The following is a 56562-nucleotide window of genomic DNA, read 5'->3' as shown; positions in this document are numbered from 1 at the left end:
TCGTGCGCCACGCCTCCCGCCTCGGTCTCGACCAGTCCCTCCCCCGACCCAACGGGATCGCCGCGGACCGGGCCCAGCCGGACGTCGCGCTCGGCCTGCGCCGGGCCCGTGCCGCCACCATGCTCATGCTCGCGCTGCCGGGCAGCGCGTACGTCTACCAGGGCGAGGAGCTCGGCCTGCCCGAGTCGACCGACATGCCGCACGAGTTCCGCCAGGACCCGACCTTCTACCGCACCCAGGGCAAGGAGATCGGGCGTGACGGGTGCCGCGTGCCGATGCCGTGGGTCAAGGACGCACCCAGCCAGGGCTTCGGACCCTCTGACCGGACGTGGCTGCCCCAGCCCGAGTCCTACGGCGCGTATGCCGTGGACCAGCAGGACGGAGTCGAGGGCTCCACGCTGGAGCTCTACCGGTCACTGCTCGCCGCCCGGCGCGCGGGCCGGCTCGGCCTCGGAGCGGCGTCGTGGCACGAACTGTCCGGCGACGGCGTGGTCGCGCTCGTCAATGCCTCCGCCGACGACTCACGCCGAACCCTGGCGCTGGTGAACCTCGGCTCGGAGCCGGTGCGCCTGCCCGACGGGGCACAGGTCACCCACCGCTCGGGTGAGCTGACCCCCGACGGGCTGGTCCCCACCGACGTCGCCGTGTGGGCGGTGCTCTGAGCACATGGCCCGCGCCACCGACTTCGCCTACTTCGACCAGCACGGGCCGATCGCGATGGCCCACCGTGGCGGGGCGGCCTACGCCCCGAACGTCGGCCTCGAGAACACGGTCGGTGCGTTCCGCCGGGCCGTCGACATGGGCTACCACTACCTCGAGACCGACGTGCACGCCACGTCCGACGGTGAGCTCGTCGCCTTCCACGACACCCACCTCGACCGCGTCACCGACGGCGAGGGTGCGATCCTCGATCTGCCGTACGCCGCGGTGCGCGAGGTGCGGATCAACGGCACCGACGCCGTGCCGCTGCTCACCGAGCTGCTCGAGGAGTTCCCGACGACCCGGCTCAACATCGACATCAAGGCCGACTCGGCTCTGGCGCCCACGGTCGACACCATCCGGCGCCACGCCGCCACCGCGCGGGTGTGCATCGGGTCGTTCAGCGAGCGGCGGGTGCGGGCCGCGCGCCGCGCCCTCGGCCCGTCGCTCGCCACCGCCGCCGGCCAGGTGGGGACGGGGCTGCTGCGCTTCGCCCCGCAGGTCGTGACGCGGATGCTGCACACACCGGCGCCGGTCCTGCAGATCCCGACGACCCACCGCATCCGGGGCCGGGACATCACCCTGGTCACCCCGGGTCTCGTCGACGTCGCCCACCGGCTCGGCAAGCAGGTCCACGTGTGGTTCCACGAGTGGAGCGACGAGGACGCCGCCGAGATGCACCGGCTGCTCGACCTCGGGGTCGACGGCATCGTCACCGACCACATCGACGTGCTGCGCGACGTGCTCGTCGAGCGGGGGCACCCGCTGACCCCGGCGGCCTGACGCGCTGCCTCGCGGAGGGCGGCGCCGCCCTCCAGCGGGGCGCGCGGTATCGCGTAGCGTGACCGGGTGAGTGATCGGGGTGCGGCAGCGGTCGGGGTGGAGACGCGCGACCGGGTGCGCCTGTTCGGGCCGGAGTTCGCGGCGCTGACCCTCGCGATCGTCGCGCTCATCACCGTCATCGCCTTCGAGTCCATGGCGGTCTCGACCGCGATGCCCGAGGTCGCCGTCGAGCTCGACGCGGTGCGCTCCTACGGGCTCGCCTTCTCGGTGATGCTGACGCTCCAGCTGCTCGGGATCGTGCTCGCCGGGGTGTGGTGCGACCGGTCGGGATCGCTGCCGTCGCTGCTCACCGGGCAGGTGCTCTTCGCCGTCGGGTGCGGCATCTGCGGGGCGTCGACGGAATTCGCACCGTTCCTGCTCGGGCGCGCGGTCGCGGGCCTCGGCGCCGGGCTCACCTTCGTCGCCGGGTTCGTCGTCGTCGGGCGGGCCTATCCGGCAGCCCTGCGCCCCAAGGTCTTCAGCGTCATCAGCGCCGCATGGGTGTTGCCCGCCCTGCTCGGGCCGGTCATCGCGGGATGGGTGACGAGCACGTGGTCGTGGCGCTGGGTCTTCTGGGTCGTCATCGCGCCGGTCGTCGTCGCGCTCGTCGTCGTCATCGCGCGTCGCGGACAGATCCACGCGGCCGACGCCGTCGTCGAGGCGTCGGGTCGGGACCACCGCTCCCACGTCCGCGCGGCGTGGTTGGGGCTCGGCATCGCCGTCTCCGCCGGGGTCATGCAGTGGGGTACCCACGAGCTCGAGATGTCGTGGTCGCCGCGGACGGTCGCCGGCCTGCTGGGCCTGCTCGGCATGGCCGTCTGCGCGCCGCTCCTGCTCCCCCGTGGCACCTTCTCGATGCGCCGCGGCCTGCCCTCGGTGATGCTGAGCCGCTTCTTCCTCCCCTGCGCCTTCTTCGGGACGATCACCTACGTCCCACTCATGCTCACCGGTGAGCGCGGCTTCTCCCTGGCCGGGGCGGGGACCGTGCTCGCCGTCGGCTCGATCGGCTGGTCCCTGGGGTCGTGGATCCAGGGTCGCGACCGGTTCGCCGGCTCGCGGGACCGGCTCGTCAGCCTCGGCGGCGCCTCGTTGGCGCTCGGCCTGCTCGGCGTCGTCGCGATCACCCAGCTCGGCTGGTGGCCGTGGCTGACCGCCGCCGCCCTCGCGGTCGCCGGGCTCGGGATGGGACTTGGAACCGCCAGCCTCTCGGTGCTCGCCCTCTCGCTCACCGCGCCCGCCGACCACGGGTCCGCGTCGTCGTCGCTCCAGCTGTCCGACGTGCTCGGCTCGGTCATCGGCATCGCCGGGACGGGTGCCGTGTTCGCGGCGCTGCACACGCGCGCCGGTGAGGACGTGCCGGTCTTCGTGACGATGTGGCTGGGGACGGCCTGCGTCGCCACCCTCGTCGTCCTCGCCGGGCGTCGCATCCGCACCTGACGAGCCTCCCTTGCGTCCGCAAAGATGGCGGCACGTCCGACCATCCTTGCGGACGCTGCGGTTGGAAGGTGACGCTGGAAACGTTGGGGCACAGCGGTTCTGCTACTCCGGTGGCTGTCTGTGGTCGCCCCTAGAGTCCTCTCATGACCACCGCAGCAGAGCTGAGCTACGCAGAGTGCCTGCGGCGCCTGCACGCTGCTCGCGAGGCGGCGGCCGCCATGCCGAGCGTGGCCTGGCAGGCCACCGGTGCGGAGCTGGCCGAGGGGATGGAGGCGCTGGGCGAGCTCGCCGCCGTCGGCGAGGGCGCCGAGGTCGCCATCACCGTCGAGGCGGTCGAGCGCGGTGAACCCGCGAACGCGAGCCCGCCCCTGACGACCCGGGACTGGGTCGCGGCCCACCACCGTCGGTATGCCGTCGCCGGCGCGTCCCGTGTCGCCGCCGTCGCACAGGCGTGCCGCGACCCCCGCCACTCCATCCTGCGTGACGCCGTGGTGTCCGGGCGGGTCAGCATCGGCACCGCCCGGGTCGCCATCAACGAGATGCGGCTCCTCAAGCCGCACCTGCGCCCCGAGGCCGTCGACAGCGTGTGGGAGGGCTTGATGACCCTCGGCGAACGTCACGACGCCCGCACGGTCCGACAGCTGCGCGAGCACCTCCTCGCCACCCACGGCCTCGACGGCGACTTCGACGACAGCGAGGACCGTGCCCGCCGCGGCCAGTCGCTCTCGGCCGGTCGAGAGGTGGCGCCGGGACTGTTCGAGTACCTCCTGCGGATCTCCCGTGAGGGCCGCGCCACCCTGGAGGCCGCGATCGGGCCTTTGTCGGCGCCCGCGCCCGTCGACGGCGAGCCCGACCTGCGTCCGCACGACCAGCGCCGCGCCGAGGCCCTCCTCGCGCTCATCGGCCGCGCGCAGGCCGCCGGCGATCGCACGTGGTCCTCGACGAAGGCCCAGGTGTTCGTCACCATCTCCCTCGAGGACCTGCAGCGGCGGGCCGGGAGCGCGACCCTGCTGGGCGGACTGACCACCGGCGAGCTGGCCACCCCTGAGACCGTCCGACGCTGGGTCTGCGACGCGACGATCATCCCGACGGTCCTGGGCAGCCGCGGGGAGGTCGTCGACCTCGGTCGAGCCGAGCGGTGGTTCACCCCGGCGCAGATCAAGCGGCTCTGGCTGCGTGACCGGCACTGCACCTATCCGGGGTGCGACGCCCCAGCCTCCTGGTGCGACGCCCACCACCTCATCCACTGGGCCGACGGCGGAGCCACCGACATCACCAACGCCGCGCTGCTCTGCCAACGACACCACACGACCGTCCACACCCAACGCTTCCACGGGTGGCTCGACCGCGACCCCCACGGACGAGAACAGATCGTCTGGGACCGCACCCGCGGCGCATATGACCACGCGCTGGCCCGGCTCAACTCCGGACTCGGTCGGGCAGCGGGCGTCGACGCCGTCCGGCATCGACGATGACCCCGCCCCGGACCCTGACCCACGCGACGTCAGGGTCATCGGGCTGCGCGGGGAGCGGTGACCAACGTCCCTGCCGACTCTCCGTGAGCGCGCGCAGAGTGGAGGTGCCCGAAGGAGGTCCAGCCATCACCACGTCACACCTCACCCCTCGGGGCGACAGGACCGCCACCTCAGGGACCCCCGGCAGGGGCGCCGACCGCGCCTACCGCCGCGCGTGGTGGTCGCTCGCCCTGTTCCCGTGTCCGTCGTCCTCGCCTTCCTCGTGGGCGAAGGGCCCTTCAGCCTGCTGAGCGACGGTGAGGGCGATCCCGGCGTGTGGACCCTCCTGCTGGTTGCCCTTCCTGCGCTGGGAATCATGGTGGTCCCCGGAGCACTGGCCCTGCAGCAGGGCCTGAGGGCGCGTCGCCTCGGTCGAAGCGACGGCATGGTGCCCGCCATCCTCGGCGCCGTCGTCGCCCTCGGGTTCGTCGGGCTGAACGTCGCGTCCTACCTCATCGGCCTCCTGGTCGACTGACCGCGGCTCCTGCCGACGTCGGTCGGCTCAGGAAGGGTCCGGGTCGACGGCTCGCCCGCTCTTCGCCAGCGCTCAGCGGCGGGTGAGCGCGTGGCCCGCCGGTGTGGTGAGTCGCGTCCACGGACCGCTCGTCGCCATGGTTGCCTCGGTTCCCGGCGTCAGGAACCCCAGGGCGTATGCCGCGAAGGCCAGTGCCGCCGGCACCCCCGGCGCGTCGGTGATCGGACGACGCCACACCTGCGCGCGCAACGACGCCACAGCGACCGCTCCGGACCCGTCGGGCGCCCCGCCCGTGACCTCGGCGATGCCCTCGGACGCGCTGCGCTGCAACGCCTCCGAGGTGACCGACCCGATGGGCTGCCATCCACCCCGGGGCGGAGAGACCGCGGCCCACGCGGCGTTGACCCTCATGGGCGGCACGGGCAGCACCGCCGGCTCCCCCTCACGCGCGACCCGGTCGGTCACGGCCGCCAGGGGGACGAGGACGTCGAGCTGGGCCGGCTCGGCCAGGGCGGAGGTGCGCAGCCCGAGGGTGGTCCCGGTCCCGAGCAGCCCGGTTCCCGGGAGCACCCCGACCCACGCGGCGAGGACCGACCCGACGGCCTGGAGCCGCACGGCACCGTCGGCGTCGAGCGCTCGGGCGCGGGCGGCATACCGTCCGAGGTCGAGGAGGGACTCCGCATCGGTGAGGACGAGGCGTGACGGGGCGATCGTGCTCACCGGCGTGACCAGCGGAACGCGACCGGGCCGCCGACGTGGCGCTGGAGGATCGAGCGCTCGTCCTCGGTGATCCGGCGCGGACCCGCGGTCCTGAAGTCGTAGAGGACGAGCCCCGTCTCGGCGAGCGCGTAGACGGCCTCCCCCAACGACTCCGGGTCCCGCACGACGTAGCCGAGGGTGAAGCCGGCGCCGCTCGTGCGGGTCACCCACATGTCGACCTCGATCGGCTCGGGGCGGTAGGTGAGGGGGGCGAGGTACTCGATCTCGTGGCGCGAGACGACCACGCCACCGTCGAGGAGCGACTTGTCGGCACCGAACCACTCACGGAAGCCGATGACGCGAGCGTCCTCGAGAAGGCGGAGGTACTGGACGTTGTTGACGTGGCCGTAGGCGTCCATGTCGGACCAGCGCAGCGGCACCTCGGTCCGGTAGGGCCGGGGGGCCTCGGGGGTGGGGTCGGGCTGGGGCATGGGGACAGTCTGGCAGCCCCGTGGGGTCGCCGACGATGCGTGCAGCGGGCACCACGGACCCCGCGGCACCCCGTGTAACCCCGCACAGGACCGTTGCGCGGCGGGCCATACGCTGGGGCCGAGGGAAAGGTGGTGGGTGATGCCGACAGACGTGGGGCGCCCGTGGCTCCGGCACTACGCGGAGGGTGTGGCTGCGGACATCGAGCTCCCCGAGGGATCACTCGTCGACCTCCTCGACAGCGCGGTGGCCACCTTCGGCGACCGGGTGGCCCTGGAGTTCTTCGGCGCCGAGGTCACCTACACCGAGCTCGGGCGGAGGGTCGCCCGCGCGGCCGAGGGACTGCGCCGTCTCGGTGTCGGTCCGGGCGACCGGGTGGGCCTGGTGCTCCCCAACTGCCCCGAGCACATCGTCGCCTTCTACGCGGTGCTCCGGCTCGGCGCCATCGTCGTCGAGCACAACCCGCTCTACACGAGGTCCGAGCTCGCCCACCAGTTCGAGGACCACGGGGCGACCGTGGCGGTGGTGTGGGACAAGGTGGCACCCCTCGTGCAGGGGCTGCCCGGGGTCGAGCGCGTCGTCGCCGTGGACATCACCGCGTCGATGCCCCTGACCAAGCGCCTGGCGCTCCGGCTCCCCGTGAGCAAGGCCCGGACGGCACGCGCGGCGATGACCGGCGCTGCCCCGGGAGCCATCCCGTGGACGCGGCTGCTGGCGCACGATCCCCTCGACGAGAGCCACCCCCGTCCGGTGGTCGGCGACCTCGCGGTCATCCAGTACACCAGCGGCACGACCGGCACCCCCAAGGGCGCCATGCTCACGCACCTCAACCTCGGCGCCAACGCGGCCCAGGGTCGGGCGTGGGTGCCCGGCCTCGTCGACGGGGACGAGGTCGTCTACGCGGTGCTGCCGATGTTCCACGCCTATGGGCTCACCCTGTGCCTGACGTTCGCCATGAGCATCGGCGCCCGGCTCGTCCTCTTCCCGAAGTTCGACGTCGACCTCGTGCTCGCGGCGGCGAAGAAGCACCCACCGACCTTCCTGCCGGCGGTCCCGCCGATCTACGAGCGGCTCGCTCGGACGGCGCAGGAGCGCGGAGTCGACCTGTCCTCGATCCGCTTCGCCATCTCGGGGGCGATGCCGCTCACGACGCAGACCCTGGAGCTGTGGGAGTCCACCACCGGCGGCCTCCTCGTCGAGGGCTACGGCATGACCGAGACCTCACCGGTTGCCATCGGCAACCCGATCGGCCTCACCCGCCGACCCGGCGCCGTCGGGGTCCCCTTCCCCAACACCGAGATCCGCGTGGTGGACCCGGCGCGCCCCACGAACGACCGGGAGCCCGGCGAGCGCGGCGAGCTGCTCCTGCGTGGACCGCAGGTCTTCGGCGGCTACTGGGGCAAGCCCGACGAGACGGCCGAGACCCTGCTCGAGGGCGGGTGGCTGCGCACCGGTGACATCGTGGAGGTCGACGCGGACGGCTTCGTCTCCATCGTCGATCGCATCAAGGAGCTCATCATCACCGGCGGCTTCAACGTCATGCCCTCGGAGGTCGAGGCAGCGCTCAAGGACTACCCGGGGGTGACGGACGCGGCGGTCGTCGGCCTGCCCCGCGACGACGGCAGCGAGGAGGTCGTCGCCGTGGTCACGACCTCTGGGGCCGACTTCGACACCGACGCGGCCCGCGAGTTCTGCCGGTCCGAGCTCACCGCCTACAAGGTGCCACGGCGGATCGTCGTGGTGGACGAGCTGCCGCGCTCGCAGATCGGCAAGGTCCTGCGCCGCCAGGTCCGCAACCAGCTGCTCGCCGACCAGACCTGACCCGTATGCCGTCCGCTCGCGACGGATGCCCCGGTCACCGTTCGGGGGCGGTCGGGTGAGGTCGGCGTGGCCGGCGTGGTCGGCGTTGTCGGGAAGCCCGCCTACGGTGGGGTGACCATGATGAGCGCTGCCGAGACCACCACCCTTGCCACCGACGCGACCGCCGCCCTGCGCCGGTTGGTGGGGCGTGACGACGTCGACTTCCGCGACGGGCAGCTCGACGCGATCACGGCGCTGGTCGCCGACCGGTCCCGGGTGCTCGTCGTCCAGCGCACCGGGTGGGGCAAGTCGGCCGTCTACTTCGTGGCCACCGCCCTGCGCCGCGCCCAGGGGGCCGGGCCGACGGTGATCATCTCGCCGCTGCTCGCCCTCATGCGCGACCAGATCGCCGCCGCCTCGCGGGCCGGGATCCGCGCCGTGACGATGAACTCCGCCAACGCCCAGGACTGGGACGAGGTGCGACAGGCCCTCGCCTCGGACTCGGTGGACGTGCTGCTCGTGAGCCCCGAGCGGCTCAACAACCCGGGCTTCCGCGAGGAGCAGCTGCCCGACCTGGCCCGGCGGTGCGGGCTCCTCGTCGTCGACGAGGCCCACTGCGTCTCCGACTGGGGGCACGACTTCCGGCCCGACTACCGCCGGATCCGCGACCTCCTCGCGGGCCTGCCGGCCGACGTGCCCGTGCTCGCCACGACGGCGACCGCCAACGCCCGGGTCGTCACCGACGTCGTCGAGCAGCTGAGCGTCACCACGCAGGGCGGGGTGGACGGGCACGACGAGGTCCTCACCGTGCGCGGCGGGCTGGCACGCGACTCCCTCCGGCTCGGGGTGCTCGGCTCGATGTCACCCGAGCAGCGCCTCGGCTGGCTGCTGGCCCACCTCGACGAGCTCCCGGGCAGCGGCATCGTCTACACGCTCACCGTCGCGGCGGCCGAGGAGGTCGCCGGCGCCCTGTCCGAGGCCGGGCACCGCGTCGCGTCCTACACCGGGCGCACCGACCCCGCCGACCGTGAACGCCTCGAGGGCTCGCTGCGCGACAACGAGGTCAAGGCCCTCGTCGCGACGTCCGCGCTGGGGATGGGCTTCGACAAGCCGGACCTCGGCTTCGTCGTGCACCTCGGCGCCCCGTCGTCACCGGTGGCGTACTACCAGCAGGTCGGCCGCGCGGGGCGTGCCACCGAGCGCGCCGACGTACTCCTCCTGCCCGGTCCCGAGGACAAGGACATCTGGAACTACTTCGCGTCGGTGTCGATGCCCCGGCAGGAGCAGGCCGACGCGGTCCTGCGTGCGCTCGCCGAGTCCGGGCGTCCCCTGTCGACCGCCGCGATCGAGACCGTCGTCGACGTGCGCCGCACCCGGCTCGAGCTGCTCCTCAAGGTGCTCGACGTCGACGGGGCCGTGACCCGGGTCCAGGGCGGCTGGACCGGCACCGGCCAGCCGTGGACCTACGACGCCGACCGCTACGCGCGGGTGGCGCAGAGCCGCAGCGACGAGCGGCAGCTCATGCTCGACTACGAGACCACGACCGAGTGCCGCATGGCCTTCCTCCAGCGCACCCTCGACGACGACACCGCGGTCCCGTGCGGGCGCTGCGACTCCTGCGCCGGCCAGTGGTTCGCCACCGACGTGCCCGACCGGGTCGTCGGCGCGGCCCGCGAGCGCCTGGCGCGGGTCGGGGTCGACCTCGACCCCCGGGCCCAGTGGCCGACCGGGATGGACCGGCTCGGTGTCCCGGTCAAGGGCAAGATCCCGGCGGGCGAGGCCCTCTCGTCGGGTCGTGCCCTGGCCCGGATGAGCGACCTCGGCTGGGGCCAGCGCCTGCGTGACGTCCTGCGCGAGGACGCCCCGGCCACCCCCGAGCTGCTGCGCGCCTGTGTCGGCGTGCTCGCGGGGTGGGGCTGGTCGCAGCGGCCGGCCGGCATCGTGGCCATGCCCTCGCGCAGCCACCCGCAGCTGGTCCAGTCGCTCGCCCACGGGCTCGCCGAGATCGGGCGGCTGCCGCTCCTCGGCACGCTCGACCTCGAGCACGGCGGCCCGACCGGCCAGCCCGGCGGCAACAGCGCCTTCCGGCTCGCCGGGGTGTGGGAGCGGCTCGTCGTCGGACCCGGACTGGCGGCGACGCTGGCCGACGTGACCGGTCCGGTACTGCTCGTCGACGACCTCGTCAGCTCACGCTGGACGCTCACCGTCGCGGGTCGCGAGCTGCGCCGCGCGGGGGTCGACGGGGTCCTGCCCTTCGCCCTCGCCGTCGACGGCTGAGTCGTCCGGGGTGCCGCGGCCGAGCCCGTGGCCGAGCCGCGACGGCGGCGTGACCCGCACGGTGAGCATCGGCAGGAACGCCTGGACCGCCGGCCCGATGAGGACCGCGTAGAGCACCGTCCCGAAGCCCACGACGCCGCCGAGCAACCAGCCGACGACCAGCACGGTCACCTCGAGGCTGGTGCGGACGAGTCGGATCGAGAGCCCGGTGCGCCGGGACACCCCGGTCATCAGCCCGTCGCGGGGTCCGGGGCCGTACTGGCTGCCGATGTACATCGCCCCGCCGATGCCGTTGACGACGATCCCGCCGAGCAGGAGCACCCAGCGCAGCCACAACGCGTCGGGAGTCTCGAGGACGCCGAGCATGACGTCGGTGGCGATGCCGATGACGAAGACGTTGGCCACGGTCCCGAGCCCCGGCCACTGCCGCAGCGGGATCCACAGGAGCAGGACGAGCGCGCCCACGACGATGACGACGGTCCCGAAGCTCCAGCCGAGGTGCTGCTGCACGCCGTAGTGGAAGACGTCCCACGGGTCCAGGCCCAGCTCGGCCCGGATGAACATCGCCATCGCGGTGCCGTAGAGCCACAGCCCGACGAGGAGCTGGGAGATGCGGCGCACCGTGTGTCCGGCGCGCAGCTGCTCCATCGGCGTCATCGGCAGCAGGTCGACGCGGCGGGTCGCACCGGCGCGCAGGGTCTGGATCGGGCTCATGGGCCCCATCATGGTCCACAAGTGGCCTCCTCATCCATGGCCACTTGTGGGACAGTGGCCCCATGGCTGCTCCCGTCCTCTCCGCCGCCCGCGTCGCGGACCTCGTCGGTCCCACGACAGGCGAGCACCCGGCATACCAGGTCGTCGCGGACTCGCTCCGCCTCCTCATCGCCGACGGACGCATCACCGTCGGCACCCGCCTGCCCAGCGAGCGCGACCTCACCGCGGCCCTGGGTCTGAGCCGGACCACGGTGAGCAGCGCGTATGCCGTGCTGCGCGACCGCGGCTACCTCACCTCGCGCCGTGGCTCGGGCAGCGTGGCGAGCCTGCCGACGGGGGTGGTCCGCCGCGACACCGGGCTCCACCTCTCGCCGGACGTCCCTGCAGGGACCATCGACCTCACCTGCGCCGCGCTGCGGGCCCCGGCCGGAATGACCCAGGCGGCCGAGGCGGCGATCGCGGCCTCGCCGGGGTACCTCTGCGGCAGCGGCTACCTCCTGTCGGGGGTGCCCGAGCTGCGCGAGGTCGTCGCCGCGCGCTACACCGAGCGAGGGCTGCCCACGACCGCCGACGAGGTGATCATCACGACCGGGGCCGTCGTCGGCACGGCCATCGCCGCGCGGGCCCTGCTCTCCCCCGGCGACACCGTCGTCCTCGAGACCCCGACCTACCCCAACATCTTTCCCACCCTGACCCAGCTGCGGGCCAGGATCGCCGCTGTGCCCGTCGAGCCCACCGGCTGGGACGTGCCGACGATGACCGCGACGATCCGCGCCTCGGGGGCGCAAGCGGCGATCCTCCTGCCGGACTTCCACAACCCCACCGGCAACCTCATGTCCGACGACGAGCGCGCCTCTGTCGCAGCCGCACTGGGGCGGGCGCGCATCACGGCGGTCGTCGACGAGACGGTGGCCGAGATGGGGCTGGACCACGAGGGCCCGATGCCGTTGCCGTTCGGCGCGCACCACACCGACACGATCTCGGTCGGGAGCGCCTCGAAGTCGCACTGGGGCGGCCTGCGGATCGGGTGGATCCGCGCACCCCGGCGCCTGCACGAGTCCCTCGTCGCCGCGCGCGTCCCCTTCGACATCGGGGCGCCCGTCATCGACCAGCTCGTGCTGCTGCACCTCATGCGCGACACCCCGGGCATCACCGACGAGCGGCGACGCGGGCTCGTCGAGGCCCGGGACAGCCTCGCCGCGGCGCTGCGTTCCCGGCTGCCCGAGCTGCGCTTCGTGCTGCCGCACGGTGGCCTCTCGCTCTGGGTCGAGCTGCCCGACCCCGTCGCGACCGAGGTGACCCTCGCCGCCGAGGACGAGGGCCTCCTCGTGGCGAGCGGTCCGCGCTTCGCGGCGGCGGGCGGGCTCGACCGGTGGATCCGCCTCCCCTACGTGCTGCCCCCGGCGGAGCTCGTCGAGGCGGTCGAGCGGCTGGCCCGCGCGCTCGAGCGCGTGGCGGCGGGATCGGCGGGGTCGGCGGGTGCTGCGCGGCACGCCCGCGGACGGCCGGCCCACCCCCGTGGTCCCTTGGTGGCCTGAGCCGCCGTCGTCGTTAGGGTGACGCTGTGAGCGACGCCCCCCAGCCGGCCCTGTCCCATCTGCTCGACGTGCTCGACCTCGACGAGGTGGGCACAGCGGAGGTCAGCATCACGACCGCGCGCAACGCCGCCGCCGGCCGGGACGCGGGCACCCCGGTCCCGACGTCGTTCGGCGAGGACATGACGCTCTTCCTCGGCCAGAGCCAGAAGATGCCGCACGGTCGGGTCTTCGGTGGGCAGGTCCTCGCGCAGGGCGTCATCGCCTGCGGGCGCACCGTGAGCACCGACTCGCCCCGGCCGCTGCACTCGCTGCACGCCTACTTCATGCGCCCGGGCGACGACACCCAGCCGATCCACTTCGCCGTCGAGAAGATGCGTGACGGACGCTCTTTCTCGACCCGGCGCGCCCACGCCCTGCAGAACGGCAAGCCCATCCTGTCGATGAGCTGCTCCTTCCAGGAGCCCGCCGACGGGCTCGACCACCAGGACCCGATGCCGGAGGTACCGCTGCCCGAGGGGCTGAAGTCGCTCAGCGACGTCTTCGGCGGCATCGACCACCCCGGCGCGAAGCACCTCGCCGAGGGCCGGGCCATCGAGCAGCGTCACGTCGAGGGCAACCTCTTCGTGGCCCCGGGTCCCGAGGAGGTCGCCCACCAGAGCGTCTGGCTGCGGGCGATCGGCGAGCTCCCGGACGACCCGCTGCTGCACAGCGCCGTCCTCGCGTACGCGTCCGACTACGCGCTCCTCGAGCCGGTGCTGCGCCGGCACGGTCGCCAGTGGATGGACGGCACGCTCAACGTCGCCTCGCTCGACCACGCGATGTGGTTCCACCGCCCGGCCCGCGCCGACGAGTGGGTGCTCTACGCACAGGAGTCCCCGTCGGCCCAGGGCGGACGGGGGCTCGGCATCGGCCGGATGTTCACCGCCGACGGCACCATGGTCGCCACCGTCGCCCAGGAGGGCATGCTCCGCGTCCGCCCCCAAAACCCCACCTGACCCCCCGGCCCTTCCCGACTTATTGCGCATTCCGTTCCCCGGAAGGCGACTGATTGCGCATTCCGCTCGGACGCAATGCGCCATCAGTCGTGCGCGTGGGGGCGGAACGCGCAATAAGTCGGGGGTGCCGGTCAGGGGTAGGACAGGGGTGGTGTCCGGGGCGAGTGCCCGGTGACGGTGACGGTGACGGTGACGGTGACCGTGTCGTGGGCGAGGTCGGCGGTCACGGTGAGGCCGCGGTGGGTCATGACGAAGCGGTCGCCGTCGTCCTCGATGTGGCAGGTGACGTCGGCGAACCTCGTCTCGCTGGTCCCGATGACCTCCCGGCGCAGGGCGATGAGCCGGCGGTACCACGCGAGCAGCGAGGCGTGCGGCTCCGCGCTCAGGTCGTCCCAGCGCAGCACGCTCGCGTCACGGGTCGAGCGCGCCTGCGGGTCAGGCACCGCGTCGGCCCACCCGTGCGACCCGAACTCGGCTCGGCGGCCGGCGCGGACGGCCTCGGCCATGCTCTCGTCGGTGAAGTCGGTGAAGAACTGCCACGGTGAGGACGCCGCCCACTCCTCGCCCATGAAGATCATCGGCGTGCCCGGGCCGAGCAGGTAGAGCGCGGCCCCGATGGCGGCGCGACCGGGTGTGACCGCCGCGCTGATCCGGTCGCCGGTCGCACGGTTGCCGACCTGGTCGTGGGTCTGGAGGTAGGTCACGAGGCGCCGGCCGTCGAGGGTGTCGACGTCGACCGGCCGACCCCACTCGTGACCGCGGAAGCTCGACCACGACCCGTCGTGCAGGAAGCCTCGCGTGAGGACCTTCGCGAGCACGTCGAGCGGGCCACCGTCGGGCATCGCCCGGGTGCCGCCGCCGAAGTCCTCGTAGTAGCCCTGTGTCTCCCCGGTGAGGACGACGTGCAGGCCGTGGTGCACGTCGTCGGCCCACTGCGCGGTCATCCCCATCCCGCCCTCGGCCGTCGGCGTGACCATGGCGGTGTCGTTGAGGTCGCTCTCGGCGATGAGGTCGAGCGGGCGACCGAGCTCACCGGCCAGATCGGCGACGGCGTCCGACAGCTCGACGAGCAGGTGGCGCTCGGACTCGTCGACGAGCGCGTGCACCGCGTCGAGCCGGAGGGCGTCGACGTGGAAGTCGCGCAGCCAGCGCAGGGCGTTGTCGAGGATGAACGCGCGCACGACGTCGGAGCCGGGAGCGTCGAGGTTGACCGCCGGACCCCACGGGGTCATGTGGGCGTCGGTGAAGTACGGACCGAAGCGACCGAGGTAGTTGCCGCTCGGGCCGAGGTGGTTGTAGACGACGTCGAGGCACACGCCGAGGCCGAGCCCGTGGCAGGCATCGACGAACCGCTGGAAGGCGGCCGGACCGCCGAGGGCGTCGTGGACGGCATACAGGTCGACGCCGTCGTAGCCCCAGCCCCAGCGTCCCGGGATCGCCGCGACGGGCAGGATCTCGACGACGTCCACACCGAGGTCGACGAGGTGGGCGAGCCGCTCGACCGCCGAGTCGAACGTGCCCTCGGGAGTGAACGTGCCGACGTGCAGCTCGTAGACGACGCCGCCGAGCGTGCCGGCACCCTCGCGCGGGCCGCGCCAGTCCGCGTCGGCCCACGCGTGGGCGGAGGCGTCGAACACCCGGCTGGGCCCGTCGACGCCGTGCGGCTGCCACGCGCTGCGCGGGTCCGGCAGCGCCGGCTCGGCACCGTCGAGCACGAAGGCGTAGTCGAGCTCGGCGTATGCCGTGCGGTCGCCGTCCCAGCGCCACCAGCCTTGGGCGTCCCGCACCATCGGCTCGCGCCGGGTCTGCTCGCCGGGGGCGCCGAGCGTGATCTCGACCTGCTCGGCCGCGGGCGCCCAGACCTCGATCACGGCGTCCTCACCAACAGGGCGACGGGAAGGTCGACGAGCAGGTCGACGAGGAGTGTCGGACCCGAGAAGGTCTCGGAGTCGTTCTCGGACAGCAGGTTTCGCCACTCGCCTGCAGGCAGCACGGCGTGCGCCAAGCCCCACCCACCCGACGCGGCGAGCCGGTCGGCCGAACGGGTGACCACGGCGACGACCTGCGGGCCGTGCTCGTCACCCCGGGCCAGTGCCAGCGCGTGGTCGGACGTCACGGCGACACCGGTATAGGAGGAGCCCTCACCGACGAACCACTCGGGGTGCGCACGACGGAGCCGCAGGGCGGTGGCGGTCACGAGGAGCTTCTCGTCGTCGAGGTCGCGCGCCCGCTCCCCCGCATCGAGCCGGGCCAGCCGCTCAACGCGCGCGCCGTAGTCCACGGCTCCGCGGTTGTCCGGGTCGACGAGGGTCAGGGCCTGCAGCTCGGCCCCCTGGTAGACGTCGGGGACGCCGACGGTGACGAGCTGGAGCAGCTTCTGGGCGAGGACGTTGGCGCGCACCGACGCGCCGTGCAACGACAGCCACGTCTCGACGTGGGTGACGACGGCGGGGTCCGACACGACGGCGCGGGCGAAGCGCACGACGGCCGCCTCGTAGTCGGCGTTCCCGTCGACCCAGGCCGTGTGGTCCTTGGCCTCACGGACGGCCTTGAGGACGTAGCCCTCGATCCGGTCCGGGGTGCTCGGCCAGGCGCCGAGCGCGGTCTGCCAGATGAGGTACTCAGTGGCGTCGTCGAGCAGCGGGTCATGATGTGCCGCAGCGAGATCGGAGGCGTCTCGCACCCACCTGGCCCACTCCGGCGCGCTCTCGGCAAGCGTCATGAGCCGGGCCCGGACGTCCTCGGAGCGCTTGGTGTCGTGCGTCGTCAGGGTCGTCATCGTCGACGGCCACGTGGCGAGCTGCCGCTGCGCGAAGGCGTGGAACTCGTCGGCACCGATGGCCAGGTGCGAGGGGTGACCCCCCACCTCGTTGGCGCCGGTCATGCGGAACCACCGGTAGAACGCGGTGTCCTCGATGCCCTTGGCCATGACGGGGCCGCAGGTCTGCTGGAAGCGCACGACGAAGTCGTCGACGAAGGCGCGGTCCGCGTCCGCGGGCGCCTCGCCGAGCGCGAGCGCGACGACGAGGTCGAGGTCAGGGTGCGCGGCGGCCCGCAGCAGGCCGCGTGCCCGCCCGGCCGCGTCCTCGAGGACGGCCCGCTGCTCGGGGTCCACGGGCACCCCCGGCACGACGTACGCGCGGTAGCGGTCCATCGACACGAGCAGCGCCCCCAGGGCCTCGCGGGCGAGTGCCGGGTGCAGCCCGGGGTGGCAACGGTGCACGAGGCGCAGCAGCCGGTTGACCTCGGCGGCCTGCACCGACGCGACGACGAGCTGCTTGGCCTCGAGCACGACGTCGTCGAGCGACTCGCGGCCGGGCGCGTGCTCGGACCACAGCTGGTCGAGCACCTCGTCCCCCGACGCCGAGGTCAGCACCTGCTGCACCCGCAGCAGGGTGTCGTAGCCCGTCGTCCCGGCGCACCGCCAGGACGTCGGCAGCTGCTCCTCGCCCTCGAGGATCTTCTCGGCGACGACCCAGGCACCCCCGGTCTCGTCGGCGAGCCGGGCGAGGTACCCGCCCGGGTCGGCCAGGCCGTCCGGGTGGTCGATGCGGAAGCCGTCGATCGCCCCCTCACGGAAGAGCGACAGCAGCAGCGCGTGGGTCGCGTCGAACACGGCCGGGTCCTCGACGCGGACCGCCGTCAGTGTCGTGACGTCGAAGAACCGCCGGTAGTTGAGGTCCGCCGCACCGTCCCGCCAGTGCGTGAGCCGATAGGCCTGCGCCGCAACGAGATCGGCGAGCCCCAGGCCCTCGGTCCCGGGCCGGACGGGGTACTCGTGGTCGTAGTAGCGCAGCACCGTCTCGGTGCCGTCCGCTCCCCCGTCGTGGGCCACCGACAGCTCGCCCGCCGCCAGCACCTCGTCGAGCGACGAGCCGAGCACGGGCATGAGCACCCGTTCCCCGTCGACGTCCCAGTCGACGTCGAACCACGAGGCCGCGTCCGACCCGCGCCCGTCGCGCAGCAGCGACCAGAGCGGGGCGTTGAGGTGCGTCGTGCCCGGCACGGTCATGTGGTTGGGCACGACGTCGACGATGATGCCGAGACCCTCCTGGTGGGCGGCCGCGACGAGCCGGTCGAACGCCTCGCGCCCACCCGCCTCCGCGTTGAGGGCGTCGTGGCTCACGACGTCGTAGCCGTGGGTCGAGCCGGGCGCCGGCTGCAGGATCGGCGAGAGGTAGAGGTGCGAGACCCCCAGCGAGGCGATGTACGCCGTCTGCGCCGCCGCCGCGTCGAACCCGAACCCACCGTGGACCTGGAGCCGGTAGGTGGAGGTGGGCACGGCGCGACGCGCACCGTGGACGACGACGGGGGCGAACGGCATACGCATCAGAGCTGGCGCTCGGAGGTGGCGGCCCCGACCGTGTGGACGACCTTCTCCCGCGGGGCGCGCAGCACGACCACGGCGCGGGCCCCCACGACGACCTGGGAGCCGGCCTCGTGCCAGCCCGGGTCGACGACGTCGGCGCAGGTGTCGATCTCGGTGACCCAGCGCTCGCCCCACTCGGTCGCGGGGATGGTGAACGACGCCTGGTCGTCGTCGGCGTTGAAGAAGACGAGGAAGTCGTCGTCGGTGATCATCTGTCCGCGCGAGTCGGGCTCGTGGATGGCGCCACCGTTGAGCCACATCGCGACCTGCAACGTGTCGCCCTCCCAGCCGAACTCGTCCATCGGCTCGCCGGTGGGCTGCAGCCAGTAGATGTCACCCAGCGTCGACTGCCCGCCGTGGTCGGCGGAGCCGGCGAAGAAGCGGCGACGCCGGAAGACCGGGTGGGTGCGGCGCAGCTTGACGACGGCCTTGGTGAACTCCAGCAGCTGGAGCTGGTCCTCGTCGAGGTTCCAGTCGACCCACGCGAGCTCGTTGTCCTGGCAGTAGACGTTGTTGTTGCCGTTCTGGGTGCGCCCGATCTCGTCACCGTGGCTGATCATCGGCACGCCCTGCGAGAGCAGCAGGGTGGTGAGGAAGTTCCGCAGCTGGCGCAGGCGCACCGCGCGGATCTCCGGGTCGTCCGTCGGCCCCTCGACGCCGTGGTTCCACGAGCGGTTGTGGCCCTCGCCGTCGTTGCCGTCCTCGCCGTTGGCCTCGTTGTGCTTCTCGTCGTAGGAGACGACGTCGCGCAGGGTGAACCCGTCGTGGGCGGTGATGAAGTTGATCGACGCGATCGGCTTGCGGCCGCTGTGCTCGTAGAGGTCGCTCGAGCCGGTGATGCGCGAGGCGAACTCGCCCAGCGTCGCCGGCACGCCCCGCCAGAAGTCGCGGACGGTGTCGCGGTACTGGCCGTTCCACTCGGTCCACAGCGGCGGGAAGTTGCCGACCTGGTAGCCGCCGTCGCCGACGTCCCAGGGCTCGGCGATGAGCTTGACCTGGGAGATGACCGGGTCCTGCTGGATGATGTCGAAGAAGGCCGAGAGCTTGTCGACCTCGTGGAACTGGCGGGCCAGGGTGGCCGCGAGGTCGAACCGGAAGCCGTCGACGTGCATCTCGGTGACCCAGTAGCGCAGCGAGTCCATGATGAGCTGGAGGACGTGCGGGCTCCGCATGAGCAGGCTGTTGCCGGTGCCGGTCGTGTCGTAGTAGTGCTGCTTGTCCGAGTCGACGAGGCGGTAGTAGCTCGCGTTGTCGATGCCGCGGAAGCAGATCGTCGGGCCGAACTCGTTGCCCTCGGCGGTGTGGTTGTAGACGACGTCGAGGATGACCTCGATGTCGGCCTCGTGCAGCGCCTTGACCATCGCCTTGAACTCGGTGACCTGCTGGCCCTGCTGCCCCTGGGCGTAGGAGTTGTGCGGGGCGAGGAAGCCGATGGTGTTGTAGCCCCAGTAGTTCGTGAGCCCCTTCGCCTGGAGCGAGGTGTCCTGCACGAACTGGTGCACCGGCATGAGCTCGATGGCGTTGATGCCGAGGCCCTTGAGGTGGTCGATGATCACCGGGTGGCCCAGCGCGGCATACGTCCCGCGGATCTCCTCGGGCAGGTCCGGGTGCGTCATCGTCAGGCCCTTGACGTGCGCCTCGTAGATGACGGTGTCGTGGTACTCGTGGCGCGGCGGCCGGTCGTGTCCCCAGTCGAAGTACGGGTTGATGACGACGCTGAGCATCGTCTTGCCGAGCGAGTCCTCGGTGTTGCGCCGCGAGGGCTCCATGAAGTCGTACGAGAAGATCGCCTGGTCGTCGGAGACCTGCCCCTCGATCGCCTTGGCGTACGGGTCGAGCAGCAGCTTGCTCGGGTCACACCGGTGCCCGGCCTCGGGCTCGTACGGCCCGTGCACCCGGTAGCCGTAGAGCTGTCCCGGCTGCAGACCCGGGAGGTAGCAGTGCCACACGAAGTGGTCCACCTCGGGCATCTCGATCCGGGTCTCGACCCCGTCGTCGTCGATGAGGCAGAGCTCGACCTCCTCGGCGATCTCGCTGAACAGCGCGAAGTTCACCCCACTGCCGTCGTACGTTGCACCCAAGGGGTATGCCGTTCCGGGCCAGATCTCCATGGCCGCCTTCCGCGTCGTGTCGTGTGGTGTGTCGTGCTCGTCGTGCTCGGTCGTGCTGCTCACCCGGGACGGCGGCGGCCCGTGCGGCGCGCTCAGCCACACAGAGAGGTGGGCTGGGTATGGTTCGCGCAGTCGCCCAACTTACCAATCCCTGAGCACCCCGAGGAACTCGTCGTGACCCCTGTCCGCACCGCCATCGTCACCGGAGCCGCCCGCGGCATCGGCGCAGCCACCGCCCGGCGCCTCGCGAAGGACGGGTACGCCGTCGCGGTCGTCGATCTCGACGAGGCGGCGTCGGAGGCGGTGGCCGCGACGATCCGCGCCGCCGGGGGCTCCGCGATCGGCGTCGGGGTCGACGTCTCCGACGCGGAGCAGGTCGCGGCAGGCGTGGCCCGGGTGGCCGACGAGCTCGGGCCGCCCGTCGTCCTCGTCAACAACGCCGGCATCATCCGCGACAACCTCATCTTCAGGATGACCGAGTCCGACTGGGACTCGGTCATGAACGTCCACCTGCGCGGTGCCTTCCTCATGACCCGTGCCTGCCAGGCGCACATGACGGCGTCGGCGTTCGGTCGCATCGTCAACCTGTCGTCGTCCTCGGCGCAGGGCAACCGCGGCCAGGCGAACTACTCGGCGGCCAAGGCCGGGCTCCAGGGCTTCACCAAGACCCTCGCCATCGAGCTCGGCCGCTTCGGCGTGACGGCCAACGCCGTGGCGCCGGGCTTCATCCAGACCGACATGACCGCCGCCACGGCCGAGCGGATCGGGGTGCCGTTCGAGGAGTTCCTCGCCCACGCCGCGTCGCAGACCCCGGTGGGCCGCGTCGGGCAGCCCGACGACATCGCCGCGACCATCTCGTTCCTGTGCTCGGAGGAGGCCGGCTTCGTCTCGGGCCAGGTCATCTACGTGGCCGGGGGGCCGCTCGACTGACATGGCCGACGCCGACCAGCGCCAGCGCGCCTTCGACGTCGCCCGCGGCATCGCGATCCTCGCCATCGTCGTCGGGCACGTCCTGCGTGGGCTGGCCGCCGCCGAGCTGGTTCCGCGGACGTCGCCGACCGTGCTCGAGGTCGACGACGCGCTCTACGTGTGGCATCTCACGATCTTCGCGCTCCTGGCCGGGGTCTTCCTCCGACCCGGCGTCGACAGGCACGGGGTGGGCGGCTACCTGCGGTCCCGGCTCCCCCTGTTCGTCTACCTGTATGCCGTGTGGACCCTCGTGCAGGCCTTCGCCCGGTTCGTGACCGGCCGGTCGGGCGACGGCGAGGAGGCGCTGGACAACGTGTTCACGGCGCTCCTCGTGGCCGACGGACCGCTGTGGTGGCTCGGCTTCCTCGTGCTCGTGAGCGTGGCCGGGGCCCTGGCCCGTCCCTGGGCCTCGCGGGCCCGCGCCGTCGTCTCGACCCTCGTCGTCGCGCTCGTCTCGGTCGCGGCGTGGGGCTGGACCGGTCCGTGGGTGTTCCTCGAGGGCGTCGCGCTGACGAGCTTCTTCTGGCTGGGGATCCTGCTCGGCCGCGAGCGCGTGGCCCGGCTCACGGTCCTGCCGGTCGCCGCGTGGGTCGCCGCGGCCGGGATCGGGGTCGGCGGTGCGCTGCTGGCGCTCCTGGACCCGATGCCACCGAGCTCGTGGATGGGGCCGCGCACGGTCGGCGCCCTGGCGTTGGGCGTCCTCGCCTCGACGGTGCTGTGCGCCGGGGTCTTCGGGCTGTCCGGGCTGCTCGCCCGGACCGCACTGGTGCGTCCCCTCGGGTTCCTCGGCGAACGCTCGCTCGAGGTCTTCCTCGCCCACGTCGTCGCGACGACGCTCACCCGGCGCGCCCTCTCGGGCGCCGGCGTGGACGAGGTGTGGATCCACGTGGTCGTCGGCGGTCTCGCCGGCGTGCTCCTCCCGCTGGCCCTGTGGTGGGCCGGGCGGGCCGTGGGCTTCCCGTGGCTCTTCCGGCTGCCGCCCCGGCTGCAGGTGCCGGGACCACCAGCGCGCGAAAAGACACTTGACCGAGCGGTTAATTAACCGCTACGTTAAATGCATGGCCGATCCGCTCAGCACCACGTTCGCCGCCCTGGCGGACCCGACGCGACGGGCGATCCTCGCCCGCCTGTCGTCGGGTGACGCCACCGTCGGTGAGCTCGCCGAGCCCTTCGCCATGTCGCTGCCGGCGATCTCGAAGCACCTCACCGTGCTCGAGCGCGCCGGCCTCGTCACCAAGAGCCGAGATGGGCAGCGGCGCCACTGCCGGATCTCGGTCGCACCGCTCAAGGACGCGACGTCGTGGCTCGAGCTCTACCGAAGGCACTGGGAAGAGCAGTTCGACAACCTCGGCGACTACCTCGCGACCATCCACGAGCCCCCTCGCGGGGGACGACCCGATCCGACTGAGGAGAAGTCATGAGCACCAACGCATCGACCCGCACCACCCACGCCCACGAGCGCGCCACCATCGAGACCGACGGGGCGGAGATGGTCGTCACCCGCACCTTCCCCGCGTCCGCCGACCTCGTCTTCGAGGCGATGACCAACCCCGAGCACATTCGCCGGTGGTGGGGCGCCGGCTTCGGCGAGATGACTGTCTGCGAGGTGGACCTGCGCGAGGGCGGCGCCTGGCACTTCGCCCAGCGCGCGTCGTCCACGGGTGACGAGGTCTCGTTCTCCGGGCACTACCGGCAGATCGAGCGGCCCGGGCACCTCGTGCACACCGAGCGCTTCGACAACATCGAGAGCCCCTACTCGGTCATCGACACGACCTACACCGAGTCCGACGGGAAGACCCACATGCGGGCCGTCATCACCTACGACTCCCCCGAGACGGTCCAGGCCGTCCTCGACTCCGGCATGGAGCGAGGGATGCAAGCGTCCTACGACGCCATCGACGACGTCCTCGCCGGGCTCACCACCGGCCGCTGACCACCATCGCCTGACGACCCGGCATACGCCAGCGTCCGCAACCCTGGTCACCTTCCCGACCAAGGTTGCGGACGCTGGTGGCTGCGGTGCGCGGGCGTCCGCAAAGGTGGTCGGCTTGCCGACCAGGGTTGCGGACGCTAGCCGTCGCGTATGCCGTGACGCGCGCCGTGCGCCCGCCCGCCGGACCCGCCGGGGCCCGCTCCGCCCCCCGCGCGCTCCGGTAGCCTTCGTCAGAGGCCCAGGTCGCGGCCGATGAGCTCCTTCATGATCTCGTTCGAGCCAGCCCAGATCTTCGTGACGCGGGCGTCGCGCCAGGCGCGGGCGACGCGGTACTCGTTCATGAACCCGTAGCCGCCGTGCAGCTGGACGCACTCGTCGAGCACGTCGTTCTGCACCTGCGCGCTCCACCACTTCGCCTTCGCGGCGTCGACGGCGGTGAGCGTGCCCTGCGCGTGGGCGGCGACGCAGTCGTCGACGTACGCCTCGGCCACCTCGATCGCGGTGACGAGCTCGGCGATCTTGAACTTGTTGTGCTGGAACGAGCCGATCGGCTGGCCGAAGGCCTTGCGCTCCTTGGCGTACTCGATGGTCTCGAAGAGGATCGCCTTGGCGTGCGCCACGTTCGACACGGCGGCGCCGACGCGCTCCTGTGGGAGGCGCTGCATCATCGAGACGAAGCCCATCCCCTCCTCGCCGATGAGGTTCTCGGCCGGCACGCGCACGTCCTCGAAGAACAGCTCGGCGGTGTCGGACTCCTCCTGCCCGACCTTGTCGAGCTTGCGGCCGCGGGTGAAGCCGTCCATGCCGTCCTCGACCATGAGCAGCGAGATGCCCTTCGCGCCCTTGCTCGGGTCGGTGCGGGCGGCGACGATGACGAGGTCGGCCTGGTAGCCGTTGGTGATGAAGGTCTTGGAGCCGTTGAGCACCCAGCCGTCGGAGCCGTCGTCCGCCCGCACGGCCGTCGTCCTCAGCGCGGCGAGGTCGGACCCGCCGCCGGGCTCGGTCATGGCGATCGCGCAGATCTTCTCGCCTGCGGCCATCGGGGGCAGCCAGCGCTGCTTCTGCTCCTCGGTGCCGAGGTCGACGATGTACGGCGGGCAGACGTCGCTGTGGATGCCGAAGCACGAGGAGGCCGCGGCGTTGAACCCCGAGATCACCTCGGCGGAGACCGCGTTGAAGCGGTAGTCCTGCGCGCCGGCGCCCCCGAACTCCTCGGGGATGTCGAGCCCGAACAGTCCCTGCTTGCCCGCTTCGAGCCAGATGTCACGGTCGATCGTCTTGGCCTCGAGCATCTGGTCGGCTCGCGGCTTCAGGGTGCGGTCGACGAACTCCTGCACCGAGGCGCGGAACGCCTCGTGGTCCTCGTCGTAGATGTTGCGGGGCATGGGACTCTCCTCGGCGGCATACATACATGTCGTTGACTAAGCGCTTGCTTAGTCTCACCGGCGTCGGGCATGCTGTCAACCATGGCGACCAGCACCGGAACCCCCCTCTCGGAGCAGAGCATCCTCGCCACCCTCGGTGACTCCGGGGACACCACCGGGGCCACCGCGGTGCGCCTGATGATGGCGGCCGCCGACGCGTTCGCCGACCGCGGCTTCCACGCCACGACCACCCGCGACATCGCCTCGCGGGCCGGCCTCTCCCCCGCCGGCGTCTACGTCCACTTCACGTCGAAGGAGGACCTCCTCTTCGAGCTGAGCCGCCGCGGCCACCAGACCGCCCGCGACCAGCTCGTCGCCGCCGCCACGGCAGCGGACTCCCCGACCGAGGCCCTGCGCTCGCTCGTCGGCGGCTTCTCCCGGTGGCACGCCGAGCACCACCAGCTCGGGCGCATCGTCCAGTACGAGTTCCGCCACCTCACCCCGCAGCACCGCGACACCGTCCTCGCCCTCCGCAAGGAGATCGACGCGGTCGTCCGCGACGTCCTCGACCGGGGCGTGGCCGAGGGCGAGTTCGAGGTCGACGACGTCCCCGGCACCGCGCTGGCCCTGCTCTCCCTCGCCGTCGACGTCGCCCGCTGGTACTCCCCCGAGATCCGGCGCACCCCCGCCGACATCGCGCGCACCAACGGGGAGCTGGCCGTGAGGCTCGTCGCGCGGCAGTAGGCTTCGGCACCATGACCGACGTCGGAGGACACGGGGGCTCCCCGTCGATCGAGCAGCCCGACTACTGGTGGTACCTCGCCAGGACCGACCTGCTCCACGCGGCCCTCAGCGGGTTCGCCGCCGGCCGCCTGACGGTGCTCGACATCGGCAGTGCCGACGGCCCGAGCGCGAGCTGGCTCCACGACGGCACGCGCCGCCTCGCCTCCCTCGACATCGACCCGCGCGGCCTCCGCTCCAACGGGGTCTGCGGCTCCGCGCTGGCGCTGCCCTTCGCCGACGGGGCCTTCGACATGGTCTCGGCCTTCGACGTCATCGAGCACTGCGACCCCGAGGCCGAGGCGCTGGCCGAGGTGAGCCGCGTCCTCGCACCCGGGGGTCGGCTCCTCATGGCCGTGCCCGCCTACCAGTGGGCCTGGACGGACTTCGACGTCGCCAACGGGCACTTCCGCCGCTACACGAGGAAGCGCGCGGTGGCCGCGGTCGAGCGGGCCGGCTTCCGGGTGGACCGCGCGACGTACGCGTTCGCCTCAGTCTTCCCCGGCTTCGTCGCCGAACGCGTGGCCCGCCGCCTGCGCGACCGCACGCACACGGGCCCGGTCGACGTCGTCGAGGTGCCGCAGGTCCCCAGGGCGCTGCACCACGCCCTGCTCGCGGCGACCCGGGTCGACGAGGCGCTGCTGCGTCGCGTCGACCTGCCCTTCGGCAGCTCGGTCTTCGTCGCGGCGACCAAGGTCACCGACCCCCGCTGAGCCGGGGTCACCACGCCGCGGCGGTCACCGGCTCCAGCTGGCTGACCAGGTCGGCCAGGTGCTCGTATGCCGTGTCGTCGGTGTCGTTGCCCATCGAGACGATGACGTGGTCCAGCCCGACCTCCGCGAGCCGCCCGTAGCGCTCGACCGCCTCGTCGACGGAGGTGGTGCGCTCCCCGGTCGCCGACCTGCCACCCGGCGAGCCAAGGGTCAGTCGCGACAGCGCGGTCACCTCGATCTCGCGAGGGTCGCGGCCGACGTCGTCGCAGTGGCCCCGGAGGATGGCGAGCCGCGCGGCCATCGCCTCCGGCCCCGCGTCGAAGAGGTTGCAGGCGTCGGCATACTTCGCAACCAGACGGAGCGTCTTCTTCGGCCCGCTGCCGCCGACGAGGATCGGCGTGCGGCGCAGCGGCGCCGGGACGTTGAGGGGGCGTTCGAGCGTGTGATGCGTGCCGGCATACGGGCTCTGGTCCCCGTCGAACATCCGGCGCGCGATCTGCAGCGTCTCCTCGAGCCGTTCGAAGCGTTCGGACACCGCGGGGTAGGGCACGCCGAGGCCCCGGTGCTCCTCCTCGTTCCACGCGGCGCCAATACCGAGCCACGCGCGGCCACCGGAGAGCACGTCGAGGGTCGTCACCGTCTTGGCGAGCAGTCCCGGGTGGCGGTACGTCACCCCGGTGACGAGGGTCCCGAGCTCGATGCGCTCGGTGAGCGCGGCGGCATACGCGAGCGCCGTGTAGCCCTCGAGCATGTCGAGCTCCGGTGGTCCGATGCTCGAGATCTGGAAGAAGTGGTCCATGACCCAGAAGGACGCGAGCCCGGCCGCCTCGGCGTTCTGCGCGATCCGCCCGAACGTCGGCCCGATCGACGTCGGGGCGCCCGGCCAGGAGAAGTAGGAGACCTGCAGTCCGCATCGCATGGGGTCGATCCTGCGCCCTGACCGGCGCGGGGACAAGCACAATGGCCCGGTGCGAGTCTTTGCCGCGGTCGTGCCACCGACGCAGGCCCACGCCGACCTCGAGGCGTTCGTCGACGTGCGCCGCGACGTCCACTCCGAGCTGCGCTGGACCCCGTCGCACCTGTGGCACGTGACGTTGGCGTTCATGGGTGAGGTGTCGGAGCACCTCCTCGACGACGTCATCGGCGCCATTGCGGACGTGTCGGTCCAGCACGAGCCGATTCCGTTGCGGCTCAGCGGTGCCGGCACGTTCCCGAACCCGGCGGCGGCGCGGGTGGTCTGGATGGACGTCCGGTCCGAGGCGCCGGGTGCGCTCGGTGACCTCGAGTCGCTCGCGCTCGGGGTGCGACGGGCCTGCGGCCGGGTCGGCGCCTCACCGGCCGGCGGGGACTACCGGCCGCACCTCACGCTCGCCCGCTCGCGGCGCCCGTTCGAGGCCACCCGCTGGCTGCGGGTCATGGACGCGTATGCCGGCCCGCCCTGGACCGCCGACGAGGTGACCGTCTTCGTGTCGCACCGGGGCACGGGAAAGGGCAGGCCGCACTACGAACCCGTGGCGGCCTGCCCTCTCGGCGCGAGCGTCAGTCGCGGGTGAGCTTGCGGTAGGTGACGCGGTGGGGACGGGCGGCGTCCGGACCGAGGCGCTCCACCTTGTTGGTCTCGTAGGCCTCGAAGTTGCCCTCGAACCAGTACCACTTCGCCGGGTTCTCCTCGTCGCCCTCGTAGGCGAGGATGTGCGTCGCGACCCGGTCGAGGAACCACCGGTCGTGGCTGATGACGACGGCGCAGCCGGGGAACTCGAGCAGCGCGTTCTCGAGGGAGCCGAGGGTCTCGACGTCGAGGTCGTTGGTCGGCTCGTCGAGGAGCAGCAGGTTGCCGCCCTCCTTGAGCGTCAGCGCGAGGTTGAGGCGGTTGCGCTCGCCACCGGAGAGGATGCCGGCCTTCTTCTGCTGGTCCGGCCCCTTGAAGCCGAACTGCGAGACGTAGGCGCGGGACGGGATCTCGACCTGGCCGACCTGGATGTAGTCGTGGCCGCCGGAGACGGTCTCCCAGAGGGTCTTGTTGGGGTCGAGGCCGCCCCGGCTCTGGTCGACGTAGGAGATCTTCACGGTGTCGCCGATGTCGACGAGCCCGCCGTCGGCCGGCTCGAGACCGACGATCGTCTTGAAGAGGGTCGTCTTGCCGACGCCGTTGGCGCCGATGACGCCGACGATGCCGTTGCGCGGCAACGAGAACGAGAGCCCGTCGATGAGGACGCGGTCGCCGAAGCCCTTCTTGAGGTCCTTGATCTCGATGACCTTGCTGCCCAGGCGCGGGCCCGGCGGGATCTGGATCTCGTCGAAGTCGAGCTTGCGCGTGCGGTCGGCCTCGGCCGCCATCTCCTCGTAGCGGGCGAGGCGGGCCTTGGACTTGGTCTGGCGGGCCTTGGCGTTGGAGCGGACCCAGTCGAGCTCCTCCTGGAGGCGCTTGCTGAGCTTGGCGTCCTTCTTGCCCTGGATCGCGAGACGGGCCTGCTTCTTCTCGAGGTAGGTGGAGTAGTTGCCCTCGTAGGGGTAAGCGCGACCCCGGTCGAGCTCGAGGATCCACTGCGCCACATTGTCCATGAAGTAGCGGTCGTGCGTCACGGCGACGACGGCGCCGTGGTAACCGGCGAGGTGCTGCTCGAGCCACAGGACCGACTCGGCGTCGAGGTGGTTCGTCGGCTCGTCGAGCAGCAGGAGGTCAGGCTTCTGCAGTAGCAGCTTGCACAGGGCGACGCGGCGACGCTCGCCCCCGGAGAGCACGGTGACGTCGGCGTCCGGCGGCGGGCAGCGCAGCGCGTCCATGGCCTGCTCGAGCTGGGAGTCGAGGTCCCACGCGTCGGCGGCGTCGATCTCCTCCTGGAGCTTGCCCATCTCGCCCATGAGCGCCTCGAAGTCGGCGTCGGGCTCACCCATCTCCTCGGAGATGGCGTTGTAGCGGTCGAGCTTGGCCTTGATCTCGCCCGCACCCTCCTCGACGTTTCCGAGGACGGTCTTGGACTCGTTGAGCTCCGGCTCCTGCATGAGGATGCCGACGCTGTAGCCCGGGGTGAGCCGCGCCTCGCCGTTCGACGGCTGGTCGAGACCGGCCATGATCTTGAGGACGGAGGACTTGCCGGCGCCGTTGGGACCGACGACGCCGATCTTGGCTCCGGGAAGGAATGACAGGGTGACCTCGTCGAGGATGACCTTGTCGCCGTGCGCCTTGCGGGCGCGCGACATGACATAGATGAACTCGGGCATGGGGCAAGGCTATCGACTGCCCGCCCCATCCCCGAATCGTCGCTCAGACCGCCACCCGGTCCTCCTGCCCGTCCGGCACCGACGTCAGGGGGCGCTCGGCGGTCTCGTAGTCGTCGGTCTCCGGGTCCCCGAACCCGACCTGTTCCTCCTCCACGGTGCGGATCGCGTCATCGAAGCGGTCACCGTTGCCGTAGGACGGCTTGACGACCTTCTCGTAGGCGGTCTGTCCCCACGTCAGGTCGTGACCCACCCCGTTGGCGTTGATGCTGACGGAGTGGCCCAGGCTGCCGTCGTCTCGCTTGTACTCGCGAGCGGCGAGCTTGCCCGTGACGACGACCGGGTCGCCCTTCTTGATCGACTGGAGGACGTTGGCGCCGAGGTAACCGAAGGCGAACACGGTGAACCAGGACGTCTCACCGTCCTCGAAGGAGCCGGGGGCCACCTGTCGACGCGGGGTGGTGGCCACCCGGAACGTGGCGAACGGGTTGCCGTTGCTCTTGGCGCTCTTCATCTCCGGGTCCGTCGCGACCCGCCCCTGGACGGTGACGATGCAGTCCTGCATGAGGGTCCTCCTCTGGTCGGGCTCCGCTGGTGCGGTGCGCTGTGACCAGAGTCGCCAGCCACCGCCACGCGGACAACCGTCGCAGGGCTCGGCTGTGGACAGCCCGGGTACCGGTCGCCCCCTGTGGACGACCTCGACCGTTCGCGCGGGCTCAGACCTTCGCGGCCGTGTCGAGGTGGGCCCGCGTCTGCGCGTGCCGCTCGAGGACGGCGGTCACCGGCGCGAGGATGCGCTCCTGGGCCACCTCGGCGATCGAGCTCCGCAGCCGCTTGTCGATGACGACGCCTCGACGACGCGCCCCGATCCCGGCGAGGAAGCGGGACACCAGCGCGAGCAGCAGCCCGGCGAGCACCCCGCCGGCGAGCAGCAGGAACGGCCACGGCAGCGGACCCCACGTCGGCGTCTCGATGCTCGGGAACTGGAGCGACCCAAGCAGCATGAGGACGAGGACCCAGAGCAGGCCGGCGAGGGCGGTGAGGGCCAGCAGGACCTGCACGATGCCGACGACCCGCCACCAGACCGGGGTCCGGGAACGCAGCGAGGTCCCGATGACCGCCTGGTCGAGGGCGTCGGCCATCGCGTGACCGGGGGGTGCGGCGGCGTCGCCGACCGCATCACCCCACGGCGTGGGAAGGGCCGAGCCCGCCTTGTCGGCGAGGGTGCGGGTGGCGAGGTCGACGGCTGCGCGGGCGGCCGGGGTGGGCGGCGGCAGCGAGGAGCGTCCGAGCACCGAGCGCACGTCGGCGGCGCTGACGGTGACCGCCCCGCGGCCGTCGTCGAGCCGCAGACGGCGCAGCGGACGCGGCTTGAAGCGCTGGACCCAGCGGGTCATCGGCCAGCCGGTGTGCTGGATGGCCTGCATCCGGTAGTCGCGCTCGACCGCGTGGACGACGGTGGGGACGCCGGCGGAGCGGGCGAGGGCGTCGACGAGGTCGCGCTCACCCTTGGCCTTGATCTCGGGCTCGCTGTCGGCGACTCCCGGCCGGAGCGCCGCTGCGGCCTGCCGGACGTCGGCGGCGAGGCGGGCACGGGCGGCGTTGGCGCCGGTGACCGCGTTGCTGAGCCGCTGGCCCAGCATGTCGAGCCCCGTCCCGGTCCGGGCTGAGGTGGGGATGACGGTCGCGCCGGGCATGCCGTCGCGGGCCATGAGCCGCTTGAGGTCCGCGACGCACTCGTCGATCTCGGAGGCGGAGAGCCTGTCGGCCTGGTTGAGCACGACGAGGGTCACCGCGTCGTGGGTCGCGAGCGCGGACACGTAGTCGTCGTGGAGCCGGGCGTCGGCGTACTTCTGCGGGTCGGTGACCCAGACGAAGACGTCGACGAGCTCGAGGACGCGCTCGGCCTCGACGCGGTGCGAGGTCTCGCGCGAGTCGAAGTCGGGCAGGTCGAGCAGGACGAGCCCGTCGAGGGATCCGACCGTGCCCGCCGTGCGCGTGTCACCGTCGACGTGGTGGCGGGTCGCGACACCGAGCCAGTCGAGCAGCGGCCCGGCCGGTTCGTCACCCCACACCCCTGCGGTGGGGGTGGACGTCGTGGGCCGGCGCGCGCCGACCGTCGCGACGTCGGTGCCGACGATGGCGTTGAAGAGCGAGGACTTGCCGCTGCCGGTGGCACCCGCGAGGGCGACGACGGTGTGGTCACCGACGAGCGAGGTCCGCTCCCCCACCTTGGTCACGACGGCGGCGGCCCGGGCGGCCGGGGCCGGGGGCAGCTGGGCGCCACCGGTCTCCAGTGCGGACTGCAGCGACGTGGCGGCAGCGCTGAGGGACTCGGCAGACACGCCCTCGACGCGGGCACTGCCCATCCGCAGTGGGCTCACGCATTCACCTCGCGTACGCGGGTCGCGGCGGCGTTCAGCGCGGCCGACTGCTGGTCGGTGTCTCCCACGGCTGCGACGGCCGCGGCATACCGGTCCTGCTCGACGGCATACAACGTCTCGACGTGGTCGAGCAGGCTCTTGCGCGCCTTGGCCGCCATCTCCCGGACCGCCTGGTCGCCGAAGATCGCCTCGAGCACCCGCTGCGCGAGGACCGACGTGCCACCCGCGATGCCGACCTCGGCGCCGGTGAGACCGCCCGTGGCCGCGAACGACACGAGCATGAGGAAGAGCCCGATGGCATTGACGCCGTATGCCGCGATGCGGGCGTTGGTGCGTCGGTTGCCACCTTCGCTCCGGACGATGTCGAAGACCTCGCCCTGCCACTGGCGCACCATCGCCTCGACGCGCGGGTTGAAGTCCGGGGAGGGCTTGCCCAGCTCGGGGTGCGCGGCGAGCAGCGCCTCGCCACCGGGGAGCCGTCGCCACTCGCGGGCGGTGTCGGCCGAGGCGGCACTCGCGTGCGCGACGAGGAGGTTGGCGACGCCGGACTGGAGCGCCTCGCCGAGGTCCTCGGCGGGAGCGGGCTGGCCCTTGATGCTCGCGGTGATCTTGTCGCGCCACTTGGACAGGGTCGACTCGATCTGGCGGAAGAACTCGCCGGTGCCGACGAACTCCTGCCAGCGGGCGAGGACCTCGCCGCGCAGGAGCGTGCCGTCGGTCATGCCGTCCTTGACGCCCTCGGTCGCGTGGTCGTAGTTGTCGGCGGCGGCACCGGTGAGGGCACGCGCGGCCGCGGCCTGCTCGTCGGAGGCCTTGGCGAGGGTCGAGGTGCGCCCGGACAGGGAGTCCATCGCCCCCTTGAGCGTCTGGCTGACGACGACCGCTCGGGCCCGGGAGTCGCTCGCGAGCGCGTCCAGCCACGCCGCGAGCCGCCCCATCGACGCCGGCGGGAGGAAGCCGTCGGGCGTGAGGTCGGACTCGGGGACGGTGAAGATCGGTGCGGTCGGCAGTCCCTGCTCGCGCAGCATCGAGGCGAGGTGGGGACGGATCTCGTCGACCGCCTCGGGGGCGATGCGGTCGAGGACGATGGCGACGGCGGTGCCGCGTTCGGCCGCCGTGCGCAGGAGATCCCACGGGACGGCGTCGGCGTAGCGCGCGGCCGTGGTGACGAAGAGCCACAGGTCCGCGGCCGACAGCAGCTGGGTGGCGAGCTCCCGGTTGGCCTGGACGACGGAGTCGATGTCGGGCGCGTCGAGCAGCGCCATCCCGGCCGGAAGGGTCGACGAGGGGACGAGGCGGACGGTGCCGGGCTGGCCCTCCTCGCCGGGGCCGCCGCTGACGCGGGCCAGGCTCGGGAGGATCCGCTGGTCGGCGAACCACCTCTGGTCCTGGGGGTGGTGCACGAGGACAGGGCTCGTCGTCGTCGGCCGGAGCACGCCGGAGCGGCTCACCCGGGCGCCGACGATGGAGTTGACCAGGGTCGACTTGCCGGCCCCGGTCGAGCCGCCGACGACGGCGAGCAGCGGGGCGTCGATCGAGCGCAGCCGCGGCAGGACGTAGTCGTCGAGCTGGTCGAGGAGCTCCTTGCGGACCGCGAGCCCGGGGGCCTGCCCGGGGGTGCTCAGCGGGAGGACGGAGGCCTCCACCGCGTCACGCAGTCCGGCCACGGCCTCGACGAGGACGCTCGCCAGGGCGGTCTCGGATGCGGTCACGACGTCACCCTAACGACTTGCGGGCGTCGCACGCGCCGACGGGCCGCGGCACGAACGGGTTCGCGAACCGTCCCCATGCTCGCCGGCCGGTTCGTTCAGGTTCACGAGCGCCGGTCCGGTTCGCGAACCCCTTCGGTGTGGCGTCACTCCGGATGTCGGGACCTCCGCAGCCGCTCACTAGACTGCGGCTCGACCAGCCCCCGTGGCGCAACGGATAGCGCAGCGGCCTTCTAATCCGCAGGTTGCAGGTTCGAGTCCTGCCGGGGGCGCAGAGCACGCCGAGCCTGCGAGGCGTGGCGGCGCCCACGGCAGAAGGCAACAGGCGCCTCGAACGCAGTGAGAGCGCCGACGGGGGCGCAGAGCACGCCGGGCCTGCGAGGCGTGGCGGCGCCCACGGCAGAAGGCAACAGGCGCCTCGAAGGCAGTGAGAGCGCCGACGGGGGCGCAGAGCACGCCGAGCGTGCGAGGCGTGGCGGCGCCCACGGCAGAAGGCAACAGGCGCCTCGAACGCAGTGAGAGCGCCGACGGGGGCGCAGAGCACGCCGAGCGGGCGGAGCCTGGGTGCGGCCCTGAGGCGAGCACCGGCCTCCCGACTCTCGACCCCGCACCTATTTACCGTTACAATATGTAACGTGAAATCGAGTGCCCCCCACGCGTCGGGGCGGCGTGCGTACCGGATGCAGTCACGGATGGACGCCGTCGCGGCGACGCGCGAGCGCATCCTCGGCGCCGCCTACGCCCAGTGGTCCGAGCGGCCCTACGACCAGGTCTCGCTGCAGTCCGTCGCCGACGCGGCGCAGGTGTCCCGCCAGACGGTGGCCCGCCAGTTCGGCACCAAGGACGAGCTCGCGCTGGCGGTGGTCGACTGGCAAAGACCTCGCGAGGAGGCGCTGCGAGCCACGGAGCCGGGGGACGTCGACTCGGCCATCGAGCGGCTCGTCGACCGGTACGAGGAGATGGGTGACGCCAACGTGCGCGTCCTCGGGCTCGAGGGGCGGGTCCCGGCGATCGACCACCTCCTCGACGTGTCCCGCGCCGGCCACCGGGAGTGGATCGAGCGCACGCTCGTGCCCGGGACGGCGACGCCCGAGAGCGATGACCTCGTCCTCGCGCTCTATGCAGCCACGGACGTCACCGTCTGGAAGCTGCTGCGCCGAGACCTCGGGCAGTCACGAGCCTCGACCGAGGGGATCATCCACCGGCTCGTCCGCGGAGTGCTCGACGCGGACGTCGACGACAAGGAGATGTGACGATGAGCGGATTCCTCATGACTGCGTGGGACGGCGGCGGAGCGTTCCCTCCCGAGCTCGGCGTCGTACGCCGGCTCGTGCAGCGCGGTCACGAGGTCCGCGTCCTCGGCGACCCGACCCTGCGTGCCCAGTCCTTGGCCGTCGGGGCCTCCTTCGCCGCCTGGGACCGTGCACCTCACCGGGTCACGGGCGACGCCTCGGAGGACCTCGTCAGGGACTGGGAGACCAGGAACCCGCTGACGGGACTGCAGCGGCTCCGCGACCGGCTCATCGCCGGGCCCGCAGCCGTGGTCGCCGACGAGACCGCGGAGCAGATCTCGGCCTGCTCCCCCGACGTCCTCCTCACCGACTACTTCCTCTTCGGGGCCATCATCGCCGCGCAGGCCGCGAACCTGCCGGTCGCCGCCCTCATGCCGAACATCTGGGCGCTGCCCATCCGGGGGGTCCCACCCCTGGCAGGAGGGTTCGCCCTCGCCCGGGGCCCGATCGGGAGGCGCCGCGACGCCGCGTTGGTGTGGATGATCAACGCCCTCTTCGAGCGGGGGCTCCCGGAGCTCAACGCGGCACGTGCGCGGCACCGCCTGCAGCCGCTCACCTCCTTCTACGACCAGGTGCTGACCGCCGACCGCCTGCTCGTGCTGAGCAGCCCGGGCTTCGACTACTCCTCGCCCTTCGTCCCACCGGTGGCCCGCTACGTCGGCCCTGTGCTCGACGACCCTGCGTGGGCGCACGACTGGACACCTGCGCCGACCGACGACGACGAGCCCGTCGTCCTCGTGGCGCTGAGCACGACGTTCCAGGACCAGGGGGCTCTCCTCCAGCGCATCGTCGACGCACTTGCCACCCTTCCCGTCCGGGCCGTCGTCACGACCGGTCCGGCGATGGACCCAGCCACCCTGCGCGCGCCGCCGCACATCGACGTGCTCGGTTCCGCCCCGCACGGCCCCATCCTGCGGCGTGCTTCGGCCGTCATCACCCACTGCGGGCACGGCACGACGCTCAAGGCACTCTCCGCGGGCGTACCCCTCGTGTGCATCCCCATGGGTCGGGACCAGGACGACACGGCGGCACGCGTGGTCCACCATGGCGCCGGGATTCGACTCCGGCCCTCGGCCTCGGTCACGGCGATCCGTGACGCGACGGAGCAGGTTCTCCGGCGCGACGCGTACCGCGACGCTGCCCGCCGACTGGCCCGTGTGCTGGAGGCCGAGGACGACCCGACCGCTGTCGTCACCGAGCTCGAGGCCCTCGCCGGACGTCGCGCCCACCCGGAGGGGTGACATTGGGGCGTGACCCCGAGGCGTGGGCGCCGGGACTCACTCGCCGGCGACGTTGGCCAGGATCTCAAAGTAGCGCTGCGTCGCCAGCTCGCTGGGCTGCCCTTTGCGGCAGAACGCCAGGGCGGCCAGCGAGCGGTGCACGCGCTCGACGACGACCCGGCCGTCCACGAGCCGCGACTGCAGGGCCGAGAGGGCCTCGTGGAAACGGGGGTCGTCGCGGGCCTGCTCGTAGGACGACAGCACGTGGACGTAGAAGAAGAGGTTGTAGCCCTCGAACGGGTACCCGACCTGCATGAAGAGGGTCCCGATCCCGTAGTGGCACGGCCCGAGCGGACGGCGGGTCTCCCAGTGTCCGAGCAGCTGGTCCACGGCACCCGTCGGCACGGAGTCGGCGAGCCCGGCGAGCCGGAGGGCGTCGAGCGCCGTGAGCGTGGGACCCGGGTTCGAGAACTCGGTCTCCGGCCCCCGTCCATAGCTGAACTTCCGGCAACGCCAGCCGCCGTCGTCGTGGAGCGTCCCGAGGAGGTGCTGGAACGACCGTCGCACCCGGTCGTCGGAGGCGTGGCCGAGGAGCGACAGGACCCGGACGGCGTTGATGGTGTGGCACGGGTGGATCGCGCCGGAGGGCGACAGCCTGAACCGACCGTCCTCCCGCCAGGCGCCCAGCAGCAGGTCCGCCGCGCCGCGCAGCACCTCGTGCGAGGTCTCCAGGCCGAGCTCGACGAGCAGCGCCGGGGCCTCGAGCGTCGAGAACGGCCCACCCTTGGCCAGCCCGCCCTCCGGCGTGGCCCAGAAGTCGGCGCCCTGGTGCGTCCGCGTGGCCAGGATGGCCTCGACGTCGGCTCGGTGCTGCGGTGCCACTGCCATCGGTCTCGTGCTTCCTCGGTGACGGGAGCGTCGTCCTCCACTGTGCCACTCTCGACCCGGCCCCACGCCGAGACCGCGATCAGGTGCTGGCGGCGTGCTTCCGCACGAACGCGCGGACGGCGGCGTTCACCTCGTCCGGCCGCTCGAGGGGGCTGACGTGACCCGCACCCTCGATGACGACGAGCTCGGCGTCGGGGATCGCGCCGGCGAACTCGCGAGCCACGCGCAGTGGTGAGCGCGCGTCGAGCCCTCCCCACACCAGGAGGGTCGGTACGAGGACCCGGGGCAGCACGTCGCTGAGGTCGGTCTCGGCCATGAGGCCCAGCTCGAGCTCCAGCGTCCCGGGGCGCACGTCGGCCGCCATCGCCGCCATCGCGGCGACGAGCTCGGCGGACGGCTCACTCCCGAACAGACCCGGGAGGGTGGGGTCGAAGTCCTCCGGCGGCTCGGCCAGCATGGTCCGGACCCCCTCGACCCGGGCACGCACCTCGTCGGCGGGAAGTGAACCCTTCCAGCCGGCATACGTGTCGACCATGAGGAGCGTCGCGAAGAGCCGCGGGTGGCGGCGGTAGCACTCGAGCACCACGGTGCCGCCCCACGAGAGCCCGCCGACGTGCGCCGGCCCGAGGTCGAGGTGGACGATGACCGCGGCCAGGGCGTCGGCGAAGTCCGCGAGGGTGTAGCCGTCCGGGACCGCCGAGGACCCGCCCACCCCGGGCTCGTCCCACGCGACGACGGTGAACTCGTCGCTCAGCCCGTCGAGCTGCGGCCGCCAGCTGCGGGAGTCGAGCGCGGCCCCGTGGACGAGGACGAGCGGCGGGCCCGACCCGACGCGCTCGAGCGCGACCCGCACCCCGCCGCCGACCTCCACGTGCTCCACACCCGCGAACGTACCCCGGCTCCGCGGAGCCGGGCACCCGTGCACACCGGTGATGACATGATCGGCTCATGTCAGTCGTCGTCGGCGCCACCCCGGTGGTCGACGACCTGCGGCTGCTGGACCTCCTCGACGCGGGCGAGCGCGAGCGCGCGGCCCGCAAGGCGGCCCCCCATCCCTTCGTCACGGCCCACGCCCTGCTGCGCCGCCTCGTCGCGGACGAGACCGGCGCCGACCCCCGGACCCTCGAGTTCGTCAAGCGCTGCGCCACCTGCGGGACCGACCGGCACGGCAAGCCGCACGTCGTGGGCATGCGCGACGTCCACGTGTCCGTGTCCTACGGGGAGCACCTGGCCGTCGCCGCCGTGACCCGGCTCGGGGAGGTGGGCGTCGACGTCGAGGACCTGGAGTCCGCGGACTTCGACGGCTTCAACTCGGTGACGCTCGATGCCAGCGAGGTGGCCCACCTCGACGGGCTCCACGGCGACGCACTGCTTGCCGCGCGGGCCCTGACCTGGGCCCGCAAGGAGGCGATCCTCAAGGCCACCGGCCACGGGCTCGTCGTCGACCCGAGCCAGGTGGTCGTGTCCGCGCCGGGCGAGCCCGCGGCCCTCGTGGAGTGGCGGGCGGCGCAGCACCCGCCGGGAGCGACGCAGGTGGGCGACGTCGACGTCGGCGCCGCCGACCACCGCGCCGCCGTCGCCGTCCTCACGACGCGGCCGATGTCGGTGCGGGTTCAGCTGCGCTGAGCGCCCGCGGCCGTGCGGCGCAGCGCGAGCTCGGCGAGGAGGGCCGCGACGTCGGCGATGACCGAGTCGTCGTAGACCGCCCGCGGGGAGTGGTTGTCGTCCGCGGTCGTGTGGTCGTCGACGACACAGGCGCCGACGTTGAGGTACGCGCCCGGCACCTGCTCGAGGACGAACGACATGTCCTCGGCGCCGGCCTCCGGGTTCACCATGTCGGCCCACCGCTCGGCGCCGAACAGGTCCACCACGGTCCCCCGCGCGAAGGCGAACTCGTCCGGGTCGTTGACGGTCACCGGGTAGCCGCCGCTGATCTCGACGGTGGCGCTGAGGTGGTGCGCCGCGGCGACGTGCTCTGCCACGCGGTGGATCTCCGCGTGGGCCAGCTCGCGGTGCTCCGAAGAGAAGGTGCGCAGCGTCGCGTCGATCTCGGCCGTGTCGGGGATGACGTTGTTGACGGTCCCGGAGCTGATCCGGCCGACCGTGACGACGACGGGGTCGAACGCGTCGAAGCGGCGCGTCACCATCGTCTGGAGCGCGAGCACCACCTCGCACGCCACCGGCACCGGGTCGAGGGCCATGTGCGGCTGCGAGCCGTGACCACCCTTGCCCTGCACCCTGATCCGCACCTCGTCCGCCGCGGCCATCTGGGGACCCGGGCGGCCGAACCACACCCCGCGAGGGTGCTCCGCGGCATACACATGCACGGCGTATGCCGCGTCGACCCGACGGCCGGCCACGTCCAGCAGTCCTTCGGCCAGCATCGGCTCGGCCCCTCCGGGGCCCTCCTCCCCCGGCTGGAACATGAGGACGACGTCACCGGCCAGGTCGTCGCGCCGCTCGTGCAGGATGCGCGCGGCCCCGACGAGACCGGCGACGTGCAGGTCGTGACCGCACGCGTGCATGAGCCCGGGGCGCTCGGACGCGAAGTCGAGACCGGTCGCCTCGGTGACGGGCAGCGCGTCCATGTCACCGCGGAGCAGGACGACGGGTCGGGGGTCGCCCGGGCGGCCGCCCCGGCCACGGAGGACGGCGACGACGCTGCTCAGGTGCCGACCGAGGGTGACCTCGAGGTCGAGGCCGGCCAGGGCGTCGACGACGGCCCGCTGGGTGCGCGGCAGGTCGTTGCCGAGCTCGGGGTTGCGGTGGAGGTCGTGCCGCAGCTCGACGAGGTCGGGAGCGAGGGACTGCGCCAGCTCGACGACCGAGGAGCGGTCGGGCATCAGTGCACCTGGCCGGCGAAGTCGTGGCGGTGCTCGACGATGGAGTCGAGCAGCTCGCGCTCCTCGGTGACGGCCCGCGCGTCGGCGGCGGAGTGGTGCATGCGCCGACGGAGCAGGGCGAGCTCGCTCGCGGCGTCCTGGAAGTCCGCCATCGAGCGCAGGCCGGCGCGGCCGCCGTTGGTCCTGGCCCACTGGCGCGCCTCACGACGACGCGCCATCGAGGACAGCATCGACACCTCCGCCGGCGAGAACCACCCCGCGTCGGCGTACGGGTGGAGGAACTGGCCGATGAGCCGGCCCTCGCGGCGGCGCACCCAGACGACGAACCCGAGGAACGCGAGGAAGAGTGGGACCTGGACGAGGAGGTAGACGGCGATGAGGCCCTCGCCGCCGCTCACCGCGGCGAGGTTCCACGTGGCGTGGGCGAGGACCGCGATGACGAAGCCGAGGAGCGGGGCGAGCCACCGGACGACCCCGCGCCGGGACGTCGCGGCGATCCCGATGCCGATCCCGGTGCAGATCGTGAACATCGGGTGCGCGAACGGTGACAGCAGGCAGCGCCCGACGAACGTCGCGGTGAGGCCGTCCTGCCCGTGCTCGACCCAGGCGAGCGCGAGGTACTGGATGTTCTCGGTGAACGCGAAGCCCGCGGCGGTCACCCCGGCGTAGACCATGCCGTCGGTGACGCCGTCGAACTCCCGCTTGGCGAAGCGCCACACGAGGAGGACGAGCACGCCCTTGGCCGCCTCCTCGACGACCGGGGCGACGAAGACGGCGGTCAGCGCCAGCGACTCGTCGGCGGGGATCGTCCCCCAGAGGACGAGCTGGCCGGCCGTGTTGAGCCCCATCGCGATGAGGACCGCGATGAGGGCTCCCCAGAGGAACGCCAGGACGAGGTAGCGCGTCGGCTCGGACTCGAAGCGGTCAAGCCACATGAAGGTCGGCACGACGATGCCCAGCGGGATGATCGCGACGACGAGCCCGAGGAGGGACGCGCTCACGCCGGCGGCGGCACCGATGGCGACGGCGACGGTCAGGGCGGCGACCCCGAAGCCAGCGGTCGCCACACCGACGAGCACCCAGCGCCGCAGGAGCGAACGGCCGTGGTGGACGCCGTGAGCATGGGTCCTCGGATGCCGCGGACCGGGTGTGCTCGCGTCGACGGACTGCTCCCCACTCATGGACATCGAGCCTAGTGCAGCGCCATACAGTGGAGGCCATGTCCGCCACGCCTGTCCGAGCCCTCACCGACCGCATCGTCTGGATCGACTGCGAGATGACCGGGCTCTCCCTCGAGCACGACGCCCTCGTCGAGGTGGCTGCGCTCGTCACCGACTTCGAGCTCAACGTCCTCGGCGAGGGGGTCGACGTCGTCATCCGCCCGCCGGAGGAGGCGCTGGCGCAGATGGGCGACTTCGTCCGCGACATGCACACCTCCTCGGGCCTCCTCGACGAGCTCGCCGGCGGCGTGAGCATGGAGGAGGCGGAGCAGCGCGTCCTCGAGTACGTCCGCGCCTGGGTGCCGGAGCCGCGCAAGGCGCCGCTCGGCGGCAACACCGTCGCGACCGACCGGGGCTTCCTCGCCCGTGACATGACCGAGCTCGAGGAGCACCTGCACTACCGGATCATCGACGTCTCCTCCATCAAGGAGCTGGCCCGCCGGTGGTACCCCCGCGCCTACTTCTCGGCGCCCGAGAAGTCGGGTGGCCACCGTGCGCTGGCCGACATCAAGGAGTCGATCGCCGAGCTGCGCTACTACCGCGCCGCCGTCTTCGTCGACCCGCCCGGACGCGCCAGCGAGGAGCTGCGCGCCATCGCGGCCGAGCACCTCGTGGACCACTCCGCACCGGCGCCGGCCGCACCGTCCGACGTGGTCGGGACCACCCCCGCCGAACAGGTACGATAGTTCGCGCTGCCTCGGCTGGACTCGTTCGTATGCCGGGCAGTGGCCTTGGTGGGCGTAGCTCAGCAGGTAGAGCACCGCGTTGTGGTCGCGGGGGTCGCGGGTTCAAGCCCCGTCGCTCACCCCAAACGAAAGCCCCTGCACTGCAGGGGCTTTCGTCATGCCCGGGGTCGTTGTGCAGACTGGGCCCATGCGAACGACGACTCGTGTCCTGGCCCTGATGCTCATCACCGCGTGGGTCGGTCTCGGCGTCGCCGTGCTCCCGGCCAGCGCCCACTCCCGGCTGCTGTCGAGCTCCCCGGCCGACGGGGCGACGGTTCCGGCCTCTCTCGGCGCGCTCGTCCTGACCTTCAACGAGGACATCAACCCGAAGTTCGTCACGGTCCGGGTGACCGACGGGGAGGGTGGCGCCGTCGTGGACGCGGAGGCCACCGTCGCAGGCCCGACGGTCACCGTGCCGGTCGCACAGCCGATCGCCGCCGGGTCCTACAAGATCACCTACCGCGTCGTCAGTGCGGACTCGCACCCGATCTCCGGGTCGACCGCCTTCACCATCGCCGGCGACCCGCAGGCCTCGCCGTCGGCGGCGCCGACCCCGTCGGCGCAGTCCCCGTCGCCGAGCGTCTCGGCGACGACGTCCACGCCGGAGGCGTCCCCGGCCCCGTCGCCGTCGGCCGTCGCCGCGGACGAGCAGGACACGTCGGGGGGCACCCCCCTGGCCGTGTGGGTCGTCGGGTTCGGCGTCCTGGCGGCCGCCGTCGGGGGGACCTTTTACGCCATCCGCCGGGACCGGGACGGCGCCTGACGGGGTGGGGCCGGCGGGGCGGCGTCGATTTCGCAACCGGCCCGAACCTTTGCTAATGTCTCCGCTCGCGCGCCATTAGCTCAATTGGCAGAGCAGCTGACTCTTAATCAGCGGGTTCGGGGTTCGAGTCCCTGATGGCGCACCACGCGAAGAGCCCCGCACGGTCACCGTGCGGGGCTCTTCGCCTGCCCCAGCCGGCCGGCCGGAGGACACGGGACCAAGGGCCCTGCCGTCCCCTCGTGCACAGGAGGACCGTGGGCCACGAGGTTCCCCGAGGAGGTGGGCCATGAGAGTCCGCGCGCTGGTGCTGGTCGTCGCCCTGGGGCTCGCGGGCGGCCTGTCCGGCTGCGGCCTCGACGACGAGCAACGCGAGTGGCGACACGGCGGGCCGATGCCCATGACCATGGTGTCGTCCGAGGCGACCTACCTCGCGGAGATGATCCCCCACCACGAGGAGGCCGTCCGGGCCGCCGGGGAGCTGGTGCGGTCGCCGCGGGCCGAGATGCGGAAGTTCGGCGAGGACATCGTCAGGACGCAGACGGCCCAGATCGTCCGGATGCGCGCATGGCTGCGGGACTGGTACCCCGACCAGCCGGAGGACACCGCGTACCGGCCGATGATGCGCGACCTCACGGCACAGGGGGGTGACGCGCTCGACCGCGCCTTCCTGCAGGACATGGTCGGCCACCACATGATGGCGGTGATGATGTCGCAGCACCGGCTGAGGGGCGGCACCACCCACCCCCAGGTCGAGGACCTCGCGCAGGAGATCAGCGACGAGCAGCGCCGCGAGATCCGTCAGATGAGCCGCTGGCTGGCGGCCTGGTTCGGGCTGGGGACCTCGGGGATGAACCCGGGAATGCGCCTGCGGTGACTCGACCGCCTCAGGGACCCGACCGCCTCAGTGGCGGCGGCGGCGCAGCAGCTTGAAGGCGACGATGACGGCGACGACGGCCACGGCGGCGGCCACGCGCTCGACGCGCAGGTCACCCTCGGGCGTCGTGGTCGCGTCGGCGAAGCGGGCCTTGGCCTGCTGCACCTGGCGCTTGGCGATCGCCGAGGGCGTCGCCTTGGCGGTCAGCTCGTCGAGGGTCCGGGCCAGGCGCACGCGACGCTCGGCGATGTCGGCCTCGAGGGCGGGGATGCTGCTGCTCATGGGTCAGTCCTCATTCAGTCCGAGGTCGCGTCGCAGCTTGGCGACGTGACCTGTGGCCTTGACGTTGTGGAAGGCGTGCTCGACCGTGCCGTCCTCGCCGACCACGAAGGTCGATCGGATGACGCCCTGGACGACCTTGCCGTACAGCTTCTTCTCACCGTAGGCGCCCCACGCCGTCATGACCGACTTGTCCGGGTCCGACAGCAGGGTGAGCGACAGGTGCTCCTTGTCTCGGAACTTCGCGAGCTTCTCGGGCTGGTCCGGCGAGATGCCCAGCACGGTGTAGCCGTCGGCCTTGAGCGACTCGAGCGACTCGCTGAAGTCGCAGGCCTGCTTCGTGCACCCGGGCGTCATGGCCGCCGGGTAGAAGTAGACGATGACCTTGCCCCCACGCAGGTCCGACAGCGTCACGCTCGCCCCGGTGTCGGTGCTCAGGGTGAAGTCGGGTGCGACGTCTCCGGCGCTCAGTCGGTCACTCACGGGTGGATCCTCCTTGGATGCTCGTCACCAAACCTACCTGTCGCGGCTCGCGAGCCGGATGGTGCGTGCGCGAGGCGGGATTCGAACCCGCACACCCGAAGGCACTGAGTCCTAAGCCCAGCGTGTCTGCCGTTCCACCACTCGCGCGTCGCGGACAGGGTATGCCGTCGGCCCGCCCGACGCCGACCGCTCACCCCTGCGCGGTGAGGCGTTCGCGCAGGATCGGCACCATGGCGCGGAAGGCGAGCCCGCGGTGGGAGATCGCGTTCTTCTCGACGTCGGTGTACTCGGCCATGGACCGGGTGTCGCCGTCGGGCACGAAGACGGGGTCGTAACCGAAGCCGTTCTCCCCGACCGCCTCGCGCCGGATCGTGCCCGTGACGCGCCCCTCGACGGCCTCGACCGAGCCGTCGGGCATCGCCAGGACGGCCGCGCAGACGAAGGACGCCGCGCGGTGCTCGTCGGGCACGTCGCCGAGCTGCTCGAGCAGCAGGGAGACGTTGGACCGGTCGCGAACGGCGCGGGGTGCGTCCGCCCCGGCGTGCGAGCCCGACCACCGGGCCGAGAAGACGCCGGGTGAGCCGCCGAGGACGTCGACGGCCAGCCCCGAGTCGTCGGCGACGCTGGGCAGGCCGGTGGCCCGCGCCACGGCCACGGCCTTGAGCCGGGCGTTGCCCTCGAACGTCACCTCGCTCTCGACGACGTCGGGGGCGTCGGGAAAGTCCGAGGCGCCGACGATCTCGAGCCCGAGCTCGTCGACGAGGTCGGCGAGGATCTGCCGCAGCTCGAGGACCTTGTGCTCGTTCTGCGTGGCGAGGACGAGGCGGGTCATCGCACCCGCACCCGCGGGGTTTCCCCGAGGGCCTGGTGCTGCGCGACGGTCAGCTCGGCGCAGCCGGTGGCGGCGAGGTCGAGCAGCGCGAGCAGCCGGTCGCGGTCGAAGGCCGAGCCGGCGCCCTCGGCCGTGCCCTGCACCTCGACGTAGCGCCCGGAGCCGGTCATGACGACGTTCATGTCGGTGTCGGCGGTCGAGTCCTCGGGGTAGTCGAGGTCGAGCACCGGCGCACCGCCGACGACGCCGACGCTCACGGCGGCGATCGAGTCGGACAGCGGCGAGGCGCCCTGGGCGATGAGGCCCTTGGCCTTGGCGTCCTCGATGGCGTCGGCGAGGGCGACGTAGGCACCGGTGATCGCCGCGGTCCGGGTGCCGCCGTCGGCCTGGAGGACGTCGCAGTCGACGACGATGGTGTTCTCGCCGAGGGCCTTGGTGTCGATGACGGCCCGGAGCGACCGGCCGATGAGCCGCGAGATCTCGTGGGTGCGGCCGCCGACCTTGCCCTTGCGGGACTCGCGGTCCGAGCGGGTGTTGGTCGAGCGCGGCAGCATCTCGTACTCAGCCGTCACCCAGCCGGTCCCCTGGCCCTTCATCCAGCGCGGCACGCCGGCGGTGAAGGACGCGGCGCAGAGCACCCGGGTCCGGCCGAACTCGACGAGCACGCTGCCCTCGGCGTGGTCGAGCCAGTTGCGCGTGATGCGCACCTCGCGCAGCTCGTCGGGGGTACGGCCGTCATGTCTGGTCTGGGGTGAAGTCACCCCCGCAGGCTAGACGCCGGACGCGACACCGCGTGAGCCGAGGTCGTGGACGGCGCCCGGCTCGGCGACCTCCACCCCGGGCCAGAGCTCCTCGGCCTGGGCGCGGCAGACCTCCGGGTCGTTCCACGCCGGCATGTGGGTCAGCACGAGCCGCTTGACGCCTCCGGCGTCGAGCGCCGCGCGGGCCGCCCGGCTCGCCGACAGGTGCACCCCTTGGACGCCGTCGCGTCCGTCGACGAAGGCCGAGTCGGCGAGCACGAGGTCGGCGCCGCTCATGAGCGGGCCGAGGCTGTCGCAGCTGTCGGTGTCACCGGTGTAGGCGATGACGGCCCCGTCGCCCTCGACGCGGAAGCCGTACGCCTCGACGGGGTGGTTCACGGCATACGGGGTGATCGTCAGCGGGCCGACGCGGATCGGGACGCGGTCGTGCACCCGGCCGAAGTCGAAGACCCGCTCCAGGCCCCCGTCCTCGAGCCCGTGGTACATGAGGGCGATCCGACGGGAGGTGTCGCGCGGGCCCCAGACGGGCAGCCGCTCGTCGGGCGCACCCCCGGGCGCGTAGGTGTAGGAGACGTAGAGACCGCAGAGGTCGGCGCAGTGGTCCGGGTGCAGGTGGCTGAGGAGGACCGCGTCGAGGGCGTGCGGGTCGACGTGCTGCTGCAGCGGGCCGAGCGCACCCGAACCGAGGTCGAGCAGGACGTTCCAGGTCCGGCCGTCGGCGTCGTCGGCACTCACGAGGTAGCTGGACGCCGCGGAGGTCGGGCCGGCGAACGAGCCGCTGCAGCCGATGACGGTCAGCCTCACGCGACCACCTCGGCGACCGCCACGGGCGAGATGAAGACGTCCCCGACGTCCGGCCCGAGCGCGAGGAAGCGCGTGGCCAGCCGGCGGAACTCCTCCGGGTCCCCGGTGGTCGTGAAGCCGTGCTGCGGCGCCGGTGAGGCGTCGGGGCGGAGCAGGTCGCTGTCGGACAGCACGCGGTAGAGCTCCTTCGCGGTCTCGTCGGCGGAGGACACGAGCGTGACGTCCGGTCCCATGACGTAGGAGATCACGCCGGACAGCAGCGGGTAGTGCGTGCAGCCGAGGATGAGCGTGTCGACCCCGTGCTCCTGGAAGGGGGCGAGGTACTCGCGCGCCACCGCACGGACCTCCTCCCCACCGGTCACGCCCGACTCGACGAACTCGACGAACCGGGGGCACGCCCCGCTCGTGACGTCGAGGTGCGGCGCCGCCGCGAAGGCGTCGAGGTAGGCCCGTGACTGGTGCGTGCCGGTCGTCGAGATGACCCCGATCCGACCGCTGCGGGTCGCGCCCACGGCCCGGCGCACGGCCGGTCGGATGACCTCCACGACCGGCACGTCGTAGCGCTCGCGGGCGTCGTGGAGGACGGCGGCGCTCGCCGTGTTGCACGCGATGACGAGCGCCTTGACGCCGTGGTCGACGAGCCGGTCGAGGCACTCGAGGGCGAAGGCCCGGGTCTGCGCGATGGGTCGCGGGCCGTAGGGGGTGCGCGCGGTGTCGCCGAGGTAGGCGACCGACTCGTGCGGCAGCTGGTCGAGGACGGCCCGCGCGACGGTGAGACCGCCGTATCCGGAGTCGAAGATGCCGATGGGTGAGTCAGCCACCGGCACAGGCTATGCGTTTCCGGTCTGGCCAGGAGGCGCCAGTGGCCTTCGCCACCGGGGCGTCCTCCGGTCAGCCCGCCGGACCGGCCTTGGGCGACCGCGGCAGCATCGCCGTCGCCAGCGTCTCCTGCAGCCAGGTGAGGAAGTCGTAGACCGCCATGGCGTGCGCCCGCGGGTCGTCGACGTCCCCCTCCGCGAGCTCCTCCTCGAGGCGGTCGACGTCGGCGTCCTCGCGCAGCCCGAGGCGCTCGCCGAGCACGAGCCGCACGTCGGTGAGCGCGATGACGAAGTCGATCGCGGTCCGCTCGTCCAGCTCGACGCCGGAGCCCGGAGCCCGGAGCGCGGTGATGGCGGACTCGAGGTGGCGCGCCTTGCGCTGGCGCAGGCCGTGCTCGGTGAGCCGGCGGAACTCCGCCGACGCCTGGTCGTCGGTGCGGTTGCCCGCCGGCAGGAGCCGCTCGAGGGCGGGGTCGCGGTCGCCGAACGACCGGGCGTCCGCGGGCACCGGCCGGTGGTCGGGAGCCTGGTCCTCCGCGGACACGGACACGCCCATCCCGAGGCCGCCCAGCCCCGACACGATCGAGTCGAAGTCGTCGCCCTCACCGCTCGTGGTCGCGGCGTCGGACTCGGGCGCCACGAGGTCGTGAACCTGCTCCATCAGCCCCGCGACGACCGCACGTTCCATCGCATCGAGCTTCGCGGCATACCGGGTCGTCTTCCCCCTCCCGCGACGGGAGAACGCGCGGGCCATCAGTCGTCCTTCTGGAAGGTCGCCCACAGCCCGTAGCCCTGGAGGGCCTCGGTGTCGATCTCCATCTTCTCGCGTGAGCCGTGCGAGACGACGGCGCGGCCCTTGACGTGCACGTCCATCATGAGCTTCTCGGCCTTGGCACGCTCGTAGCCGAAGTAGCTCTGGAAGACGTAGGTCACGTAGGACATGAGGTTGACCGGGTCGTTCCAGACGAGCGTGATCCACGGGACGTCGGCCTCGACCAGGGAGTCGGAGGAGGTGGTCTCCTCCTTCACGGGCGCGATGGACACGCTTCCCACCATAGGCTGCCGCGAATGAGGCCCGAGCCCGCCGCCCCCGCGTCCACCGCCCTGTTCACCGACCACTACGAGCTGACCATGGTCCAGGCGGCACTGCGGTCCGGTGCGGCGAGTCGCCGCTGCGTCTTCGAGACCTTCGCCCGCCGGCTCCCCCGGGGTCGCCGATACGGGGTCCTCGCAGGGACCGGGCGGGTGCTCGACGCGATCGAGCAGTTCCGGTTCGGTGACGCCGAGATCGCCCGGCTGCGCGACGGGAAGGTCGTCGACGACGAGACCCTGCACTTCCTCGCCGGCTACCGATTCGACGGGGACATCCGGGGGTACGCCGAGGGCGAGGCGTGGTTCCCCGGATCCCCCGTGCTCGTCGTCGAGTCCGACTTCGCCCACGGAGTGCTCCTCGAGACGGTGATCCTGTCGATCCTCAACCACGACAGCGCGATCGCGAGCGCCGCCTCCCGGATGACCGGGGCCGCGGGGACGCGTCCCTGCATCGAGATGGGCTCGCGGCGCACGCACGAGGAGGCGGCGGTGGCGGCAGCACGCGCGGCCTGGATCGCCGGCTTCGCGGCCACGTCGAACCTCGAGGCGGGACGGCGCTGGGGCGTGCCGACCGCGGGGACGGCGGCCCACTCGTTCACGCTGCTGCACGACGACGAGCGTGAGGCCTTCACCGCGCAGGTGGAGGCGCTGGGCCCGGGCACGACGCTGCTCGTCGACACCTACGACGTCCAGCGGGCGGTGGAGATCGCCGTCGAGGTCGCCGGAACCGGGCTCGGTGCGGTGCGGCTCGACAGCGGCGACCTGCTCGACCAGGCCCAGGAGGTGCGCGAGCAGCTCGACTCGCTCGGCGCCACGTCCACCCGGATCGTCGTGACCTCCGACCTCGACGAGTTCGCCATCGCCGGGCTCGCGGCCGGTCCAGTCGACGCGTACGGCGTCGGCACCCAGCTCGTCACCGGGTCCGGCGCCCCCACGGCGGGCATGGTCTACAAGCTCGTCGCCCGCTCGGACGACTCCGGCCGGATGGTCGACGTCGCGAAGGCGAGCAAGGACAAGGCCTCCGTGGGTGGCCGCAAGTTCGCGCTGCGCCGCCGGGACGCGCGCGGCACCGCGGAGGCGGAGATCATCGGCATCGGTGAGGCACCCGTCGACGACGGGGACGACCGCACCCTCCTCGTGGACTACGTCCGGGCGGGTGAGCTCGTCGGCGCTGAGCACGTCGCGCTGGCCGCCGCCCGCGAACGCCACGAGTCCTCGCTCGCCGAGCTGCCCCGCTCGGCCCACCAGCTGAGCCGGGGCGACCCGGCCATCCCCACCCGCTACGTCTGACGCCCCCGTACCGGATGCCGGGTCCTCGTCGCCCTGCGCCGGAGTGGGAGGAGGGGCTCTGCTGGGTCATGGCCTCCGGGACGTCCACCCCCTAACGTGCCGAACACCCGCGCCAGCAACGGCCCCCAGGAGGATGCGTCATGCGTACCAGGTCTCTCGCTCTGCTCGCCGTCGGATCGGCGCTCGTGCTGCCGGCCCTCACACCCGGGGCCTCGGCCGCCCCGCCCGGTGGCGGACCGGGAGAGTCGAACGCCCGGACCACCGAGGTCCAGGTGCTGGCGCTCAACGACTTCCACGGCCAGCTCCGGCCGCCGGACTCGACGAGCTCGGGCGGCCGCATCGGCGCCACTCCGGCCGGCGGCGCCGAGTACCTCGCGCAGTACGTCCGCAACCTCGAGGCCACGAACCCCAACACCCTCTTCGTGTCGGCCGGGGACCTCATCGGTGCCACCCCGCTCGTGTCGGCGATCTTCCACGACGAGCCGTCGATCGAGGCGATGAACCTCATGGGCCTGGACTACAACGGCGTGGGCAACCACGAGTTCGACGAGGGCCCGGAGGAGCTCGTCCGGATGCAGGAGGGCGGCTGCCACCCCGTCGAGGGCTGCTTCGGTGGTGACGGCTTCGCGGGTGCGGACTTCGACTTCCTGGCCGCCAACGTCACCTACAAGGACACCGGCGAGACCATCTTCCCGCCCTATGCCATCCACCGGTTCCCGGGCGCCAAGGTGGCCGTCGTCGGGATGACCCTCGAGGGCACGCCCAACATCGTCACCGCCGCGGCCACCGCGAACCTCGACTTCCACGACGAGGCCGACTCGGTCAACGCCCTCGTCCCCGTGCTCAAGAAGGCGGGCGTCGAGACGATCGTCGTGCTGCTCCACGAGGGTGGCAGCGCCGGGACCGGCCTCAACGAGACCACGGTCAACTCCTGCGCCAACCCGACCGGAGCCGGGGTGGAGGTCATCAAGCGGTTCGACCCCGAGATCGACCTCGTCGTCACGGGCCACACGAACTGGGCCCTCAACTGCCCGGACCTCGCCGGGACGGGGATCATGGTGACCGGCGCCGCGTCGGCGGGCCGCGTGGTCACGGACATCGACCTCTCGATCAGCCGCGCGACGAAGGAGGTCGTGTCGGCCACGATCAACAACGTCATCGTGCGACGCGACGCCTTCACGCCGGCGGAGGACCTCACGGCGCTCATCGACAAGTACGGCGAGATCGCCGCACCGACCGAGAACAGGGAGATCGGCGCGGCGTCGGCACCCCTCACCAGGACGCAGAACAGCCTCGGTGAGTCGTCGCTCGGCGACATCATCGCCGACGCCCAGGTCTGGGCGACCTCCGGGACCGGGTGGCCGGCCGGCAACGGGGCGCCGGCGGTCATCTCGTTCATGAACTCCGGCGGCATCAGGGCGGACATCAACGCCGGCCCGATCACCTACGGAGAGGCCTTCACGGTCCAGCCCTTCGCCAACGTCCTCGTCACCATGGACCTCACCGGCGCCGCCATCGAGGCGGTGCTGGAGCAGCAGTTCACGGGCGGCAACGGCGTGCTCCAGATCCCGGCCTCGCTCACGTACGACCGCTCCCTCAGCGCCGCGCCGGGTGACCGCATCTCGAACGTCCGGATCAACGGCGTGCCGCTCGACCCCGCGGCCACCTACCGCGTCACGGTGAACAACTTCCTCGCCGACGGCGGTGACGGCTACAGCGTGTTCCGGGACGGCACCAACCGGTTCGTCGGCGAGATCGACCTCGACGCCTTCGCCCGGTACGTCGAGCACCTCGGGACCGTGAACCCCGGACCGCAGAACCGGATCACGGCGGTCCCCTGACACGGCGCCTGACCACACCTCGACCCGCAGGGCGCCCGTTGGCCCTGCGGGTCGAGTGTTCTCACAGACCGGGTCGTCCGTCTGTGCGCCGAGTGTTACGGACCATTCACACGCGCTGAGGTGCCCGAAACACCCGGTCGGCAGGGTTTCGACGCATGGAGACCACCACCGCCACCGCGGCCACCGCCGGCCCCGTCCCGGAGGCCCCGCTCGCCCCGACCGCCCCCACGACCCGCGGGGGCCGCTGGATCGATCACTGGGACCCCGAGGACGCCACCTTCTGGCAGTCCACCGGCCGCCGCGTCGCGCGCCGCAACCTCGGCTTCTCCGTCCTCGCCGAGTTCCTCGGGTTCTGCGTCTGGGCCCTGTGGAGCGTCGTCGTGCCGCTCCTGCCCGCCGCCGGCTTCTCGCTGACCCTCAACGAGCAGTTCTGGCTCATCGCGGTGCCGAGCCTCGTCGGCGCCACCGTCCGCATCCCCTACACCTTCGCCGTCCCGATGTTCGGCGGGCGCAACTGGACCGTCATCTCGTCACTCCTCCTGCCGCTGCCCGCGTCGGCGCTCGCCTGGGTCGTCACCCAGCCGGGCACGCCGTTCGGGGTGCTCCTGCTCTGCGCCGCGCTCGCCGGGTTCGGTGGCGGCAACTTCGCCTCGTCGATGACGAACATCTCGTTCTTCTTCCCCGAGGCCGAGAAGGGAAAGGCGCTGGGGCTCAACGCCGCCGGCGGCAACCTCGGCACCGGCATGGTCCAGATGGTCGTCCCCGCGGTCATCGCCATCGGCGCCGGCGTGCACCTCGAGCGGGCCGGCCTGGTCTTCATCCCCCTCGCCCTGCTGTCGGCCGCGGCCGCGTGGCGCTGGATGGACAACCTCTCGGGCATCCGCGCCGACTACCGCTCGTTCGCCCTCGCGACCCGCAACCCGCACACGTGGGTCATCTCCTTCCTCTACATCGGCACCTTCGGCTCCTTCATCGGGTATGCCGGTGCGTTCCCGACGCTGCTCAAGACCCAGTTCCCCACGGCCCCCCTCGGCCTCGCGTTCCTCGGTGCGCTCATCGGCGCCCTCACCCGCCCGCTCGGCGGGATGGTCGCGGACCGGCTCGGTGGCGCCCGCGTCACCATCGCCTCGTTCGTCGTCCTGACCCTCGGCGCCCTCGCCGCGATCGAGGGGCTGCAGTCGCGCAGCTTCCCGCTCTTCTTCGGGGCGTTCATGGTGCTGTTCGTCGGCGCCGGCATCGGCAACGGCGCCACGTACCGGATGATCCCCGCGGTGTTCCGGGCCGGGGTCAGCGCCGAGGCCCTCCCCGCGGCCCGCAAGGCCGCCGCCGGGTGCATCGGCATCGCGGGGGCCGTCGGCGCCTACGGCGGCTTCTTCATCCCGCGTGGCTTCGCCATGGCGAAGGACACGTACGGCTCCCTCACCCCCGCCCTCTACGTCTTCGTCGGCGCCTACGTCCTCATGGCCGTGACGACGTATGCCGTGTACCAGCGTCGCGGTACGGCGCTGGCCGCGGAGACGATCTGAGCCCCATGGAGGCCGTTGCCACGCACTGCCCCTACTGCGCCCTGCAGTGCGCGCAGACGCTCACCCCGACTCCGGCCGGGGTGATCGTCGCGGGCCGTGACTTCCCGACGAACCGGGGAGGCCTCTGCCAGAAGGGATGGACGAGCGCCTCGGTGCTGCGTGCGCCGGACCGGCTCGCCACCCCCCTCGTCCGCGGGGCCGACGGCGAGCTGGGGCCCGTGACCTGGGAGGAGGCCCTCGACCTCGTCGCCCGGCGGTTCTGCGAGATCCGGGCCCGGCACGGTGCCGACGCCGTCGCCGTCTTCGGCGGTGGCGGGCTGACCAACGAGAAGGCGTACCAGCTGGGGAAGTTCGCCCGCATCGCGCTCGGCACCGCCAACATCGACTACAACGGGCGCTTCTGCATGAGCAGCGCCGCCGCGGCGGCGAACCGCTCGCTCGGGGTCGACCGCGGGCTGCCGTTCCCCCTCGCCGACATCGGCGGTGCCGGCGCCGTCCTGCTCCTCGGCAGCAACCTCGCCGAGACGATGCCCCCGGCGGTCGCCCACCTGTCCGGGGCCCGGGCCGCCGGTGGGCTCGTCGTCGTCGACCCCCGGGTCAGCGCCACCGCCTCCCTCACCGACGACGGTCAGGGGCTCCACCTGCAGCCGGTCCCGGGGACCGACCTCGTCGTCCTCCTCGGCCTCCTCCACGTCGTCCTCGCCGAAGGGCTGTCGGACACGGCCTACGTCGACGAGCGCACGTCCGGGGCCGAGGACGCCCGGCGCCTCGCCGCCGCCTGGTGGCCGGAGCGCGTCGAGCAGGTGGCCGGTGTGCCGGCCACCCTGCTCCGCGAGACTGCACGACTGCTCGCCGCCGCGAGCCCGTCCCGCGGCGGCGCCGGCGCGTACGTGCTCACCGGGCGCGGTGTCGAGCAGTCGGTCCAGGGCACCGCCACGGTGAACGCCGCGATCAACCTCGCCCTCGCCCTGGGCCTGCCGGGCCGGCTCGGCTCCGGTTACGGCGCCGTCACCGGCCAGGGCAACGGCCAGGGTGGCCGCGAGCACGGGCAGAAGTCCGACCAGCTCCCCGGCTACCGGATGATCGACGACCCCGCGGCCCGCGAGCACGTCGCGGCCGTGTGGGGCGTCGACCCCGCCGCCATCCCGGGCAAGGGCAGGCCGGCCGTCGAGCTGCTCGACTCGCTGGGCCGTGACGACGGACCCCGGGCCCTCCTCGTGCACGGCGCAACCTGCGGGTCTCGGCGCCGCACTCGACCCATGTCGCCGACCGGCTCGACGCCCTCGACCTGCTCGTCGTCTGCGACGTCGTCCCCTCCGAGACCGCGCAGCGAGCCGACGTGGTCCTTCCCGTGCTCCAGTGGGCGGAGGAGGAGGGCACGATGACCTCGCTCGAGGGGCGCGTCCTGCGCCGCCGCAAGGCGGTCGAGGCGCCGTCGGGGGCGCGCTCCGAGCTGTGGGTCTGGCGTGAGCTGGCCACGCGACTCGGTGCGCCGGGGACGTGGGACACCGACGCGGCGGAGGTCTTCGACGAGCGCCGCTACGGGGTGCAGGACTCGGTCGGTCTCGCCATCGCCCTCGAGCTCCGCTACCGCGGCCTCCGCTCGCCGCACAAGATCAAGCTCGGCGTCTCGGGGTGCGCGCGCGAGTGCGCCGAGGCACGCGGCAAGGACGTGGGCGTCATCGCCACCGACAACGGCTGGAACCTCTACGTCGGCGGCAACGGCGGCTTCACCCCGAGGCACGCGCAGCTCCTCGCCGAGGACCTCGACACCGAGACGCTCGTCCGGACCATCGACCGGTTCCTCATGTACTACGTCCGGACCGCCGACCGACTGCAGCGCACCGCGGTGTGGGTCGAGGACCACGAGGGCGGCCTGGAGTCCATCCGCTCCGTGGTCATCGACGACGGCCTCGGGATCGGCACCGACCTCGACGCCGCGATGGCGGGCCACGTCGACGACTACGAGGACGAGTGGGCGGCGGCCCTCGCCGACCCCGAGAAGCTGCGCCGCTTCGGGTCGTTCGTCAACGCGCCCGACCAGGCCGACGACTCGTTCGCCTACGTCGCCGAACGCGGCCAGCCCCGCCCCGCCACCCCGGAGCAGCGCACGAGTGGTGTGCTCATCGCCGGCACCACCCTGGAGGTTCGCCGATGACCGTCGACGTCGTGACGCAGGAGCCCGGACTCGCCCTGCCCGGGTGGGTCGCCGTCTGCCGCGTGGACGACCTCTTCCCCGAGCGCGGTGCGGCGGCCCTCGTGGGGGGCGAGCAGCTCGCGCTCTTCCGCACCCACACCGACGACGTGTATGCCGTCCAGCAGCTCGACCCCTTCTCCGGCGCCCACGTGATGTCGCGGGGGATCGTCGGCTCCCGCGGTGACGCCCCGACCGTCGCGTCACCGATGTACAAGCAGGTGTTCGACCTGCGCACCGGCGAGTGCCTCGACCCCGTGGGGCGCGAGCCGCAGCCGCTGCGCACCTGGGCCACGGACATCCGCGACGGCGTCGTCCACGTCTCGCGGCACGAGGTCGCGGCGTGAGCACCCTGCTCGGCGTCGACCTCGTCGGCCGGGCCGTGCTCGTCGCCGGAGGAGGACCCGTCGCCGCCACCAAGGCGGCCGCGCTCGTCGCCGACGGCGCGCTGGTGCACGTCGTGACCCCCATCGCCTGCGAGGCGCTGCTCGACCTCGTGGAGGAGCCGGGCGTCACGTGGAGCCGGCGCGAGGTCCGCCTCGACGACGTGGCCGGCGCGTGGTTCGTCGTGGCGGCCACGGGTGACCTCCGCACCGACCGCGAGCTCTGTGCGCGGGCGACCGACGAGCGGGTCTTCAGCGTGTGCGCCGGGTCCGCCGTCCACGGCACGGCCCGCAACCCGGCCGTGACCGACCACGCGGGCGTGCGGGTGGGCGTGGTGTCGCTCGGGCGTCCCGACCCGGCCCGGGTCGTGTCCGTCCGCAACGCGCTGGCCCTGCACCTGGCGACGGGCGACCTCGACCTGCGCGAGCGCCGCCGCCTTCCGGGGGCTCCCGGGCGGGTCGTCCTCGTCGGCGGCGGACCGGCGGCCACCGACCTGCTCACCGTGCGCGGCCGACGTGCCCTGGCCGAGGCGGACGTCGTCGTCACCGACCGGCTGGGCCCCACCGGGGTGCTGCGCACGCTCCCCACGAGCGTCGAGGTCATCGACGTCGGCAAGACCCCCGGCCACCACCCCGTCCCGCAGCACGAGATCAACCGGATCCTCGTCGAGCAGGCCCAGCGCGGCCGGACCGTGGTCCGGCTCAAGGGCGGTGACCCGTTCGTCTACGGTCGCGGCGGCGAGGAGGTCCTCGCCTGCCGTGCGGCCGGGGTCGCGGTCGAGGTCGTGCCCGGCGTGAGCTCGGCGCTGAGCGCGCCGGCGGCGGCCGGCATACCCCTGACGCACCGCGGCACCGTCGCCGCGATCCACGTGGTGAGCGGGCACGAGCCCATCGACCCGTCGGCCCTGGCCGTCGTCGCGGCGGAGCGGGCGACCCTCGTCGTCCTCATGGGCGTCTCGGCCCTCGCGGACCACGCGCGCGACCTGCGCGCGGCCGGTGCGGTGGACGACCTTCCGGTCGCGATCGTCGAGGACGCGACCACCGCGGCGCAGCGCGTCACCACGGCCACCCTCCGGGACGTGGCGGCGGTGGCCGCCGGGGCCGGGGTGCGCTCCCCCGCCGTCATCGTCGTCGGGCGGGTCGCCGACCCCTCGCTGCTCGTCCCCACCGGCCTCGCGGCCGGGGACACCCGGTGACCGGCCGGACTCCCCCGGCGCTGGGGCAGGTCATGGCGGGGTGCGTCGTCCTCGTCACGGCGGACCGTCGCTCGAGCGAGCTCGCCTCCGCCCTGACCCGTCGCGGCGCCACCGTCCGCCACGCCCCGGCCCTGACGATCGTGCCCCACGAGCACGACGAGGAGCTCGTCCTGGCGACGAAGCAGCTCATCGCCACCCCACCGGACGTCGTCGTGGTGACGACCGGGA

At 72.5% G+C, this 56562-nt stretch carries 52 protein-coding genes, 4 tRNA genes and 1 pseudogene (2 of these 57 cut by a window edge); 32 read left to right on the top strand and 25 right to left on the bottom strand.

The annotated features are described in order from the left end of the window. From AC3EU2_RS13635 to AC3EU2_RS13615, 5 genes are all read left to right on the top strand, one after another. Nucleotides 1-662: the end of a glycoside hydrolase family 13 protein gene (locus AC3EU2_RS13635; protein WP_488176835.1), read on the top strand. It extends 1114 nt beyond the left edge of the window; 662 of the gene's 1776 nt are visible here — the last part of the coding sequence; its start codon lies off the left edge, out of view; it ends in the stop codon at nt 660-662. A gap of 4 nt (nt 663-666) precedes the next feature. Further along, nucleotides 667-1482 carry a glycerophosphodiester phosphodiesterase family protein gene (locus tag AC3EU2_RS13630; RefSeq protein WP_488176834.1) on the top strand — a complete coding sequence of 272 codons (816 nt, stop codon included), beginning with the start codon at nt 667-669 and terminating at the stop codon, nt 1480-1482. A 66-nt stretch (nt 1483-1548) separates the two neighbouring features. Continuing rightward, nucleotides 1549-2958: an MFS transporter gene (locus AC3EU2_RS13625; RefSeq protein ID WP_488176833.1), complete on the top strand. Its 1410-nt coding sequence runs from the start codon at nt 1549-1551 to the stop codon at nt 2956-2958. 143 nt (nt 2959-3101) lie between these two features. Then, nucleotides 3102-4433, top strand: a complete 1332-nt coding sequence (locus AC3EU2_RS13620) for an HNH endonuclease signature motif containing protein (protein WP_488176832.1) — start codon at nt 3102-3104, stop codon at nt 4431-4433. A 238-nt stretch (nt 4434-4671) separates the two neighbouring features. Next, on the top strand, nt 4672-4947 hold the full coding sequence (locus AC3EU2_RS13615) for a hypothetical protein (RefSeq protein WP_488176831.1): 276 nt from the start codon (nt 4672-4674) through the stop codon (nt 4945-4947). A gap of 72 nt (nt 4948-5019) precedes the next feature. On the opposite strand, the gene AC3EU2_RS13610 is transcribed toward AC3EU2_RS13615, so the two are convergent. Next, nucleotides 5020-5667 (bottom strand): DUF8185 domain-containing protein, encoded by a 648-nt coding sequence (locus AC3EU2_RS13610; RefSeq protein ID WP_488176830.1) that lies wholly within the window; start codon nt 5665-5667, stop codon nt 5020-5022. Next, nucleotides 5664-6137: an acyl-CoA thioesterase gene (locus tag AC3EU2_RS13605; protein ID WP_488176829.1), complete on the bottom strand. Its 474-nt coding sequence runs from the start codon at nt 6135-6137 to the stop codon at nt 5664-5666. The genes AC3EU2_RS13610 and AC3EU2_RS13605 overlap by 4 nt, the downstream gene beginning before the upstream one ends. A 139-nt stretch (nt 6138-6276) precedes the next feature. On the opposite strand from AC3EU2_RS13605, the gene AC3EU2_RS13600 reads away from it, so the two are divergent. Then, on the top strand, nt 6277-7956 hold the full coding sequence (locus AC3EU2_RS13600) for a long-chain-fatty-acid--CoA ligase (protein WP_488176828.1): 1680 nt from the start codon (nt 6277-6279) through the stop codon (nt 7954-7956). Between the two features lie 120 nt (nt 7957-8076). Continuing rightward, nucleotides 8077-10212 (top strand): RecQ family ATP-dependent DNA helicase, encoded by a 2136-nt coding sequence (locus AC3EU2_RS13595; RefSeq protein WP_488176827.1) that lies wholly within the window; start codon nt 8077-8079, stop codon nt 10210-10212. Here the strand turns inward: AC3EU2_RS13595 and yczE are convergent. Then, nucleotides 10123-10926, bottom strand: a complete 804-nt coding sequence (gene yczE, locus AC3EU2_RS13590; RefSeq protein ID WP_488176826.1) for a membrane protein YczE — start codon at nt 10924-10926, stop codon at nt 10123-10125. The two genes, AC3EU2_RS13595 and yczE, sit on opposite strands and share 90 nt — an antisense overlap. A 62-nt stretch (nt 10927-10988) precedes the next feature. Between yczE and yczR the strand changes: the two genes are divergently transcribed. Together yczR and AC3EU2_RS13580 are read left to right on the top strand one after the other, a co-directional pair. Continuing rightward, nucleotides 10989-12464 (top strand): MocR-like transcription factor YczR, encoded by a 1476-nt coding sequence (yczR, locus tag AC3EU2_RS13585; protein ID WP_488176825.1) that lies wholly within the window; start codon nt 10989-10991, stop codon nt 12462-12464. Between the two features lie 26 nt (nt 12465-12490). Next, nucleotides 12491-13459 (top strand): acyl-CoA thioesterase, encoded by a 969-nt coding sequence (locus AC3EU2_RS13580; RefSeq protein WP_488176824.1) that lies wholly within the window; start codon nt 12491-12493, stop codon nt 13457-13459. Between the two features lie 131 nt (nt 13460-13590). Here the strand turns inward: AC3EU2_RS13580 and treZ are convergent, their stop codons facing one another. From treZ to glgX, 3 genes are read right to left on the bottom strand one after another with little or no spacing between them, the layout of a single operon-like run. Then, on the bottom strand, nt 13591-15330 hold the full coding sequence (treZ, locus tag AC3EU2_RS13575) for a malto-oligosyltrehalose trehalohydrolase (protein WP_488176823.1): 1740 nt from the start codon (nt 15328-15330) through the stop codon (nt 13591-13593). Then, nucleotides 15327-17783, bottom strand: coding sequence for a malto-oligosyltrehalose synthase (treY, locus tag AC3EU2_RS13570; RefSeq protein ID WP_488176822.1), 2457 nt, complete (start codon nt 17781-17783; stop codon nt 15327-15329). The genes treZ and treY overlap by 4 nt, the downstream gene beginning before the upstream one ends. Before the next feature lie 5 nt (nt 17784-17788). Beyond that, nucleotides 17789-19939 (bottom strand): glycogen debranching protein GlgX, encoded by a 2151-nt coding sequence (glgX, locus tag AC3EU2_RS13565; RefSeq protein ID WP_488179491.1) that lies wholly within the window; start codon nt 19937-19939, stop codon nt 17789-17791. 174 nt (nt 19940-20113) lie between these two features. Between glgX and fabG the strand changes: the two genes are divergently transcribed. The 4 genes from fabG to AC3EU2_RS13545 are packed head-to-tail and all read left to right on the top strand — an operon-like array spanning nt 20114 to nt 22841. Next, entirely contained in the window at nt 20114-20869 is a 756-nt protein-coding gene (gene fabG, locus AC3EU2_RS13560) for a 3-oxoacyl-ACP reductase FabG (RefSeq protein WP_488176821.1), read from the top strand. Between the two features lies 1 nt (nt 20870). Next, nucleotides 20871-21950 (top strand): acyltransferase family protein, encoded by a 1080-nt coding sequence (locus tag AC3EU2_RS13555; RefSeq protein ID WP_488176820.1) that lies wholly within the window; start codon nt 20871-20873, stop codon nt 21948-21950. Nucleotides 21951-21966: 16 nt separating this feature from the next. Next, nucleotides 21967-22329 (top strand): ArsR/SmtB family transcription factor, encoded by a 363-nt coding sequence (locus tag AC3EU2_RS13550; RefSeq protein WP_488176819.1) that lies wholly within the window; start codon nt 21967-21969, stop codon nt 22327-22329. Then, nucleotides 22326-22841 carry an SRPBCC family protein gene (locus AC3EU2_RS13545; protein ID WP_488176818.1) on the top strand — a complete coding sequence of 172 codons (516 nt, stop codon included), beginning with the start codon at nt 22326-22328 and terminating at the stop codon, nt 22839-22841. Before AC3EU2_RS13550 ends, AC3EU2_RS13545 begins: the two co-directional genes overlap by 4 nt. A 230-nt stretch (nt 22842-23071) precedes the next feature. Here AC3EU2_RS13545 and AC3EU2_RS13540 read toward each other — a convergent pair whose 3' ends face one another. After that, complete coding sequence (locus AC3EU2_RS13540) at nt 23072-24226, bottom strand: acyl-CoA dehydrogenase family protein (RefSeq protein WP_488176817.1); 1155 nt, start codon at nt 24224-24226, stop codon at nt 23072-23074. A gap of 81 nt (nt 24227-24307) precedes the next feature. Between AC3EU2_RS13540 and AC3EU2_RS13535 the strand changes: the two genes are divergently transcribed. Together AC3EU2_RS13535 and AC3EU2_RS13530 are read left to right on the top strand one after the other, a co-directional pair. Beyond that, nucleotides 24308-24949 (top strand): TetR/AcrR family transcriptional regulator, encoded by a 642-nt coding sequence (locus tag AC3EU2_RS13535; protein WP_488176816.1) that lies wholly within the window; start codon nt 24308-24310, stop codon nt 24947-24949. Nucleotides 24950-24960: 11 nt separating this feature from the next. After that, the gene (locus AC3EU2_RS13530; protein WP_488176815.1) at nt 24961-25698 is read left to right on the top strand and encodes a class I SAM-dependent methyltransferase; all 738 of its coding nucleotides are present in this window, start codon (nt 24961-24963) and stop codon (nt 25696-25698) included. A 7-nt stretch (nt 25699-25705) separates the two neighbouring features. On the opposite strand, the gene AC3EU2_RS13525 is transcribed toward AC3EU2_RS13530, so the two are convergent. Next, on the bottom strand, nt 25706-26617 hold the full coding sequence (locus tag AC3EU2_RS13525) for an LLM class F420-dependent oxidoreductase (RefSeq protein ID WP_488176814.1): 912 nt from the start codon (nt 26615-26617) through the stop codon (nt 25706-25708). 49 nt (nt 26618-26666) lie between these two features. Between AC3EU2_RS13525 and thpR the strand changes: the two genes are divergently transcribed. Beyond that, nucleotides 26667-27251, top strand: coding sequence for an RNA 2',3'-cyclic phosphodiesterase (gene thpR / locus AC3EU2_RS13520; protein ID WP_488176813.1), 585 nt, complete (start codon nt 26667-26669; stop codon nt 27249-27251). On the opposite strand, the gene ettA is transcribed toward thpR, so the two are convergent. The 4 genes from ettA to AC3EU2_RS13500 all read right to left on the bottom strand — a co-directional run bounded on the left by ettA (nt 27238) and on the right by AC3EU2_RS13500 (nt 33013). After that, nucleotides 27238-28920 (bottom strand): energy-dependent translational throttle protein EttA, encoded by a 1683-nt coding sequence (ettA, locus tag AC3EU2_RS13515; protein ID WP_488176812.1) that lies wholly within the window; start codon nt 28918-28920, stop codon nt 27238-27240. The genes thpR and ettA overlap by 14 nt on opposite strands. A 43-nt stretch (nt 28921-28963) precedes the next feature. Beyond that, nucleotides 28964-29482: a single-stranded DNA-binding protein gene (locus AC3EU2_RS13510; RefSeq protein ID WP_488176811.1), complete on the bottom strand. Its 519-nt coding sequence runs from the start codon at nt 29480-29482 to the stop codon at nt 28964-28966. Between the two features lie 151 nt (nt 29483-29633). Next, complete coding sequence (locus AC3EU2_RS13505; protein WP_488176810.1) at nt 29634-31301, bottom strand: YfjP family GTPase; 1668 nt, start codon at nt 31299-31301, stop codon at nt 29634-29636. Then, on the bottom strand, nt 31298-33013 hold the full coding sequence (locus AC3EU2_RS13500) for a GTPase family protein (RefSeq protein ID WP_488176809.1): 1716 nt from the start codon (nt 33011-33013) through the stop codon (nt 31298-31300). Before AC3EU2_RS13500 ends, AC3EU2_RS13505 begins: the two co-directional genes overlap by 4 nt. Before the next feature lie 196 nt (nt 33014-33209). On the opposite strand from AC3EU2_RS13500, the gene AC3EU2_RS13495 reads away from it, so the two are divergent. From AC3EU2_RS13495 to AC3EU2_RS13485, 3 genes are all read left to right on the top strand, one after another. Then, nucleotides 33210-33282 (top strand) — tRNA-Arg (locus AC3EU2_RS13495). Nucleotides 33283-33645: 363 nt separating this feature from the next. Continuing rightward, nucleotides 33646-34263 carry a TetR/AcrR family transcriptional regulator gene (locus tag AC3EU2_RS13490; RefSeq protein ID WP_488176808.1) on the top strand — a complete coding sequence of 206 codons (618 nt, stop codon included), beginning with the start codon at nt 33646-33648 and terminating at the stop codon, nt 34261-34263. A 2-nt stretch (nt 34264-34265) separates the two neighbouring features. Further along, entirely contained in the window at nt 34266-35543 is a 1278-nt protein-coding gene (locus AC3EU2_RS13485; RefSeq protein ID WP_488176807.1) for a glycosyltransferase, read from the top strand. A gap of 36 nt (nt 35544-35579) precedes the next feature. On the opposite strand, the gene AC3EU2_RS13480 is transcribed toward AC3EU2_RS13485, so the two are convergent. Next, nucleotides 35580-36410, bottom strand: coding sequence for a hypothetical protein (locus AC3EU2_RS13480; protein ID WP_488176806.1), 831 nt, complete (start codon nt 36408-36410; stop codon nt 35580-35582). A 79-nt stretch (nt 36411-36489) separates the two neighbouring features. Continuing rightward, nucleotides 36490-37290 (bottom strand): alpha/beta fold hydrolase, encoded by an 801-nt coding sequence (locus tag AC3EU2_RS13475; RefSeq protein WP_488176805.1) that lies wholly within the window; start codon nt 37288-37290, stop codon nt 36490-36492. A gap of 68 nt (nt 37291-37358) precedes the next feature. Between AC3EU2_RS13475 and AC3EU2_RS13470 the strand changes: the two genes are divergently transcribed. Beyond that, nucleotides 37359-38036 carry a 4'-phosphopantetheinyl transferase family protein gene (locus AC3EU2_RS13470; protein WP_488176804.1) on the top strand — a complete coding sequence of 226 codons (678 nt, stop codon included), beginning with the start codon at nt 37359-37361 and terminating at the stop codon, nt 38034-38036. Here AC3EU2_RS13470 and AC3EU2_RS13465 read toward each other — a convergent pair. Together AC3EU2_RS13465 and AC3EU2_RS13460 are read right to left on the bottom strand one after the other, a co-directional pair. Further along, nucleotides 38024-39253 carry a M20 metallopeptidase family protein gene (locus AC3EU2_RS13465; protein WP_488176803.1) on the bottom strand — a complete coding sequence of 410 codons (1230 nt, stop codon included), beginning with the start codon at nt 39251-39253 and terminating at the stop codon, nt 38024-38026. The genes AC3EU2_RS13470 and AC3EU2_RS13465 overlap by 13 nt on opposite strands. Continuing rightward, nucleotides 39253-40434, bottom strand: coding sequence for a PrsW family intramembrane metalloprotease (locus tag AC3EU2_RS13460; protein WP_488176802.1), 1182 nt, complete (start codon nt 40432-40434; stop codon nt 39253-39255). The genes AC3EU2_RS13465 and AC3EU2_RS13460 overlap by 1 nt, the downstream gene beginning before the upstream one ends. Nucleotides 40435-40472: 38 nt before the next feature. On the opposite strand from AC3EU2_RS13460, the gene orn reads away from it, so the two are divergent. The 5 genes from orn to AC3EU2_RS13435 all read left to right on the top strand — a co-directional run bounded on the left by orn (nt 40473) and on the right by AC3EU2_RS13435 (nt 42835). Beyond that, nucleotides 40473-41159 (top strand): oligoribonuclease, encoded by a 687-nt coding sequence (orn, locus tag AC3EU2_RS13455; protein ID WP_488176801.1) that lies wholly within the window; start codon nt 40473-40475, stop codon nt 41157-41159. A gap of 48 nt (nt 41160-41207) precedes the next feature. After that, nucleotides 41208-41283: transfer RNA gene (locus AC3EU2_RS13450), tRNA-His, on the top strand. A gap of 63 nt (nt 41284-41346) precedes the next feature. After that, nucleotides 41347-41961 (top strand): copper resistance CopC family protein, encoded by a 615-nt coding sequence (locus tag AC3EU2_RS13445; RefSeq protein ID WP_488176800.1) that lies wholly within the window; start codon nt 41347-41349, stop codon nt 41959-41961. Between the two features lie 69 nt (nt 41962-42030). Continuing rightward, a tRNA-Lys gene (locus tag AC3EU2_RS13440) sits at nt 42031-42106 on the top strand. A gap of 141 nt (nt 42107-42247) precedes the next feature. After that, on the top strand, nt 42248-42835 hold the full coding sequence (locus tag AC3EU2_RS13435; RefSeq protein WP_488176799.1) for a DUF305 domain-containing protein: 588 nt from the start codon (nt 42248-42250) through the stop codon (nt 42833-42835). Nucleotides 42836-42862: 27 nt separating this feature from the next. On the opposite strand, the gene AC3EU2_RS13430 is transcribed toward AC3EU2_RS13435, so the two are convergent. The 9 genes from AC3EU2_RS13430 to clpS form a co-directional block, all read right to left on the bottom strand. Then, entirely contained in the window at nt 42863-43117 is a 255-nt protein-coding gene (locus AC3EU2_RS13430) for a DUF3618 domain-containing protein (RefSeq protein ID WP_488176798.1), read from the bottom strand. 3 nt (nt 43118-43120) lie between these two features. Then, nucleotides 43121-43597 carry a thioredoxin-dependent thiol peroxidase gene (gene bcp / locus AC3EU2_RS13425; RefSeq protein WP_488176797.1) on the bottom strand — a complete coding sequence of 159 codons (477 nt, stop codon included), beginning with the start codon at nt 43595-43597 and terminating at the stop codon, nt 43121-43123. A gap of 66 nt (nt 43598-43663) precedes the next feature. Continuing rightward, a tRNA-Leu gene (locus AC3EU2_RS13420) sits at nt 43664-43744 on the bottom strand. A gap of 43 nt (nt 43745-43787) precedes the next feature. Next, nucleotides 43788-44429, bottom strand: a complete 642-nt coding sequence (gene rdgB, locus AC3EU2_RS13415; RefSeq protein ID WP_488176796.1) for an RdgB/HAM1 family non-canonical purine NTP pyrophosphatase — start codon at nt 44427-44429, stop codon at nt 43788-43790. Beyond that, nucleotides 44426-45190: a ribonuclease PH gene (gene rph / locus AC3EU2_RS13410; RefSeq protein WP_488176795.1), complete on the bottom strand. Its 765-nt coding sequence runs from the start codon at nt 45188-45190 to the stop codon at nt 44426-44428. Before rph ends, rdgB begins: the two co-directional genes overlap by 4 nt. A 9-nt stretch (nt 45191-45199) precedes the next feature. Then, nucleotides 45200-45994, bottom strand: coding sequence for an MBL fold metallo-hydrolase (locus tag AC3EU2_RS13405; RefSeq protein WP_488176794.1), 795 nt, complete (start codon nt 45992-45994; stop codon nt 45200-45202). After that, nucleotides 45991-46815 (bottom strand): glutamate racemase, encoded by an 825-nt coding sequence (gene murI, locus AC3EU2_RS13400; RefSeq protein WP_488176793.1) that lies wholly within the window; start codon nt 46813-46815, stop codon nt 45991-45993. The genes AC3EU2_RS13405 and murI overlap by 4 nt, the downstream gene beginning before the upstream one ends. 70 nt (nt 46816-46885) lie before the next feature. Then, nucleotides 46886-47566: a DUF2017 family protein gene (locus tag AC3EU2_RS13395; protein ID WP_488176792.1), complete on the bottom strand. Its 681-nt coding sequence runs from the start codon at nt 47564-47566 to the stop codon at nt 46886-46888. Further along, on the bottom strand, nt 47566-47856 hold the full coding sequence (gene clpS / locus AC3EU2_RS13390) for an ATP-dependent Clp protease adapter ClpS (RefSeq protein ID WP_488176791.1): 291 nt from the start codon (nt 47854-47856) through the stop codon (nt 47566-47568). The genes AC3EU2_RS13395 and clpS overlap by 1 nt, the downstream gene beginning before the upstream one ends. Nucleotides 47857-47880: 24 nt before the next feature. On the opposite strand from clpS, the gene AC3EU2_RS13385 reads away from it, so the two are divergent. The 7 genes and pseudogenes from AC3EU2_RS13385 to AC3EU2_RS13355 all read left to right on the top strand — a co-directional run. Continuing rightward, nucleotides 47881-49194: a nicotinate phosphoribosyltransferase gene (locus AC3EU2_RS13385; protein WP_488176790.1), complete on the top strand. Its 1314-nt coding sequence runs from the start codon at nt 47881-47883 to the stop codon at nt 49192-49194. Between the two features lie 140 nt (nt 49195-49334). Then, nucleotides 49335-51035 (top strand): bifunctional metallophosphatase/5'-nucleotidase, encoded by a 1701-nt coding sequence (locus tag AC3EU2_RS13380; RefSeq protein WP_488176789.1) that lies wholly within the window; start codon nt 49335-49337, stop codon nt 51033-51035. Nucleotides 51036-51190: 155 nt separating this feature from the next. Then, nucleotides 51191-52561: an MFS transporter gene (locus AC3EU2_RS13375; protein ID WP_488176788.1), complete on the top strand. Its 1371-nt coding sequence runs from the start codon at nt 51191-51193 to the stop codon at nt 52559-52561. A 5-nt stretch (nt 52562-52566) separates the two neighbouring features. Then, nucleotides 52567-54719: pseudogene (locus AC3EU2_RS13370) on the top strand (molybdopterin oxidoreductase family protein). Further along, nucleotides 54716-55102 carry a nitrite reductase small subunit NirD gene (gene nirD, locus AC3EU2_RS13365; protein ID WP_488176787.1) on the top strand — a complete coding sequence of 129 codons (387 nt, stop codon included), beginning with the start codon at nt 54716-54718 and terminating at the stop codon, nt 55100-55102. The pseudogene AC3EU2_RS13370 and the gene nirD overlap by 4 nt, the downstream one beginning before the upstream one ends. Further along, entirely contained in the window at nt 55099-56334 is a 1236-nt protein-coding gene (gene cobA / locus AC3EU2_RS13360; protein ID WP_488176786.1) for a uroporphyrinogen-III C-methyltransferase, read from the top strand. The genes nirD and cobA overlap by 4 nt, the downstream gene beginning before the upstream one ends. Before the next feature lie 32 nt (nt 56335-56366). Beyond that, nucleotides 56367-56562, top strand: partial view of a uroporphyrinogen-III synthase gene (locus tag AC3EU2_RS13355; RefSeq protein WP_488179490.1) — the beginning only. 893 nt of this gene lie beyond the right edge of the window; only the first 196 of its 1089 coding nucleotides appear in the window; the start codon lies at nt 56367-56369; its stop codon lies beyond the right edge, outside the window.

The sequence above is a fragment of the Knoellia sp. B-D-2 genome (genome assembly GCF_057714695.1).
Note: the sequence above shows the minus strand (reverse complement) of the source record. Positions and strands in the feature narration are given on the sequence as shown.

Coding starts and splice junctions, on each gene's coding strand:
- AC3EU2_RS13380 (WP_488176789.1), top strand. CDS start 49,335: ATGCGTACCAGGTCTCTCGCTCTGCTCGCCGTCGGATCGGCGCTCGTG.
- AC3EU2_RS13545 (WP_488176818.1), top strand. CDS start 22,326: ATGAGCACCAACGCATCGACCCGCACCACCCACGCCCACGAGCGCGCC.
- AC3EU2_RS13395 (WP_488176792.1), bottom strand. CDS start 47,566: ATGGCCCGCGCGTTCTCCCGTCGCGGGAGGGGGAAGACGACCCGGTAT.
- ettA (WP_488176812.1), bottom strand. CDS start 28,920: ATGCCCGAGTTCATCTATGTCATGTCGCGCGCCCGCAAGGCGCACGGC.
- yczE (WP_488176826.1), bottom strand. CDS start 10,926: ATGAGCCCGATCCAGACCCTGCGCGCCGGTGCGACCCGCCGCGTCGAC.
- treY (WP_488176822.1), bottom strand. CDS start 17,783: ATGCCGTTCGCCCCCGTCGTCGTCCACGGTGCGCGTCGCGCCGTGCCC.
- glgX (WP_488179491.1), bottom strand. CDS start 19,939: ATGGAGATCTGGCCCGGAACGGCATACCCCTTGGGTGCAACGTACGAC.
- AC3EU2_RS13470 (WP_488176804.1), top strand. CDS start 37,359: ATGTCAGTCGTCGTCGGCGCCACCCCGGTGGTCGACGACCTGCGGCTG.
- yczR (WP_488176825.1), top strand. CDS start 10,989: ATGGCTGCTCCCGTCCTCTCCGCCGCCCGCGTCGCGGACCTCGTCGGT.
- nirD (WP_488176787.1), top strand. CDS start 54,716: ATGACCGTCGACGTCGTGACGCAGGAGCCCGGACTCGCCCTGCCCGGG.
- AC3EU2_RS13460 (WP_488176802.1), bottom strand. CDS start 40,434: ATGAGTGGGGAGCAGTCCGTCGACGCGAGCACACCCGGTCCGCGGCAT.
- AC3EU2_RS13375 (WP_488176788.1), top strand. CDS start 51,191: ATGGAGACCACCACCGCCACCGCGGCCACCGCCGGCCCCGTCCCGGAG.
- AC3EU2_RS13605 (WP_488176829.1), bottom strand. CDS start 6,137: ATGCCCCAGCCCGACCCCACCCCCGAGGCCCCCCGGCCCTACCGGACC.
- AC3EU2_RS13535 (WP_488176816.1), top strand. CDS start 24,308: ATGGCGACCAGCACCGGAACCCCCCTCTCGGAGCAGAGCATCCTCGCC.
- AC3EU2_RS13525 (WP_488176814.1), bottom strand. CDS start 26,617: ATGCGATGCGGACTGCAGGTCTCCTACTTCTCCTGGCCGGGCGCCCCG.
- AC3EU2_RS13540 (WP_488176817.1), bottom strand. CDS start 24,226: ATGCCCCGCAACATCTACGACGAGGACCACGAGGCGTTCCGCGCCTCG.
- AC3EU2_RS13485 (WP_488176807.1), top strand. CDS start 34,266: ATGAGCGGATTCCTCATGACTGCGTGGGACGGCGGCGGAGCGTTCCCT.
- AC3EU2_RS13435 (WP_488176799.1), top strand. CDS start 42,248: ATGAGAGTCCGCGCGCTGGTGCTGGTCGTCGCCCTGGGGCTCGCGGGC.
- AC3EU2_RS13620 (WP_488176832.1), top strand. CDS start 3,102: ATGACCACCGCAGCAGAGCTGAGCTACGCAGAGTGCCTGCGGCGCCTG.
- AC3EU2_RS13430 (WP_488176798.1), bottom strand. CDS start 43,117: ATGAGCAGCAGCATCCCCGCCCTCGAGGCCGACATCGCCGAGCGTCGC.
- orn (WP_488176801.1), top strand. CDS start 40,473: ATGTCCGCCACGCCTGTCCGAGCCCTCACCGACCGCATCGTCTGGATC.
- AC3EU2_RS13550 (WP_488176819.1), top strand. CDS start 21,967: ATGGCCGATCCGCTCAGCACCACGTTCGCCGCCCTGGCGGACCCGACG.
- AC3EU2_RS13385 (WP_488176790.1), top strand. CDS start 47,881: ATGAGGCCCGAGCCCGCCGCCCCCGCGTCCACCGCCCTGTTCACCGAC.
- AC3EU2_RS13465 (WP_488176803.1), bottom strand. CDS start 39,253: ATGCCCGACCGCTCCTCGGTCGTCGAGCTGGCGCAGTCCCTCGCTCCC.
- AC3EU2_RS13530 (WP_488176815.1), top strand. CDS start 24,961: ATGACCGACGTCGGAGGACACGGGGGCTCCCCGTCGATCGAGCAGCCC.
- AC3EU2_RS13630 (WP_488176834.1), top strand. CDS start 667: ATGGCCCGCGCCACCGACTTCGCCTACTTCGACCAGCACGGGCCGATC.
- AC3EU2_RS13445 (WP_488176800.1), top strand. CDS start 41,347: ATGCGAACGACGACTCGTGTCCTGGCCCTGATGCTCATCACCGCGTGG.
- AC3EU2_RS13600 (WP_488176828.1), top strand. CDS start 6,277: ATGCCGACAGACGTGGGGCGCCCGTGGCTCCGGCACTACGCGGAGGGT.
- rdgB (WP_488176796.1), bottom strand. CDS start 44,429: ATGACCCGCCTCGTCCTCGCCACGCAGAACGAGCACAAGGTCCTCGAG.
- AC3EU2_RS13595 (WP_488176827.1), top strand. CDS start 8,077: ATGAGCGCTGCCGAGACCACCACCCTTGCCACCGACGCGACCGCCGCC.
- AC3EU2_RS13555 (WP_488176820.1), top strand. CDS start 20,871: ATGGCCGACGCCGACCAGCGCCAGCGCGCCTTCGACGTCGCCCGCGGC.
- AC3EU2_RS13480 (WP_488176806.1), bottom strand. CDS start 36,410: ATGGCAGTGGCACCGCAGCACCGAGCCGACGTCGAGGCCATCCTGGCC.
- AC3EU2_RS13510 (WP_488176811.1), bottom strand. CDS start 29,482: ATGCAGGACTGCATCGTCACCGTCCAGGGGCGGGTCGCGACGGACCCG.